The organism is Microbulbifer mixtoriginis (SeqCode), from assembly GCF_052466865.1.
Window position 1 is genome coordinate 1,192,219 of sequence record NZ_CP174293.1, and the last position, 57,671, is coordinate 1,249,889.

A 57,671-nucleotide genomic window follows, 5' to 3' on the forward strand; every position below is an offset into this window, starting at 1 on the left:
GAAGATTGCGATCAGACAGATTACTTCTTTACCTGGAGCTATGGAGATATTATAGGCTGGTGCTGCACTCTTAGAGGGCGCGACCTTTCGTATGAACTCACGAATGTAGATGGGTACTTACAGTTAACTATGAGCTATCATGGAAAATTTACTAAGAGCACATTTGATAATCTCGTTAGCGGTAACGTCTTAACAAATGTAGAAGCAATTCTTTTCTCTGGGCCAAATAAAGAAACTGTTTTATCAAGGGACTACTACCCGCTGGTGAATGAGTTTACTGATCAACTTGGAGAGTTGAATGATAATATCCGTGATTATGATGGTTCCTCAGGTTTAATTGATATTCAAAGTATTACTATCACTAATTATTTGGCTCCCTAAATTCGTCAAAGGTACTAACAAATTAAGGAAGCGGGACGCCGTAACTAGCCCCCTTCTTGAGGCGTTAAGCATTCATAAAGAACTATGGAAATATTAAAGGTATTATTTCTTTTTATAGCTACTGCCATAGCGGAAATTGTGGGCTGTTATCTCCCATACCTTCGGTTGCGTCAAGGTTATTCTATTTGGATGCTCGTTCCTGCTGCATTAAGCTTGGCATTGTTCGTTTGGTTGCTTACCTTACATCCACAAGCTGCAGGCCGTACATATGCAGCATATGGTGGCGTCTATGTTTCAGTCGCGCTACTTTGGCTTTGGGCAGTAGAATCAACTCGACCAGTGGTCACGGACTTTGTCGGTGTTATATTCTGCCTAATTGGGATGGCAATCATCATGCTTGGGCCACATCATGCTTAAAAAGCGCACCTTGTTCGTCTCTATCGGGGCGGGACGGCTTACGGAACCTTCCCCCCTACATTGCGGCCGTTGCTGGCGGCGTTATGCCTCTTGAGAGGTAGTGATGTACAAGGAACCTTGGTCAGATATAAATGAATACGTTGAAAGTCATAGCAAGGCTTTACAGCGAGAGTTGTTTAAGGAACTCTCGAAAGATCATTGCTTGTATGGGATTGAGCTTCAAGCTCTCGCAAAGCGTGAAGACCAAGACGATATACTCTTAACTGACCAGAGTGCATTCTATATAGTTCATCTAACTTGGTCTGGTAAGGAGGAGGAAGCTCCTTATCCTAGAACAGAAAAGTTTAGTACGATGGAAGAGTTGCAGGTCAGACTAGATTCTGATTCGGAAGATTTTTAGAGGGCAAGAACAACCATACAAGGTAAGGCAGTGGACGCCGCATACGTGCCGCCCCTTCTCGCAATGTTGTGTGTAATCCGAGGCAACAATGAGTAAGAGGATTAGGGGAATCTGTGTTGCGATATATATTGTTCTGGGAACTGTTAGTATTCATTTTCTTGGCGAAATATATGCTTCCAAAATAATGGAGGAACTGGCTAGGAATCCGTCGCCAGATTTGTATGCTAATAATCACGGGTTTCAATACGTAGCGTTCTGGGTTACATGTGGCATAGCCTTGTCATTCGCCCTAGTGCTATCAGCAATGATACTCAATAAGGTTCTGATTAGGCGACATGCCAAAAACACATAAAAAACGCTGTTGTCGCCATGCTCCACATGGCCTGGACAGCCTACACTGCCTTCTGGTTGCCCCAAAGCTGGTTGTTAAACATCGCTCAAAGTTATGGCTAATTTCGAAATAAGAAAAGTTGAGAAAAATGATATTCAAGTCGTTGTGAGCTTGCTGCAACAGCTAGGATATGAGCCATCCATTCAGGCAATTGAATCGCTGATATCAAATCCCATTTGCGATAGCTATGAAACGGTTGTTGGAATTTTAGACAAATCTGTCGTAAGCGTTATGTCTGTCATCTACTTTGACTATTTTCCTTCAGCTGAAAGGTTTTGCCGAATTACAGCCATTGTCGTGGATTCAGATGTCAGGGGGTATGGTGTGGGTACAAGACTAATTGATTTCGCGCGAGATAATGCTGCCGCAAAAGGTTGTAGTACACTTGAAGTAACAACATCGCTCAAACGTGAGTCGACTCAACAGTTTTATGGAAGTATTGGTTTCACCAAAACTTCGTACAAGTATGTTCAAAAACTGAAAAGCAATGTTTAATAAGGCAAGCCAGAGGGACTTCCGCACTGCTTGCTCCAACCCCTGCTGGCGACGTTATGTGTTGCGAGTATTTCGCGATGAAGGAGTCGAACTGTATGGATGAAAGACCAGTTAAGGCACAAGATTTACTCAAGGATGATGAGGATTACAAAACTATTAAAGGGGTAAGAGTAAGAAAAGGAACTATTGCTGCTACTATAAAAAATATTGCCAAGCTAGAAAGCGCAAACTCAGAACAACGGGCTGCTATTCTCGATGCTATTAAAGAAAATGCCCCTGCATTAGTTGCCCTTGATGTTCATCGATACTTCGAGTGTAGAAACAAGGAAGTAGAGAGAATCTTAGTAAAAGCAGCAATGAGTCTAAATGATAGTAAGAGCATATAATAAGTACCGGCAGTACGGCCCTACAGGCCTGGTCCCCAAAATCGTTGGACGAGTTTCCGCTCCTACGATAAGCGCTTAGCGCTTAGTGCGATAAGTAGTAAAGAGTATTGTAAGTTGAATAGTTTAAGTACGTATACCTTACTGGTTTTTGCTCTGATTGTTGGAGCTTCTCTTGCATCACAAGCGGGGGTGAATTCACAGCTTCGTGTAGCTCTCCATACTCCCATCCAAGCGGTATTTATCTCTTTCTTGATAGGCACGCTCATACTAGGATCTATCTCACTTTTTCAAAGTGAAAGCTGGTTTACTAAAGAGTCAATTACTTCCATACCATGGTGGGCTTGGCTTGGTGGCGCTTTCGGAGCATTCAATATTGCAATGTCTGTATTTTTGGCTCCAAAGCTGGGAGCGCTAGTTTTGGCAATCTCTATTGTTTGTGGCCAAGTTATAGCGTCTCTAGTGCTAGATCATAACGGATGGCTTGGGTATCCCAAGATAGAATTGTCAATTTCAAGGGTGTGTGGCGCGCTACTTATAATAGCAGGTGTACTATTGGTGGCACGGCGGTAGGCATATAACAAGTTGCTGAAATTCGTTACGGCTATCGTTTAGCAAAGTGTTAACTATTGAGGTTAGGTTTTGTGAACTCTATTTTAAAGTCTAATTTTTATATTGGCATTATTAAAGATCTAGAGTCTCACTATGACTATTCAAAGAAGCACATGGGACTTAATGATGGGCAATCTCTGCACTATGCTGACGAGTATGTAATCAATCGTGGATCGGAGCATGAAGAGTTTGTCGTATCATATATAGCATTTATGAGATTGGCAGAAAATCATCAGCATACGCTCTCCTATGAGAGTGAAGATGAGCTTTGGATTGTGGATGAATTTAAGTGGCGTTATGAAAAAGTACGCGCGGTATTTGACGAGCTTGAGAAAAAATCACCTGATCTTCCTTTTGTTAAAGACTTAATTTTCTTTAGAGATATGTATAATCTTGGAGAAAGTTGAAGATGGGTAAGACTTATCAGAACGATGTGCAAGACCTATGTCTTCGGTCGTTTCAATATGTATCCAATTTATTCAATATTGCGTGTTAAAAAACTGCGATTTAGGCTTTTGTTCTGTGCGCCGGGCATTCAAGGAGAAAATAAGATGCACCGATTTCTGAAGGTTTTTTTAGCATATTTATATTTTATGTGCCAATAATTTATGCTGGTGAACAATCTGAGAATTTAATGTCGGAATTTGCGAAATGCGGAGGATTTACAAGCTATCCAGAAATTGAGGTTTGTTTTTCAGAGGTTTATAATGAAAGTGATAAATTTCTTAATAAAGAATATTCTCAGCTAATGCAATATTTAGATGGCTTAGAGAATAAAACCCATAAGAAAAGACTTGTAAGTACACAGAGAACTTGGGTCAAGTTTAGAGATTCCGATTGCAATTTTTATAGTGATGGGCAGGCAATTCGAATGAATATATGTTTGTCAGAAAGGACAATTCAGAGACTTAAAGAGTTAGAAAACTTCAATACTAATTACGCCATGGGCTGTAATGGTTGTCCATGGTGACATGCCATGCAAATGCTGTAGGCCGGCGATCAACATTGTACATTTTATGTGAGGTTGTTTCGCTCACATTATCAAGCATCAAGCATCAAGCATCAAGCATGCGGGGTTGGCTGTGCGTTAGTGGGGCGTTATCGTCGATCGCTTCTATAACGGTTAGCTGTTCTTAAAATAACCCGGCTAAACCCCTGTGGTAGCTTAGATTACAGCAGGGTAATCAACGGAGGAAAGGGGATCTGCGCAAAGTGGTGCAGGTTTTCGCCTCCGTATACCTCCGTCAAAGTATTCCCCGCCGCCTTTATATTAACATTTTAGATAATACTTATAATGGTGAAAATATATCTCGCTCTTGATAAACCTAAATAACACCATACAATTTGGTTACATTTTCTGACCTATATATAACACTTATATTTACTCCCTTACTTTTAGTCTATAAGTTTCGAATTGTGGATCTGTAGAGGACCAATAGAATGTTAAAACGTTTAACCGTGTCTATTCTCAGTCTCATAATGCTATTCGGCATATCCCTCATATTTTCCCAAGAAAATATAAAGCCGTTTGTTTTTACTGCCATCCCGGATCAGGATCCGGTACGCTTACAGAAACGTTTTGGCAAAGTTGCACAGTATTTATCTGATACGCTAGGGGTTGAGGTTAAGTACTTACCAGTAGAGTCTTATAGCGATACGGTCGAAGCTTTTAAAAATAATAAAGTTCAATTGGCTTGGTTCGGTGGTTTTACTGGGGTGCAGGCTCGTATTGCGGATCCTGGCGCCAAAGCCATTGCTCAAGGTGAAGAAGATCAAAATTTTACTTCCTACTTTATTGCCAATAAAAGCACCGGACTCAAACCGTCAGAAGACTTTCCCCATGGTATAGAGGGTATGACGTTTACTTTCGGTTCAGAACACTCTACTTCTGGACGACTAATGCCGGAATATTTTATCCGAAAGGCATTTGGTAAGTCTCCAGCCGATGTGTTTAGCCACGTTGGTTTTGGTGACCACCATTCCAATACCTTGGATCTTGTGCAGTCTGGGAAATATCAGGTTGGAGCCCTGAATCACAAAGTGTGGGAGAATGAAAAGAAAGCTGGCAAAGTGGATGAGAGTAAAGTACAAGTGATCTGGAAAACTCCGGGATATCCAGATTACAACTGGACAATTCGTGGAGATGTCGATGATACCTGGGGTGATGGATTCACAGACAAGGTACAACAGGCGATTTTGAATATGCGTGATCCAAAACTACTTGCCGCATTTCCTCGTAAAGAGTTTATCAAAGCCGATAACTCAATGTACCAACCAATCGTGGAGATTGCCCACGAAATTGGCTTGTTGAATAATGAGTAAGCGAATTGGGTTCAAATTTTCCCTTCTGAACGGTGTATTGTTTACCTAAGAGGCCTCATGAAGAGTCATGAAAAATCTTGGCTATTACAAGCTGAACCGATCAAAGAAGATATGCTACTTAGAGCCCAGTAATAATATTGAAACTTTGGGCAGAATAGAGCTTTAGTAAATTTATTATAATTCTAACTAGTCTAGGTGCTGGACTAGTATTTATCTTAGTGTTAAAAATTTCTCCTATTAAAACTCCCTTCCTATTACTTGCCTATCCAAATAGATACTAATCTCCTCATAATCAATACCGTGTCGCGCTTAATAAGACTGAGTAACCCGCGCATCAGTATGTGCCATCAATTGCTGCAATGACTGCACGTCGAATCACACTCGCTTAAACCGGTCTGAGGCCAGGCTGCGCACTTCATGGAAGCTGGGTGGCGTTTGGTTTTTGGGGAAGCCGATATAGAGCCCGGTAGCGTTGCGGGCTTCGGTAAGCATATCACTTAACCGGTCGGGTATTACTTGGCAAACATGCTCTTTAATTTTTCCCGTTCGCCGTTGCATAGGTATATGACTCAGTATGTAGTGGCAGCGGTAATTTCTTGGGCTGAATTCTCTGGCGCGACTAATAAGTTTGTCAAGTTGTTGGTGGGTTTTTAAATTAAAACTCAAATGGCTGGCGGCGAGGCTACCCCTTTGCGCTTCAGATTTATTAATCGTTTTTCGTAGATGATCACCTTGAAGGTGTTTCTCAAAGTTCAGCTCGCAAATATCAGCGCGGCGCATAGTGGTGAGCATACTGATACCCATAGCTATTTGCAGAGCCTCATAGCCCATCTCACCGGCCTTTTCATAGATGATCCAGTAAGACTCTAGGGTGAGTCGTTGACGTTTCTTGGTGGGCTTTCCTTTTCCAGCAGGCATGGTCGATCGTCGGCTGTGGTAAACGGGTTGCTTTCCAGTTTGCACAACCCTTCAGCCATTAAGAAATTAAAAAATTTATTAAATTCTGAGCGGCGAGCATGCTGCTGATGAAAGGTAAGGTATTCCCACCACTTGCGCAGATCCGCTAGCTTCGCTTTGTGCACTGGGATGGAGTCAAAGTCCTCGCCAAAGCATTTTAAGGCGTTACACAGACTTCGCTACCGACACTACCGCAGCAATGGAAATGGCCGCAAGCTTCAATGCTGATCACTTAAACCAGTTCAAAAATACCCCTCAAGCCATTAGTGCATTGGTTATGCAGGGGCCCTCTGAATTTAGATTCCCGTCTGCGGTTGCAGGTAATCCAAACCAAACCCATAGCCAGGAGGCGCAAGCCATGCCGAAAACTACGTCCACCACGCCAGCCGCAACCGCCGCGACAGAGGTTACCCCAGAAATGAAAGCGCAGATTGCCGCCGATGCCAGAGCGCAATTTGCAGCGGATGAGAAAAAACGCAAAGACACTATCAAAGCCGTTTTTAAGGGCTTCGAGGCGCACAGCGCCGTGATGCAATCCTGCTTGGATGATATGGACTGCACCGCTGAAAAAGCCATAGACCAGTTGCTCACTGCCCTGGGCAACCAGACCCCAACCCCAGTGCAAAGCTACAGCGTAGTGGTGCAGGAAGGTGAGGGGATTAAGCGCATCAAGGCAGACGCTGCGAATGCCATTGTCATGCGTGCCTTTGGTGAGAAATGCGCTGAAGGCAATAGTATGGCCGGCTATACCATGCTGGAAATTGCCCGTATGTTGATGCACGCCCACGGACAGAACCTGGCGGGCCTGGATAAAATGGGTGTGGTGGCCGCAGCGTTTATCCATAGCTCTGGTGACTTCGCGACGGTCCTCGGCAATATTGCTAATAAATCGATGCTGAAGGGGTACTCTGAAGCGGCAAAGGTGTTTCCGCAGTTTATCGCCACTGGAAACTTAAGCGATTTCAAGATAGCTTCTCGCACGGATCTTGGCACCTTCCCCTCACTGCGCCAAGTGGCACCCGGGGCAGAATTAAAATACGTGAGTATTGGAGAGCGCGCCGAAACTGCCGCGTTGGCCCCTTACGGGGAACTCTTCTCCATTACTCGCCAAGCGATTATCAATACCGACCATGGCAACCTAGCTACTAAGGCAGGTATCAATACAGCCAGCATCGATGCCGCGCGGGTACTGATGGGTAAACAGAAGGACGGTACCGCTTTCCTAAATATCCGCCCAAAATTCCTGCTGTGTGATATTGCCGACGAGGGTGCTACAAAGGTTACGTTGGAGTCAGAGTTTGAAGTTGGAGCTGCTGAGAAATCCAACACTGTACCCAACAGTGTGCGCAATATTGCCAGCGTGATCTCCGATGGTCGCCTCAGCGGGCATAATGGTTGGTACCTCAATGCCGACCCGGTAGCGCATGACACCATCGAAGTGCTTTACCTGGATGGCCAGCAAGCCCCAGTACTGGAGCAGCAAAACGGCTGGAATATCGACGGGGTGGAATTCAAAGTCCGCCTGGATACCACTGCGAAAGCCTGGGATGCAAAAGGCATGGTGAAAACGCCCAAGACCTAATACCCAGCTCAAACCGAGTCAAAACTTAAATAATCCGAACGAGGCCGCAATGTGCGGCTTTTTTTATTGCAACAGTTCTAACCCAATCGAGAGAAAGACAATGGTTACTAATTTTGTACAAGACGGGCGCATGCTGGATTACACCAACAGCACCAGCGCCGCTATTTCCTCCGGCCAAGTGCTAGCAGTAGGTGCGGTGCTGGGTGTGGCGATGGACGATATCGCCGTTGGTGAGTCCGGTGTAATTGCTATTGATGGTGTATTCACCGTGCCCAAGGTATCCGCCGCAGAGATCAGTCAGGGGGAGACCCTCACCTGGGATATCTCTGCAGCAGCCTTTGACGATAGTGCTGCAACAGCCGCAACCGGCGATATCACTGGCCCCCCGCCTTTGCCGCAGAGGCCGCTGGCGATGGCGTTACCAGCCTAGCGGGCAAATTTACCGGCGTGCGGGGAACCGTGAAGGCCTAGGTGAAGCATGGATCTGGACCAACGAGCCGCAGAGCGCGCGTTTCGTAAATGGGGCAAGCCCGCTACCTATACAGACGGTAGCGGGGCTGAGTCTGTAGATTGCCGTGTGATTAAAGATCAAGAGATCGACGAGTTCGAAGATGATGAGCGTGTGCGGGTACCGCGTATCGAGTTGAGTCTGCTGGTGAGCGAAGTAGGGGCTTACAGCTCTGAGGCGGTGATTACCCTTGGCGGTTTGGGGTATCTGGTGCGCAAGCGGCTGTCGGATGATGGGGTTGTTTGGCGGGCGTTGGTGGATGGGTAGCACAAAAAGTCGAGTTATAGGATTAAGGCCTTTGTTTGTGTTACGGGCGGTCGAAAAATGTACAGCTGAGCATTTTATAACAAAGATCAGCAGCAGCTGCTCCTATTTCTAGGTGAAACTCTGTAACCCATTGATACTTAAAGGGTTCCAAAAGTGATATAAAGCAGAGAAAATACAGAATTATAAAGACGCTGCTTTATATCTTTTTTTGTACATTTGCGCCAAGTGCAGATAGCTTATTGATTTACTGAGTTTTTTTATCTTCGAAGGAAATGGGACTTAGAAATATAGAGCAGAATGATATAAAGAAGCTTCTTTTGAATTAACTGTTAACAGTCTTAATGGAATTATGAGCATAGTAGAGGTTTTAGAAGAAAAACTACTTGGGAATTTTTATTCTCGAGTTAGTCTTGGAGATACATTCGACCTCTATTTTGGTCGTTTCTGGCTTATATCACATAATGTTGTTTGTCCTGATGAGGGTGCTCTTAACGAGATGATTTCTGCGTATCATCCAACTAATGAAGCTATAGACAAAGATGATATTGCTAAAGGCACAATAATTACAGCGTCTCTTCGTAAAAAGATAACTTCTGTTTTCATACATTCTGATTCAAGTTTAGAGTTGGGGCTGGAGAATGGAGTAAAATTAAAATTTACAACTGATACCGATGTTGTAGATTGGCAATGGGCAATAACTGAGAATGCACAAGATCCTTACCATGGGTTTATTGTTGGTGTTCTTAGCTCGGGGGAGGTTCAGCTTGGCAACTGTTAACAAATCAAAGCACGCGGACATGGTAAAGCTGTCACCTTTTTTGTTCCAAAAAAGCCGCCAACTTCACCATTCCGGTGTTTGAGACGTTAGGGCTCATTATGGATGATTATCACAGAGCGGTTTTTAGCGATAATAAAGATGAGGTGACGGAAGCCCTATTCGCAGCTATTTCTCAGCGTGATTTTTTTCTTGACAATGCTGAAATAGAGAAGCTTGCACTTAAGTTCAACGATGATAAGGTTTCGGGGTGGGTTTTCGCTTATAGGGTTTACAAGTACTCAGAAGATAGGAACACCCTCCTCAAGTCTAATATTAACAATGAAAATCCAAGAATTAGAGAACATGTCTGCGATATAATTGGGGACGAACATATTGAAAGTTTGAGAGGAGAGCTAATAACGCTATTTGATGACCCAGTGAATTATGTTTCAGAGGCTGCTAAATATAATTACAGTGAAATGTTTTAAGCAGCCTAACAAGCGGCGGCAATACGCAACCATCGGCTGCCGGACTCAGCACTATGTGCTTCGCCGTTGCGCCAGGCGTTATAACTCAATATGAAACGAGAAATTGCAATAGTCTTAGCGCCATTAGCGGGAGGTATTCTTGCGGTTTTAGCCGGGTATTTAATTAATGGGCTTCATCCAAAAGATACCAGCGACATCTCTTTTGCTGTAGTTGCGCTAGGGTTTCCAGTAGCACTATTGCTGTCGCTGTTGTCTGGGCTATTCATTCAGCCGCAGCTCATTAAACGTAATATTTTCACAGTGCCAGTTGTGGGTATCATTGGTGGCTTGCTGGCATTATTTGTCTTGGCAATAACAGGCTTACCATTCGTTTTTCAAATAGCTGGCACGCTTTGGGGTGCTGCATCGGGGGTGTTCTATCGTGTTTTCGTTGGGCAACCAAAGTTATAATAAGGCAAGGCAAAATCGCCCTGCGGGCTGGACGCGCTAACGCGCGCCTTTGCTTGCGGCGTTAACCATAAGGTCGTCTTAGAATGAAGAGCTTTATATTACTTTTAACGCTGTTTACATCTCAGTTAGCGTTCGGCTGCTACTGCGTAGATACTCCTCTTGGGAAGAGATATTTGGAGTCTGACTATGTTTATCTCGGTCAGGTTCAGTCATCAACGCTTGGTGACAATGGCGTAGTCACAAACGAATTAGTTATATTAGAGAAAATGAAGGGCGTAGCAGATACAAAAAAAGTCAAAAATACATTGTTTTCAGAAGATATATGTGCGTCTCACATGGTGGTAGGATACAAGTATGTAGTTTTTGGGAAAACTGGTTCGATTCCAGAAATTAGTTCTTGTTCAAACACTCGCTCGCTAGGGGATATCGGTAAACAGGGGCTGGCGCAGCTCCAAGAAATGGCTAACAAGCGCAAGTAGTAAGCTACGGGCCTCCGCGGGACGCCCAAAGCTATGCACATTTTGTGCAGTCGCTGTGACTCCCAGTTTCGCACAAAATGTGCATAGCATAGGTCGCCCCTGTTGCGGGCGTTAGGCATCAATATGGATTTTGCAGCCACTAAGAATTTAGTTTTTGGATTTCTTGTTTTTTCTCCGGTGGTTATAATGGCAATTTTGAGTATCCCGATTTTCTATTTCCTTGGCTTAATAAATAGAAAGTCGGTAAACTACAAAATTATTTTTCAAATATGCGGGAAGGCAATTCTAGGGCAGATTCTATTCATTCTTGCGGTTCTGGCTATTGGGTTAACTTTATACTTCACCGGCCAGATACGTGGCGTTCCGGTTATCCTTCTTCTACCTCTGTCCACAATTTTATCATTTATTATTTTTTTCTTAGGTTGTTTTAAGAGGTGCTCCGCAATCTATGCCTAACAAACGCAAGCAGAGCGACAGCCAACCCTACGCACTTTTTGTGCGGTCGCTCTGCTCCCATTTTTGCACAAAATGTGCATAGCATTGTCTGCCCCTGTTGCGGGCGTTAGCAATACGCGTTGACGGGCGCTCCTTTGTAATAGGTAGCATGAAAAGAATTGATAAAATAAAAAGTTATTGTTGTATCGGCCTCTTCTATGCAGTGGAAGAGGCGGAAGGTGGTGACGAAGTTATAGTTAAATACACACGTTCATTTCGGGGGGAGTCCGTTTGGTATGTTGAAGTTCCGGATGGGTCAATTGGTGGAAATCTAATTTCGTATTGCCCATGGTGTGGTACTAAGCTCCCTAAAACACCATATCTAGTGCAAGGTTCCGAAGCTTGAGTGCTATCAAATTGCTAACAAGGCCATCAACTTCGCGCCTATCGGCGCCGGACAGCCAACGAAACCTTCCCCCATTGAGTAGACGCCTACCTTTTGAATAGGGTAGGAAAAAATGCCGAAAATACTGAGTGAAGAGCGGGTTGTTGAATATTCAACAGAGTTTAAAGTTAGAGTGGTAGCTCTCACTAATCAACTGAAAGTAGATACGACCACTATCGCCAACATTATTGGTTTGCATCCAGTAATGGTGTATAGATGGCGACAGGAAAGTAGAAAAGGCAAGCTGGTCGAGAAGCCCAGTCGTAGAATAAGTATGGCAAAGACAACGAAAACTCAGTCTCAAACTGATGATAAAGAGATAAGACGACTAAAAAAGCAGGTTGAGAAATTGCAAAAGGAGAATGATTTCCTAAAAAAGTGGGAAATGTACCTGAAAGATCCAAAGCTGAAAGATTCTCGTTCATAGCTCTTAATCGATCAGACTTTGGTGTCAGGTACTTATGTAGATACTTGAATGTTTCACCCCAAGGGTTTTATAAGTGGCTCAACCGTGATGAGAGCACTCGAGACATAGAAAATAGGCGAATTCTTGGGTATATCGAAGCTATCTATGCGCAGCATGATGGTAATTATGGAAGCCCAAGAATTAGCGCAGAGCTGAAAGCTAATGGTGAACGAATAAATCACAAGCGCGTTGAACGCCTTATGAGAGAGGCTGGAATCGTGGGGAAAGCTGGAAGGATCTATCGTCGACGCCCTTTGCCTGGAAATCCTTGCATTAAGGTTGAAAATTTACAAAGAGAGCATGGTATGCCGATTAAACCAGACTCTCAATGGGCTGGTGATGTAACCTATCTGAAGATCAATGGGCAATGGCAATATTTAGCTGTGATTATTGATCTTTACTCCCGGAAAGTGTTGGGTTGGGAGCTGTCGGACACTCGAACTGTTGAGCTAACACTGTCAGCGCTAAATAAAGCTGTCCGTTGCAGAAATATAGAATCAGATCTAATATTTCACAGCGACAGAGGTTCTGAGTACGGTGCTTATGCATACCAAAACCGACTCAAGGAACTGGGTATTGAGCCGAGCATGAATCGTCCAGGATTTATGAATGATAATGTGTATGTAGAATCATTTTTTCAAACACTGAAAACTGAGAGTTTCAAAGGATTTAATTTTGAATCCGTTGAGGAGCTAAGAACCAACTTATCTTGGTATCTTGATAGGTACTATAACTTTAAAAGAAGACATGGTTCACTTGGGTTCAAAAGCCCTGATGAATATGAAAGAATGGCCGTATAAGATGAATATAAGGTGGCGTCTACTTTAAGGGGGGAGGCTTCTTTTCCGCAGCTTCGCTGCTACAAATCCGCCCCTAAGCCGGGCGTTATACATTGAATCGTACGAGATTGTGAAAAAAATATTGATAGGTTCGTTGTTCTCATCCGTGCTGATCAGCACAGGGTTTTTCCTTGGTTGGTGGGCAAATTCTCCAGGTCATGACTTCCTCTGTTCTAAACCATCCGTATATATTTTAAGCCAAGATGTTAGAGCTGAAGGTATTAGCATTGTTGCAGGCACAGAAATAGATCTTCGTTTATGTGAATATGCAAATAGATTCACGGTTAGCTTGTATACAGAGAAAGGTTCTAAAGAAGCGTTGTTTGAATTTAAGAATAGTGCTCCAAACATAGGTAATCATGGTGCTAGTCAGTACCCAATCGAAGAGAATTAGTGAAAGGTATAACAAGTTTAGGCATCCGAAGACTGTGGCGCAGGTGCTAGAAGCGGTAGAGAGATAATATATGATTAATAAAAAAGTTGGGTGGTTTATATCTTGGGGTGGCCTTGGCCTTCAGCTTGCGGGTCGTATTCCTGGTCGATTGAGAGATTTTGGATATATTGAACAAATCCCTTTTCCAGAAGATTTCAGGCAGGCCCTTGCTCTATTAGGCTCGCTCTTGCTCATTTTAGGGCTGTCATTCGTTGCAAGAAGCAAAGGGAGAACTTGGGTGTGGGGCTTAACAGGTTTCTTTTCTTTTGCTGGTATGATATTTGTTGCATTTATTAGTGAAAAGAAAGCAATCCCCGAAGCTGGCAAAGGTTCTCAGCCCTTGCTCTAACAAGCACAAGCAGGTTGATGCGGGCCTTTGGTCCTTCGCGGGACGGCCTACGCCCCACTCCGGCCGCCCCTGTTGTTGTCGTTAAGCATCGAAACTATGAAAATAATTAAGCGGTCGGGCAGAAGAAAACAAAGTTTCGGAAGATTCGTACTGTGTTCGCGTCAAAATTGAGGGAGGAGTACGGGAAAAGTGAGAACCTCAAAGCTGAAGGTTTGATTTCAGAGGGAGTAAGTATCAGTGGAGCCAGCTGTTAAGGTAGGAGCAGAGAACGAAAGAGTTATAAGATTTGAGCCTCATATGCTCAATACATGTTCCGAAGTTACTAGATGAGTACGTTTGTACACTCATAATTTTGATAGCAGGCTGAGATGCCTTTGCAAACTAGCGGGTGTTTAGCATCTCACTGCAAACTATGGCCAAGTTCAAGGTGCTCGGCCTACCCACCTCATTAAAACCGTACAATAGTTCCAAGTCATTTTTGAAAATGAGCTTCGCTTGTAAAACTTGCTCGTTAAACGACAGGAGATTTTTCATACTGATTACTTGCAAGTATATGAGATCAGTATGACTTTGAAGCAAGTAGCGAGCACTAACTATCCGCCTAGATAGTAGTCCGCACCCTTTCATATTTACTTCTAGTGCAAGTTAGATTTTTCTAGGGATGCTCAAAGTAACTCTTCGATGCTAGGCTATCCCACTAATTTTCGAGCGGAACTTAGCAAAAGTTACCTTGCAAGTTTGAGGGTAACTCCTCAAGAACTCGCCCGTGTCACATCTGTGAATGTGCATAAAATAAGTTCGATTCGCATAAAAATAATACTGTGCGTTGATTGAAGTTTTAGGGTGGAGTGAGTGCTCACAAAGAAGATTGGGAGTGGGCTACTTATTTGCCCATTGATGACAGGCACCAGACGCACATTGAGACAGGTGTTTAATCTGTGTAAGTTTTGCGGCTTGTAGGAAAGTAAGTTATCAGATGGGATTCACGTAATGGCGCGTAATTAATTTAGTGTGACGTAGATCAATCGTCGCGTTAACATGCCGCGCTGACCAATAAGGCTGCTGATGTACTCAGAAGGAGTCATCATCTAATTGTGTAAGCTACGCCGCTCACATACTTAAGATGAGTGAAGTTCTATCAGGTATCACTCGGCTATTTGAAGTAAATCCTACCAAATGGATTTGTAATCATTATCTCAGTTCCACGCTTGAGAGAGGGGGACTGGTTCACAGTTATTCAAGAAAGCTGCTATGGGCCCAACAACTTCGCGCACTGTCTGGCAGATCCAGCGGGATGTAATCTACGCACTGCTTGTGCGCGAGATGAAAACCCGCTTCGGGAAATGGAAGCTTGGCTATGCCTGGGTGTTGTTAGAGCCGGCTATGCATATCATGGTCCTGGCAGCTCTCTTTAGCTTCCTTGGGCGAGAATTCTATCCCGGAATTCCCACCATGTTGTTTATGCTCGCTGGCATCGCTCCGTTTCTATTTTTCTCCCACTGCTTTAGTAAGTCTATGGCAGCTGTGGACTCTAACCGCGGGCTGTTCAACTATCGCCAGCTGCGCCCCTTTGATGCGGTTGTAAGCCGGGTGATGCTGGAGTTTGTAATCTACTTGGTAAGTCTGGTGGCGCTGCTAGGGGTACTGGCTTGGGTTGGTATATCTGCGACATTTAACAATTTTCTCTTGTTGGTTATTGTGAACATTCTCTATTTGTGTTTTTGCTTCGGCATGAGTCTGGCGCTCTGCGTAACCGGTGCAATATATCCTGAGATGTCAAAATTTGGTTCATTGATCCAACGACCACTCTACTTTATGTCAGGGGTATTCTTCTCTCTCGAGCAGATACCTGAGCAATACCACCCCTATCTCGTCTGGAACCCCTTGCTTCATGTGATCGAGCTAACCCGTGAAGGATTGTTCAGCAGCTACCACGGCATGTTTGCCAACTTGCCATACCTGACTTTCAGTTCGTTGGTCATGCTCGGTTTTGGCTTGCTGGTCTACCGTAGTCAGTGGCAAGACTTGGTGCGCAGTAAATGATTGAGTTGCGCAATCTGACCAAGTCTTTTCGCACGCCGAATGGTCGCAAGGTGCTGTTCAAAGATGTGAATGCTGTTTTCCCAGAGGGCAAAAATATCGGCATCCTTGGGCGCAATGGTGCCGGCAAATCGACCCTGTTGCGGATTATGGGCGGCATTGACTACCCAGATTATGGGCGGGTCATAACCAACGAGCGGATCTCCTGGCCTATGGGGTTGGCAAGTGGTTTCCAGGGCAGTATGACAGGGCGAGAGAATGCCGAGTTTATTTGTGGAATCCATGGAATTTGGGGAAGGGGCCGGCAGAAGGTACTGGATAGGGTTCAGGACTTTGCTGAGATTGGCGACTACTTTAATGCGCCGGTCAAGACTTACTCTTCCGGTATGCGCTCCCGCTTGGCGTTTGGCCTGAGTATTTCTGTGGATTTCGATTGTTATTTAGTAGATGAGGTGATGTCAGTCGGTGATGCGCACTTCAGACATAAGTGCGAACAGGTGATCGCCGAGAAACGCAAATCAGCCAATTTTATTATTGTGGCCCATGCAATGCCGCAACTGAAAAAGAATTGCGAGGTTGGTATCTATCTCGGGCCGGAAGGGCTGCGGATATACGATACTGTAGACGAAGCCATAGAAGTTTATCAGCAGGGAATTCCCAAGCCCAAGGTGCAACCACAGAACAGGGCCGCACAGGCACTTAAGGCATAGACAATGGAAACAAATACGCAGCTTGTTACAGAGCAAAAGACTAAGTCCGATAGTGGCGCACTAAAAAGAACTGCTGAGGTTGTAAAAGGTATGTTTACAGGTTTTGCTGCAAATGAACCGCAGCAGCAACCTGGAGCAGGTCGTTCTGGGGTGGGGCGCTGGCGTGGATTACTGCTTTGTGTTGGCCTACCGCTACTTCTTGTATCCGCCTATTATCTGTTCTTTGTATCGGATCGCTATGTCAGTAGTACCCAGCTTATTGTAAAAGACAATGGCTCCAGCCAGGGGATGTCATCCTCTCTCGGTTTCCTGTTACCTGGGGTGGGAGCAGACAATCAGGATGCCTTCCTAGTGGTCAACTATATCCAGTCTCTGGATATGGCGGTATATCTGGATAAGACATTACAATTGAGTGATTACTACAAGAGCGATCGTTACGACATCTTCTCACGTCTCGGCTCGGAGGCCACCCAGGAAGATTACTTGAAGTACTACCGCGAACATATTGCGGTTGGTTACGATGAGTCGACGGGCATTATTACAATCGAAATGCAGGCTTTTGAGCCTGAATTTGCGCGTAGGTTAGTTGAGACCGTTACCCAGAAATCTGAAGATTTCGTAAATGCTCTTAGCAATCAGCTGGCCGACAAGCAAGTGGCTTTTGTTCGCAGTGAACTGGAGTTGGCACAGAATAAACTCCGCGCTTCTAAGCAGGAGATTCTCGATTTTCAAAACCGCAATAAGGTAGTCAGCCCAGAAGAGCTGACCAAAGGCATCAGTGGCATTATTCAAGGGTTGGAGGTCAAACTTTCTGAGCTGCGTGCCAAGCTGACTGCGGCCAAAACCTACCTTAATCCTGATTCCTCTCAGGTTGTCTCTATGCAAGCTGAAATTAATGCTCTGGAAGGGCAAATAGCTGCAGAAAAGGAGCGCCTTGTTGGTGTCTCAGACGCTCAGGGAGAACAGCGCCTCAACAGCTTGAGTGCATACTTTCAGAATTTGGAATTGAATCTTCAGTTTGCCACCGATGCTTACGCCGCATCTCTTAAAGCTTTGGAGACCGCGCGAATGGAGGCCTCCGGAAGGCTGAAGCACTTAATGGTTGTCAGCCAGCCGTCATTGGCTGAGAAAGCGGAATATCCACGCAAACTTTATAACCTCGCGAGTCTGGCAATTATCCTGCTATTAATTTATGGCATTGTGAAAATGCTGGTATCCAGTATTCGCGACCACAGGATCTAGAAAGTTTATTGCCTCTCGGTGAGGTACCGGGGATAAGCTAAAAAAGCTGGATTATTGAAAAGAAAATCTAGACTTTATACATAGAGACTCAAACTAAAAGATCGAAAAAATGATCGTAAAAAAACTAAAAATTCTTGGGGTGTTACTGGGCTTACTGACAGGCGTTGCCTTGCCAAATGCCCAGGCCCTGGAAACCCAACTATTGGATAAGAATGAATCTACAGAGATTCCCAAATCCAATGTGCCGGTCTTTGGTCAGTCCCTATTCCAAGGTGCTTTTAAAGATCAGCCCTTTAGTGGCTTTAACCCAGACTATCGTATTACCGTAGGTGATCAGATTAACCTACAGCTGTGGGGTGCCTATAGTTTTAGCGCAACCCTGGCCGTGGACCCCCAGGGTAATATTTTTGTACCTGAGGTTGGGCCTGTACATGTCGCCGGCGTGAAAAATGGCGAACTCAATGATTTTGTTCTGCGCCAGGTTAAAGGCGTATTTAAGAAAAATGTGCGCGCCTATGCCAATCTAGAAGCGAGTCAGCCAGTCAAAGTATTTGTAACTGGCTATGTGAAAAGTCCAGGCTTATATAATGGATACTCCTCTGACTCCATCCTCTACTATCTGGATAGTGCCGGTGGTATTGATCGCGATAGTGGCAGCTTTATAGATGTCAAAGTTGTACGTGGTGATCAACTGTTGCAAAGCGTCAATCTGTATAACTTCCTTACCGAGGGCAGCATGCCCGCATTGCAGCTGCGTAATGGTGATGCCATTGTTATTGGAGCACGTAACGGAGCCGTTTCTATCGAAGGCGCGGTGCAACAGGCCGCACAAATTGAATTTAACGGTCCTTATACCCAGTTAGGGGAGATGTTACTGGTTACCAAGCCAGATCCTCAGGCTAATTTTGCCCGTATTACCCAAGTGATCGATGATCAGCAGCAAGCCAGCTATTTACCTCTAGAGGAAGCTCTGAATACAGCGCTTTATCCTGGGGCCAGAGTTGAGTTGGTTAGAGATAATGACATCAAATCGATATCCGTTAGCGTAAGTGGTGAATTGGATGGCCCTGCCAGCTATGTGCTTCCCTACGGTGCAACACTGGAAGATCTCTTGTCGCAGCTCCAGTATCGCGGTAATGCCGATCAATCTGCAGTGCAGTTATATCGTAAGAGCGTGGCTAAGAAGCAACGTGCAGCACTAGAGCGCTCCCTTGATGCACTTCAGATGGAAGTTCTTACCCGCCAACCAAACACTGAGTTAGAAAAAGGCGCTCAGTCTGAAAATGCGGCGATGATTCAAAAATTTATTGCTGAGGCACGAAAAGCACAACCCCGCGGTCAAGTGGTACTGGCTAACAATCCCAATGCTGGAACCATGTTGCTTGAAGATGGTGACAGGCTGGTGGTGCCCCTGAAGAACTCAACGGTTTCAGTGGTGGGTGAAGTGATTTTTCCCACATCACTGGTATTTAATGCGCGTCACACACTGGAAAATTATATTGAAATGGCCGGCGGTTTCTCCAATAACGCCAATCAAGATGAACTGGTGATCCTACACCTGGATGGCACTATCAGCCGGGTTAAAAAAAGGAAGTTCGATAACCGTCTGAAAGATATCTTGCGCCCTGGCGATGAAATAATGGTGATGCCAGAGGTGCGCTCCAGTGAGCTACAGGTGACTAAAGATGTCACAGAAATTCTTTATCGTATAGCAGTGGGCACAGCTGCAGTACTGTCTTTCTAAGGTGAACCGGATAACTCCTCTTTTTTATAACTTTTAGATACAAAAGGAAGAGGAGGAGGCGAAAGTAGTGAGCAATATATAGCTCCAAGGAGAAAAAAATGATCACGAAGGGAAGTTCAACCAGAAAGGGGATTATTCTGGCTGGAGGTTCCGGTACCCGTCTGTATCCTCTTACCAGGGGAGTCAGTAAGCAGTTGATGGGGGTCTATGACAAGCCGATGATTTATTACCCGCTGACAACTCTGATGTTGGCGGGAATCCGAGACATATTGATCATTACCACTCCAGAAGAGCAATATCTTTATCAACGCTTACTGGAAGATGGTTCTCAATGGGGAATTAATATCAGCTACGCGATACAACCGAGCCCAGATGGTCTCGCGCAAGCTTTTATTATTGGTCGTGAGCATGTGGGTAACAACAAAAGTGCTCTGGTACTGGGAGATAACATTTTCTATACCCAGCACTTTAGTCAGATCTTGCAGCGTGCAGATGAGCGGGAAGAAGGCGCTACTGTCTTCGGATACCGTGTTGCCGATGCAAGAGCCTATGGCGTCGTAGAATTTGATAAGGCAGGCAAAGCCGTTAGCTTAGAAGAGAAACCGACCCGTCCAAAATCTAACTACGCAGTAACAGGCTTGTATTTTTATGATAATCAAGTTTGCGATTTGGCCAGGGAGGTTCAACCCAGCCCCCGTGGTGAATTAGAGATCACCGATATCAATAATATCTACCTTGATCGTGATGAACTGAATGTTGAGTTATTGGGCCGTGGCAGTGCTTGGCTGGATACCGGAACCCATGACAACCTGCTTGAGGCTGCGCATTTTGTTCAAACCATGGAGCGGCGTCAGGGGCTGAAAATTGCCTGCCCTGAGGAAGTGGCATATCGCAAAGGTTTTATTTGTGCCGAGCAATTGGAAAAGCAGGCTCAGCCACTCTTGAAGAGCGGTTATGGTGAATATTTAATGAGCTTGTTGCTAGAATCTGGAGAGACCTCTGCTCTAACTCAGCATCGATTGACCGCTGTTCTCTAGCACAACATCCTTTTTCCTTTGCCTTGTTAATAATCAAGAAATACACAGTATGAAAGTGATAGAAACTGCAATAACTGATGTGAAAATCCTGGAGCCAAAGGTTTTTGGTGATGAGCGTGGTTTCTTTTTCGAATCTTTTCGGCAAGATTTATTCAGTCAGGAATGTGCAGATAGAGTCTTTGTCCAGGATAACCATAGTAAGTCTACCTTGGGCATACTACGTGGTCTGCATTATCAAACCAAGCAAACACAAGGTAAGTTAGTGCGCGTTACCAAAGGTGAGGTCTTTGATGTTGCGGTCGATTTGCGTAAAAGCTCCTCAACTTTCGGCCAGTGGGTTGGTGTGACGCTTTCAGCAGAAAATAAACGTCAACTTTGGGTACCGGAAGGCTTCGCCCATGGCTTCTATGTTACTAGTGCTGAGGCAGAGTTCGTTTACAAATGTACCGATTACTACGCACCTGAGTATGAACATTCCATTTGTTGGGATGATCCTGATCTGGCGATTGAATGGCCCTTGAATAATGGCCAAGCACCCAAGCTCTCAGCGAAAGATACTGAGGGGAAACATCTAAAAGACGCGATTGTTTTCCAGTAACGCTCGTTGCAGACGAGACCTATACCTAAAGGTATAGCCATAAACTATCAGTGGGGCCCGGTATATAATTCTGAATGCCAGGCTTTATCGCCGCTAGTTTCCACTATTAGGGCCGGGTACCACTGGCCTAACCTAATTCAATGTGAATAAGTGAATGAGAATCCTAGTAACCGGTAAGAATGGCCAGCTGGCAAGGGAATTGCAAAAACGCAAACCAGCCGGTATTGATCTGATAGCGCTAGATCGCAACGATCTGGATATCACAGATAGTGACCAGGTTATGCAAGCTGTTAATAAGTACCAACCAGATACTCTCATCAATGCTGCTGCCTACACAGCGGTAGACAAGGCGGAATCAGAGAGAGAGCAAGCTTTCGCCACTAATGCGACAGGTCCAGAAAACTTGGCGAAAGCTTGTCGCGAAATGGAGGCTCGTTTAATACATATCTCCACAGATTTTGTATTTGATGGCCAAAGCTCCACCCCATACCAGCCCCAGGATTCGATGTGCCCACTGGGTATCTATGGAGAAAGTAAGGCTGCCGGTGAAGCTGCCGTGCAAAGTGTATTGCGACAAGCAATCATTTTACGGACTGCCTGGGTTTATAGTGCCCACGGAGCTAATTTTTCCAACACCATGCTTCGGCTTATGCGTGAACGTAAGCAATTGGGTGTAGTGGCGGATCAGATAGGTACACCTACGAGCACCCAAACACTGGCTGAGACAATCTTCACATTGATAGGCAAGCCCGATTTATGCGGAATCTACCATTGTACGGATGCTGGCACCGCTAGTTGGTATGATTTTGCTGTCGCAATCTATGAAGAAGCCAAGGAGCTTAAGCTACTAGCGGAAGCGGCAAATGTAGAAATTAGGCCAATCAATACCTCAGATTACCCTACTCCCGCAGCTAGGCCGGCTTATAGTGTTCTGGATAAGTCTAAATTGGTGAATGATCTGAATCTTGAACCACAGCATTGGCGCAGGGTTTTACGCAAAGTTTTACAGGAAAAGACTGCGTCATAAAAAATTCAGGTCATGCTGTCCTTTATGTTAGTAGACATCCATATGCATGAAGTGACACACGCGAGAAAGGCGCATGCACTGAATAGACACCAGAAACTGCTGAAGAACTAAAAATTTAATCTTGTAAAGATACGCTTTTAGTTTTCTAAACATCCAAAAAAGAATTGTTAAAAAATGAGTAATTTACTGGTAACCGGCGGTGCTGGTTTTATAGGCGCAAACTTTATCCACTATTGGATGAGCACTTACCCACAAGATAAGGTAGTCGTTCTAGATGCACTAACTTATGCTGGTAACAAGGCTAACTTGGAGCCGGTAGCGGAAAATGCTAATTTTTATTTTTATCAGGGAAATATTTGCGATACGCACTTGGTAGAAACGCTGCTCAAAGAGCACAGAATTGACACATTGGTGCACTTTGCAGCGGAAAGTCATGTCGATAGGTCTATCAGTGGCCCAGACGCATTTATTGAAACCAATATTATCGGTACTCATAGCCTGCTTAAGGCCGCCAAAAAAGTCTGGCTGGATGACGGGGTTAATAAAGACAATCACCGCTTTCACCATGTTTCCACTGATGAAGTATATGGAACTCTAGGCCCTGAGGATCCCGCCTTCAGCGAAACCACACCCTATGCACCCAATAGCCCCTATTCAGCTAGTAAGGCTGCATCAGATCACTTGGTGCGTGCATATCACCATACCTATGGACTGAAGGTTACCACAAGTAATTGCTCCAATAATTACGGCCCTTACCACTTTCCTGAAAAACTGATACCACTGGTAATCACTAATATCCTGCAGGATAAACCATTACCGATTTATGGTGATGGTCAGCAGATCCGCGACTGGCTATATGTAGAGGACCATGCACGAGGCATCGATTTAGCAATTAAAAAAGGCCACTTGGGAGAGTGTTACAACATTGGTGGCATTAATGAATGGAGAAATCTTGACATTGTTACGCTGATTTGTGAACTAATGAACTCAGAATTCGCTGAGAACCCGGAACTCGCTAATAAGTACCCCAAAGCGGCATCTGTAATAGCAGGGAAAGCACAGAGTCTGGTTAACTTTGTGAAGGATAGGGCCGGACATGATCGTCGTTATGCCATTGATCCAACAAAATCAAATGAAGAACTGGGATATAAACCAATAGAAAATTTTGAGAGCGGTATTGAGAAAACTATTAAGTGGTATTTAGATGAGGTTTCATGGTGGAATCATTTTTAAAAATACCACTAAAATAATTTCTGAGACTATTTAATATTGTTGGGTAAATTTAGGATGACCGTAAGTACAGTAATAAGATTTCATGATATAAAATCCCTGCATTTATTGGAAAGAGCAATACAATCTCTGCACTCACAATCGAATACATCTGTGCAACCGATAATTGTTCTGCAGAGATTCACAAAAAAAAATAAATCTTTGGTTGAAAAAATGATCGCAGAGAACTGGTTTTTCTCCGAACATTTAGAACCTAGGGTGATAAATTTCAACGACGGCTTGGATCATGATGCAAGATCAGAGCTAATGACTATAGGTATGCAAGCTCACATCGAATCTAGGAATCGTTACTTAGCATTTCTGGATTATGATGATTATATGTATAGCCATGCTTACAGTACTCTCATTGAATCATTAGTCGCATCTAATGCTTCGATTGCATTCGCAACAGTTGAGATGGCGAATGTAATTGCGCTTAAAGATTATGAATTTATCTATGAGATGTCGTTACCGTTTCAGGGGACAAATAAATTCGATCTTCTCAGAGAAAATTTTTGTCCAATTCATTCATATATCATTGATACATCAAGAATAGATAAATGTGAACTATATTTTCAAAATGATATGACCAGGCTCGAGGACTATGAATTTCTTTTACGAATAGCAGGCAATAAACCTTGCGATTTTAGTCAGTTAGGAGTGAAAATTGGATGTTATGTTATGAGAAATGATGGAAGTAACTCTACTCCAACTGATACAGATGGAGTAGATGGCGAGGAAAAGCAAAAAATATGGAAGTTTAATAGAGAAAAACTTCTATCTCAGAGGTCAAAGATTGAAGTAAAATTCTATGCATCAGATTTTTAATATTTTTTCAGGCGATAGTATGAATAAAATTATTAAGGAACTACTTAGTAGTCGTTTATTCGATCCTGAATATGTAGAAAAAATTAAACTCTCCGGTGTTGAAGAGTTAAGAAAGTACTCTTGTGAAGACTATTGTTTGAACAATGAACTATGGAGAATAACAACTTCGGGTCTTTTTTGCGGTAATTATTATTTAAATAAGTATCCGGATGTGGAAGGTTATGATGGTCCACCGGCCGTACACTATTTAAAATATGGCTTTCATGAAGGAAGAACACCATCACCACTAGTTGATATTAGATTTATTTGTGAGCAGTATCGTGAAAAAAAATCACTGAAAAAGAGTGAGCTTAATGAACATGATTTAGATTTGCAGGTGCTAAGTCAATATTCAAGTCTTCACGAAATTTTGCAGGAGCTGGATATTTCCCCAAATCCACTCTTTGATAATGATTTTTTTAGATCAAATTTTGAGTGCCAAGATGAGCTGCCAATAATAGTATATTTGCGTTTGATGGAGAGTCGGACTTCAAGCTTATTATGCCTGGAGACTACACCGATTTTTTCAATGAACGAATATTTGAAAACTTTCCCAGACTTAGTAGAAGCGAAAGTCGATCCTTTATGTCATCTGCTTGAGTGGGGGGTCTCTGAAGGACGACTTGAATCCGCAGGTTTGATTTCTGAGATATTTAAAAAAAGCGTATTAGAAGGATTGCCTGAAAGTGGAAAATTTTCTACCTATCAGTTCTTATCCTATTGCGCAAAAAATAAAACACTTGCCAGTCCAAAAAGTATTAGCAAATATTCAGATTATTCATTACCGTGCTTTCTGGACACCGATAAAAAAAGTTTAGGCAGTTGCTTTGTCGGTGTTGTCTTATATAAAAATAATGAAAAAGAAACCGTGCGGTTTAAAACTGCAATCGAAAAAGAAGTTGCGCGAAACTCAAATCTAGATGTCGTCGTAAAATATTATGTTAACGACCGAGAAAATATAGATATTTATGAAAAGGTATTGGGACGTCATAATTTAATTTTCTCGCCAGAGGGTAATGTTGGTTTTGGTAAAGGGCATAATGCGCTAATGCACAATTGCTTTCCAAGTTATGATATTTATATTGGGCTCAATCCCGATGGGTACGTGCTCCCCGGTTTTTTTCAGGCTTTAATTAATTTTAACTTTTACAACCAAGGGCGAGCTTTAATAGAGGCACCAACTGCGCCTGTCGATCATCCAAAATGGCATGATCCTATTACACTAGATACCTATTGGGTTTCAGGAGCCGCTTTTGCTATTTCTAGAGAAATTTGGAACGAGATTGGTGGGTTTGACTCTAATATTCATATGTATTGTGAAGATGTAGATCTCTCATGGAGGGTAAAAGCTGCGGGTTTTGACTTAAAAGTATGCCCTAAAGCACGATTCTTTCATGATGTCACTCCAAGATTCCTTTCGAAAAATGAGCAAGATGAAAAACGTCGAACGATTAAGATGCTTTCAGGTGCTTATTATTTAGCGATGAAATGGCGTGGAGACCTACAAGCTGCCAATTTAGCTCAACAGTTAAAGGAGTTGGGTGTAAGTGATGATGATAGGGTTTTCTCAACAGAAATTAAGCAAGTCCCAAATGATTGGTCAATAGTAAGTAATTTTGATAATTGGTTAAGATATTCACCTAGCCGATTTTGGTAGTTTATTTTTGTGAATGGATGAATGTTAATTAGTCTTTCGCTTGTTTCATGATATTTCTGTATCTAGTGAAATTAATTTAGCGATTAATGGCTTTTAGTGGGATTTAATTCTAATTACATATAAATTTGGTGCCCCGTACCTGTGAAGAAACTTATATTACATGTTGGTTTAGAAAAAACTGGAACTAGTTTTTTACAGCAAGTTTTCCATTTAAATAAAGAGCTGCTTTCCAGTAGAGGAATTTTATATCCAAAAACAGGCCTTGAGGGTAGTCATCATTATTGGCTGGCTAAGGGTTTAGGTTTCCATTTTCAAAATGAGGAGCTTGATCCCTTACGCTTAAATGGAGTTGTGGATCAGTTCTTTCATGAAGTTTCATCTTCAAATAGTGAAAAAATATTAGTTTCTAGTGAGCATTTCGATTTTAATTTGTCAAAAAAATTATGCTCAAATTTAAGAGAAGTCTTGAAGGATTTTGAGGTCTGCGTAATCTTATTTTTGAGGAACCAAATAGATTATGCTCAGTCTTTATATATGGAGCACTTAAAATGGGGTGGGGTGGAAAGTTTCAGGGAGTTTTTGGATTTTAGCAATAAATTCAATTTTTATGAAAAAGTAAGAATGTGGAAAGACTCAGGTTTTGATGTAAGGGTTTCAGACTATGATAGATCCAAGAAAGATATCCTATCTGAGTTTTTAACTTCAGCCAACTTAGATATTAATTCTGATGAGTTCATTACACCCAATGTAGGTGTTAATGTTTCCCCACCAATAGACTTTCTTGAGCTTGTCCGTCAGCTAAATGTCACAAAGAAAAAGAAAATTCGTCGTAAAAAATATTTGAGCTTACATAATAAATTACTTCAAAGTGAAGTAATGCAAGATTTATTCAAAAAACGAGCGTGGGGATACCCGAGTGGAGCGCGAAAAATTGTCGAGCACTGGAGAGATACAAATAACAACCTAGTCAATTTTCTTGGTGAAAATCCATCAAATTTTCTTGGTGGAGATTTGTTTGAAAAATATTCAAGACTAAGTGAATTTGCGCCTCCAAATATAAGCGAATATATATTGAAATGTGATTCTTTTGAATTGTTTACTGATGAATAATTTAAGCTGCTTTCAATGTTCTCTAAATTAAACTTTTTAAGTATTTTTCAATCTGCTGGAGATTGTAGTAAAGATTAATTTGGATTTCTTTAATAGAATTAATGGTGTTACTATTTACTTTGAAGCTTTGCTTACAAGAATATTGCTGAGATATTTTCTGTTCTACGAAGCTTCCGAGAAATCCTAATTCTTCTTAATCACATTTCCAAAGTTAGGGAATGGGCTAAAGCATACACGTAGAATAGTTATGGTGCTAATTTTTTGAAGGTACTTAGAGCTCAGTTTTTAGATCTATGCAGATAGTGTTGAAAATTAGTCAGTGAGTGCTATGAATTATTTTAAACAGATGACAGAGTATATTTTGATATTGTCTATTCTGTTAGACGTGCACTTTACATCTGACTTAACAGCATTCCCACTGGATCAATAACTTGATCTTTTACTAGATCATTGGGGCCTTAGATAAATATACGAGAATAATCGTCTAGATATTCAGTAATGCTAATATTAGCATACAGGAACGATCTTTAGTTTAATGGGTATTTTTCACAAGTGAATGTTATTGGAAGTTCAAAATCTAGATAGAGAAAAATTTAAATAAAGATTAAATTGCAAAGAAATTCACTCTTAAAATTTTGGTTATAGAAATTTAAATAGTCATTTCAAGCTAATAGATCAATTTTTAAAACTCTAAGATAGGTTTTACGACCCATAAGAATGCCTTAATTATAAAATAAAGTTGATTTTTTAAAATAGATCTAGTGGCAGAATCTACCAAGAAAACAGATTATAAAATTTTGTAGGATGGGAATATTTGAAGATTAAACCAATTAGGGCTGATAAAGGTAATGTCGCGATAGGTGTGTCGAATGCCGTATGGGTTTTTAATTTATATCATATTTTACATGTAACTATAAGAGAAAATGTTGGGATAATAGTGATGTAGTATCTAGCTAATAACTAAATCTGCAATAAGGCATAAATAACAGCAAATCAATTGAAGTTAGTTTTATCTTTGGTTAAGCAATATGATTAATCGAGAAAACCAAAATGAAATATCTTAATAAGATGAAAAAATTGACCCAACATCTATTGATTTAAATCCCATAAAAAAATTTCGTAAGAATAAAAATCAAAACATATGGGTTTTGTGATCGAATAAGTATCAGCTAGACTGCACCCAAATATTTCGATATTCTATCGACTAATGATCAATATCAAATTGCCAAATAACGAACTGAAATAATATTTACGTTTTCAACAAATATGACAAAAATATCATATTTAAAAAATTATTTGAAAAAATAAATTATTTTTTCATGAGGTACACTAATTGAAAATAATCATTGAGAATTGAGCGCTAATTTTAATCAACTTAAGATATAAGACGTTTGTATTCAGCGGGTCATATTCTGACAACAAATCGATATTTTATGTTCATTTTTTGCATTTAAGTATGAGCGCGATGTATAATAATATCGAGTTAAAAGTTCAACGAAATGTTAACATAAAATGTTTTTTCAGAAAAGTTTAAAGAATGATCATGAGTTATAATTCATTGATTAATAAGGGGGTTATGGTAACCACCCCCCCTGTAAAAATTGTTGATAAAACTATAGTTGTAATTGGAGTGGCACGCGGAGGGACGTCAATTGTAGCTGGGGCCTTAAATGCCCTGGGACTTCACATGGGAGATAGGTGCCATTCACCAGTCTTTGAAGATCTGCGGTTAAGTCTCGCTCTTGAAGGTCGAAGTGAAGAACGGTTAGTGGATGTGGTAAGAGAGTATAATGCTACCCATGATGTTTGGGGCTGGAAGAGACCATCAATTTTAAATCAAGCAAAAATAGTCGAATCAAAATTACGAAACCCCCATTTCATTTTTGTATTTCGTGACTTGTTTTCCGTAGCCAATCGAAATTCAATTTCCATGAAGCAAGATATTAAACATGGCTTACGGAATGCTTTAGATGATTATTCTCTAATGTTAAATTTTCTAGAACAAACAACATGCCCTACAATGATGGTCTCATCCGACAAATTAATACGCCATAAGGAAGATTTCGTAAGGGAATTATTAAATTTTACAGGCCTAAACCCCACTACAGATCAGTACAATAAGGCATTGCAGTTTATTTCTCCCGACCCTAAGGATTATTTAGACAAAACACGTATTACTAAGTCTCGTGGCGGGGTAAATATGGATTTGCTAAAGACTGGATTACTCCGAGGGTGGGCCCGTGGTTTGCACCACCTAAACCCCGTTATCGTGGAGGTGGAGGTAAATGGCGAAATTGTGACCTCAGCCGAAGCAAATATTTATCGGGAGCATCTTAGAAAACCCAATATACACCCTACAGGTAAGTGTGGTTACGAAGTGGACCTGAAGCCCTTAGGGATAGTTCCGACGGACATCATCAATGTTCGTGTTAGAGATGATGTCTATCCTCTAAATGGTCGGCCCATACAATTTCATGATCTTGATCGTTGGATGACTATTAAAGAATGGCATGATTGGATGAATGCAGAATCCGAATAATCACTAAATGTTTTTTGCTTCAATTTACCGGTGATATTTTTCTAGTGGTTGTTTAAGATTAGGTGAAACAAGGTATCTTATATATTTTTAATAATGAAACTAATTTTAGTTTGTGATAGGTTGTACACCATCAAGTGGTTAGCCTTAAAAAATTAAATATAGATTACGATGATAAATAATCTTAACTTCGTAAAATTTTTTTTTGGAAAAAGATCAATCAGACAATCGAAACGCAAAAGTGAAATTCTGCTGAATCAAAATAGTGAACAGGCATGACTTTGCTCTATTACCTGTTGCTATTGTAAAGGCGATTTAATATTAGTAAAATCTTAAAATAGGAAGCTCTTAAAGGCGGTAATCAGTGTGATCGCATAGATTCAGATTAAGGCGCTAGTAAATAGGTGGTATAGCTTATCTAGGCCCCTATTTGGGGAGAAAAGTGAGAGATTTAAGACCTCTGCGAAATTTTTAAGATAAAATTGGAAAATCATTTAAAGGTCTACTAATTAAAAAATAATTTTTGGGGGTATTTCATCTATCATTCTTAAGTGATAAGCATAAAGTAAAAAACTAAGAATGTATACCTCTGGTATCTTCCTATCTTTGCTAAAGAAAATCATGTCGTTGAGTGATTTAGAAGAGAATTACTTGTGATCACCTTAATATTTTATAGATTACCGAAAATTCATCTATTCGAAATTAGAAGGAAATATCTAGGAGACGTTGTGTACACGAGCTAAGATATTTTTTGAAGTTTTTTTCAATTGACCTCACTTAGTGTTTTTCAAACGGGATAAGATATTGACAAGAGAAGATATGATTGAGGCGATATATCGAAAGGTGATAATTAAGGTAAATTTTAATTTCAATTAAAAAGTAATATATAGACGAATAAAAGCACTGATGGCCAGGCACATGAAAGTATCAGTGTTAGACTATGTAATAAAATTTTATATTAAATATGAATAGTGCCTTATAGCGTAGAGTCAAATATTGGAATTAATTGTCTGTGTTTAAATTTATAAAGTCCATTTTTCACATTGATTTAGCCTGCAGACTCAGGCCTGGAGAAACAATTGAGAGAAATGATTGTGGTGAGAAAAATTTTGATTGGCGCTCAAAAGGAATGGACCCACAGTTCTTGATAAAAGGACGTGGAGTCAGATCTGGTTGGTATATGGTAGAAATAGAACTTCACCATGATCAGTCCTTTTTGGATGCAAAAATTTATTTTGACTTTGGGCAAGGTTTTAATGAGTTGGATAGCGTTTTCATTCCAATTAAGGCTGGCAAGATCACCAAGCGCCTTATATATCTATCGGCTAGAGCCAAAGCTCTTCGTTTTGATCCTATGGAGTCCATGGGACATTTCTCTGTGCGTCATTTTCGGTTAGTAATACTGCCACCGCAGTTTGCCTATGATCGTTTGGCCCAGCGTTTATCTAATATGCATTTTAAGTTTAGAAATTTGGGTAAGGCTAATGTGTTACAATATATTCGCAAAGAGGCTCGAGAGACAAATTATAACTGGAAAGAATTGGCTTTACAGTACTATTCCGGGACTTTTACCAAAAAGCGGCAGAGTTGTGATTATGCAGAATGGATCGATAAAGTTGAGTCTAAAAATCAAGCTCCATATACCGATTCTAAAGACATCACAGAGATTAAGGAAAAACCTCTAATTTCGATTATTCTCCCCACCTTTAATTCAAATATTGATCTATTGATAGATTGTATTGAGTCTGTAATTAGGCAAAGTTACGATAAATGGGAACTATGTATTGCCGATGATGCTTCTCAGAACTTGAAGGTAAGAAATTGCTTGGAAAAATATCAAGCACAAGATCATAGAATTCAAGTAGAATTCCGAAAAAATAATGGTCATATATCAGCGGCAAGCAATAGCTCCTTATCCTTGGTTAAAGGGGATTATACTGCACAGTTAGATCATGATGACGTTCTTGCTCCCCATGCTTTACTAAGGGTGGTAGAGGCCATTTCTGAAAATCCGAAGGCATTATTGTTTTATAGTGATGAAGACAAAATTGACGAGCAGGGTGAACGATTTGATCCCCATCTCAAACCAGATTGGAATCCAGATCTACTACTATCACAGAATTATATATGCCATCTGACTGTTATTAAAACGTCTTTGGTAAATCGAGTTGGAGGTTACCGAATGGGAGTTGAGGGTAGCCAGGACCATGATCTTTTATTACGTTGTATGCCATACTTGCACCACAATAATGTGGTTCATATCCATGAGATACTCTACCATTGGAGAGCCATTAGCGGATCAACAGCACAAGAAAGCAATGCAAAGGGGTATGCCGCTACTGCGGGTTTACAAGCCGTCTCTGATTACCTAAAACGAGAAAAGCTAAGTGCAACGGCCGAGCCTGGAACTGCACCAAATAGCTATCGGGTCCGCTGGTCTATTCCTGAGCCAGCTCCGTTAGTGAGTCTTCTGGTACCGACAAGAGACGGCATTGATATCCTTAGGCCTTGTGTTGAGGCTATTCTTTCCAAAACTAACTACTCCAATTTTGAACTAATTATTTTAGATAACCAAAGTCGCTGCAAGGAAACGTTAAAGTTCCTTGATGAAATCAGAAATACCGATTCACGTGTATCTGTCCACCGGTGGGATCACCCATTTAATTATTCAGCCATTAATAATTATGGTGTAAGTTTGGCTAAAGGGGAAATTATAGGATTGATCAATAATGATATAGAGCCTATCAACGTCCTTTGGTTGACTGAGATGGTGAGTCAGGCGCTGAGGCCTGAAATTGGTTGTGTAGGAGCCAAACTATATTACCCCAACGATACGATTCAACATGCCGGTGTAATTCTGGGGATTGGTGGCGTGGCTGGTCACTCACATAAATATTTCAGTCGCAATGAATATGGTTACTTTTCACGCTTGCATTTGGTACAAAACCTTTCAGCGGTAACAGCGGCTTGTCTTCTTCTGCGTAAAGAAGTATTTGAGCAAGTCGGTGGGTTAGATGAAAAAAATCTGGCGGTATCCTTTAATGATGTAGATTTATGTTTAAAGGTTCGAGAAGCAGGTTATAGGAATTTGTGGACTCCTTATGCAGAACTCTATCATCATGAGTCAGTATCCCGTGGAGCGGACAACACGCTCACTAAGCGACGTCGAGCCCAGAAAGAGGCGGAATATATGCGGGATCGCTGGGGAGATCAATTGGATACAGATCCAGCCTACAACCCAAACCTGACGCTTGTGCATGAAGATTTTTCGTTAGCCTAAATTTAGCAGTATCTGGATCTGATATTAGTTAAAATTTAACAACAATTATTTATAGGAAATAATTAAATTAGTTGGGCTCGAACTAACATGCTGCTTAACCTAATTATCAAAGGATAGAAACTTTAAAGATATATATAATTCAGTTTGCCAATCTTGCACAGAGTATACTCTCTGTGCTTTCTACTATTCTTCTCTAAGGCTTTTATTCTTATGCAAAAATTGAAAAGGGTTTTCAACTTGCCATGGTATCTTTTAGAGGTCATAGTTAATTATATTGTCATACGCTAAATCTTTAAATATTATGCATAATAAATATTAGTAAGTAAGATAATTCTACTTTCACAGGGGGTCCTAGGCAGTAGTGTTTCTAATTGACATTTGTTCACATCTATTACCACCTCCCGCTTTGATTCTTTAAGTGACTTAGGTTTTTCGCTCAAAGACCTTTTTGTATTTAATTCGTAGATGAAACCTGAAAGGCCTGTATTTCTAGTTACACTAGAAATTTTCTATATACTTTCAATGAGGTTCCTTGGATCCAACCCCCTGAAATCAAAGTCTTTTCAATAAAAAGCTAATAAAGGTAAGTGTGACGTAAAATATTTCAATCCTGATCCGGTTTGCGAAATATATTTGATACTTTCAAAGTATATTAGATTATTAATTGGTGTTTGAACTTCTACTCTTCGTCTTAGATTTGAAAGACATAGCTCGATCAACTTCAATTGATCACAAGTTTATTAAGGCTTTAATCGACCTACTATTGCCGATCTATCCTCTATTATTTCATATGAAAATTTTGAAAAACCTATTCCCAAAAAATGACAAGAAGTATATCTGGAGTTGAAAAGGTGATGTGTTATGTACGAGGATGAATTGGGTTCATATATTATTAGGCGTAGAAAACATTCTTGGGCCATATCGAAATAAACGATTTTTTAGAGGTAACCTCTAAGCAGCATATAGGACGGTTAAGTGCCATGAGCATGATTGTGGTGCCAATTGTATAGTAATTTTCATGAAGCGAACTTGAGAATGTAATTCAAGTACTAGGTTAGGCAAATCATTAAAAATGTTAATGTCGTACCAAGTAAAAAAGGAATGAAAAAGAAATATGGACTTTAAGATCAAATCATAAAGCCATGGGTTAAATTACACGACATGGTATGGGAAGAAATTGCGCCATTTTAAGAATAATGTGGCATTACCAATAAAATTAGCTATAACTAATGCTAGCTTTAGCATCGTTCTCAATAAAAAAGTGAATAATTAATAAAATATTACTATGAGACCCTCAGATTCACGCACTATTTGGCAAATACAAAGAGATGTCATCTATGCATTACTTGTGCGTGAGATGAAGACCCGTTTCGGTAAGTGGCGGTTAGGATATGCGTGGGTTTTGCTTGAGCCAGCATTACACATAATGATGCTGGCGATGATTTTCAATTTTCGTGGCAGAGAATTTTATCCTGGTATTCCAACCACGTTATTTATGTTGGGTGGAATAGCACCATTCTTATTTTTTAGTCATTGTTTTCAAAAAGGTTTGGCAGCAGTATCATCTAATCGTGGTTTGTTTAATTATCGCCAGTTACGCCCTTTTGATGCTGTTCTGAGTAGGGTGTTATTAGAATTCTTTATCTATATATTGTGCATGATAACGTTGTTGGCTATTTTAGCATGGTTCGATGTCAAAGTAGCTTTTGGAGATTTTTTATTACTTGTTAAAGTAAATATACTTTTCTTTTGTTTTGCATTTGGTCTTAGCCTGGCTATGTGTGTTGTAGGTGAGAGACTTCCCGAATTTTCAAAAGTTCTCTCACTAAGTGTGAGGCCTTTATATTTTATTTCTGGAGTGTTTTATTCATTAGAGCAAATACCGACTGAATATCATAAATATTTAATCTGGAATCCATTGGTACATGTTATTGAGTTAACTAGGGAAGGTCTATTCGCAAGTTATGAGGGGAAGTTCTCCGATTTTAAATATTTCATATTTACATCGATAGGGATGCTTGCTCTCGGACTTTTAGTTTACCGTGCTAATTGGCGAGATTTGATACGCAGTCAATGATTAAACTTGAAGCTCTAACTAAGTCTTTTCGTACTCCTAATGGACGTAAGATACTATTCGAAAATGTGAGTGCTATATTTCCCGAAGGTAAAAATATCGGTATTTTAGGCCGTAATGGCGCTGGAAAATCTACTCTCTTAAAAATTATGGGAGGTATTGATTATCCAGATACAGGAAGAGTTGAAACAGATCAAAGAATATCCTGGCCTATGGGACTGTCAGGAGGTTTCCAGGGAAGTATGACAGGAAGAGAAAATGTCGCATTTGTTTGCGGAATACATGGTATTTGGGGAGCAAGCAAACGTAAGGTAATGGATCGGGTAAGAGAATTTTCTGAAATTAATGACAATTTTGATTTACCAATTAAAGATTATTCCTCTGGAATGAGATCGAGGTTGGCATTTGGTCTAAGTGTTGCGGTTGATTTCGATGTTTATTTGGTAGATGAAGTAATGTCAGTTGGAGATGCACATTTTCGTAAAAAATGTGAAGCGATTATTGCAGAAAAACGCAGAACGTCTAATTTCATTATTGTGGCTCATACAATGCCTATCTTGGAAAAAAACTGTGATGCAGGTATCCATATAGAAAATGGTCAGGTAAGAGTCTGCCAGTCGATTCACGAAGCTATTACCTTGTACCAATCTTCGATGCCAAACTTAACAAATATAAAATCGAAGTGAATGTGTTAACTATGAATATTGATGCTATAAGCAATTCAATTATGTTAAAAAAGAATCAAATTGGGATTTCTTCTATATTGTCCATATCTAGTTGGATAAGAAATGTAATTCCCTTTACGGCAAGCTTCATAAATGTGAACCGTTTACTGCCATTTTTTAAACGGTATCTTTTTTTCCTAATTTTTGTAATTTTTCCACTATCGCTTGTTGGCATATATTACATATTTTTCGTTTCAGAACGTTATGTAAGTAATACACAACTAATTGTTAAAGATACTGCATCTTCCCAAGTTTCCTCTTCATCAATGAGTTTTTTAATTCCCGGAATGAAAGTTGATAATCAGGATACTTTTTTGGTGGTGAATTATATTCAGTCATTAGATATGGCCCAATATTTGAATAGAGAGTTAAAATTAGTGGAGTACTATCAGGGTGCTCATCTTGATATGTTTTCTCGTTTAGATAAAGATGCTACTCAAGAGGATTATCTTAAATATTATCGAGAGCATATAGTGGTTGCACATGATGAAACAACTGGAATTATCACTATAGAAATGCAAGCTTTTGACCCTTCTTTTGCACGTTTACTTGTTGAGACTGTGACTCAAAAAGCAGAGGATTTTGTAAATTCGGTAAGTAACCAGCTCGCAGAAAAACAGGTTGCATTTGTTAAGAGTGAAGTTGATATCGCACAGGAAAAGCTACGCGTTACAAAACAATCTATCCTAGACTTTCAAAACAATAATAATGTAGTTAGTCCTGAAGAGTTAACAAAAGGGATAAGTAGTATTATTCAAAGTTTAGAGGCTCGTTTGGCAGAGCAACGTGCAAAGCTTACGGCTGCCAAAAGTTATTTAAATGCAGATTCTTCTCAAATAGTCTCTATGCAGGCTGAAATAGGTGCTTTACAAAAACAAATTGAACAAGAAAAAATCAGGCTGGTAGGCATCGGTGATGAAGAAGGTGAACAGCGTCTCAATACTTTAGGATCACGCTTCCAGAATCTTGAACTAGATTTGCAATTTGCTACAGACGCTTATGCAGCGTCCCTTAAAGCATTGGAAACAGCACGAATGGAAGCATCAGGGCAGTTAAAACATCTTATGGTTGTTACACAACCTTCTTTAGCTGAGGAGGCCGAATATCCACATAGGCTCTATAATCTGATTAGCTTAACAATTGTCTTGTTATTGTTGTACGGCATTGGGGTGATGCTAGATGCAAGTATTCGAGATCATCGAGCATGAAATTCAATATTTTGAACTTACTCAACCAATGTGACATTAAAAACCTTATCCAGACATTTTACTTAGTCAAAATTTAATTATGAATACTGGAAACATAAGAAGACTAGTACTAAAAATTTGCCTGCTATCAATATTCTTCTGTAGTGAAGCTTTAACGTTGGAAACACAGATTTTAGAAAATGTCGATTCCTCTATTGATAGGATTCAGCCCACAGTACCGGTATTTGGACAATCATTATTTCAGGGTGCTTTTAAAGATCAACCATTTAATGGATTTAATCCGGATTATCGTATAACAATAGGTGATCAGATTAATTTACAGCTTTGGGGCGCTTACAGTTTCAGTGCCACTTTGCCTGTTGATCCTAAAGGAAATATTTTCATTCCTGAAGTTGGTCCAGTACATATTGCTGGTGTCAAGAATGGAGAGTTGAATGACGTTGTATTGAATCAAGTTAAAAGAGTTTTTAAAAATAATGTGCGCGCGTATGCAAATCTAGAGGCCAGTCAGCCGGTTAAGGTTTTTGTCACAGGATATGTAAATAATCCAGGTCTGTATAATGGATATAGTTCTGATTCTATACTTTACTACTTAGATAGTGCAGATGGTATTGATCCACAAAGTGGAAGTTTTGTTGATATTAAAGTTACTCGTCAAGGAAACTTAATACAGGTTGTAAACCTTTATAACTTTTTAGTAGATGGGATAATGCCTGCACTGCAACTGCGTAGTGGCGATGTAATTGTGGTAGGTGCACGCAAAGGATCAGTAACAGTTGAAGGGGCTGTTCAAAAGGCAGCTCAAATGGAGTTTACAGGCCCTTATACCCAACTGGGTGAAATGTTACTTGTAAGTAAACCTGACCCACAAGCAAATTTTGCCCGTATAACTCAAGTTAAAGATGGCATTCAAGAAGCAAGTTACTTACCCCTAGATGAGGCAATGACAACTCAACTATATCCTGGGGCGATGATTGAACTAGTCCGCGATAACGATGTACATAGCATTTCTGTTCAAGTTGTTGGTGAATTAGATGGCCCGGAAACATACATACTACCTTTCGGCTCAAAATTGAACGATTTATTAGCTCAATTACGTTATAGGGAAGATGCTGATCAAGAGTCGATACAGCTATACCGTAAAAGTGTAGCTGAAAAACAGCGTACGGCACTTGATCGTTCATTAGACGCGCTTCAGATGGAGGTATTAACGCGTCAACCAAATACAGACTTAGAAAAAAGCACACAGAAAGATAGTGCCATTATGATTCAAAGTTTTATTAAGCAGGCCCGTAAAGTAGAACCTAGGGGGCAGGTGGTGATTGCTAATAATCCTAACTCATCAGAAATGCTACTTGAAGATGGTGATAAATTAGTAGTGCCAGTAAAATCTTCGACAGTCTCTGTAGTCGGAGAAGTAATATTTCCTACATCTTTAGTTTATAACAAAAAACTTACTTTAGAGAATTATATTGAGTTAGCAGGAGGTTTTGCTAACAATGCCAATCAAGATGAACTAGTTATATTGCATCTCGATGGAACCATCAATCGTATTAATAAAAAAGACTTTGATTCTCGATTAGGAGATGAACTTCGTCCAGGCGATGAAATTATGGTAATGCCAGAATTTAATTCTAGTGAACTTCAGGTAACTAAAGATGTTACGGAAATTTTATATCGTATAGCCATAGGAGCTGCAGCAGTTCTTTCTTTTTAAAATAGGATTATTAATTGAAATGTGATCCCAAAATGCTAGAGGATTTACAATTTAAATGTACATTGATTTTCAAATATTTTAACTATGGATTGCCTTAGACTAATTTAGCTACTCACGTAAGCCCAGGGAGGAATTGAGGGTATGTCTGATACGGGTCGTAGAGGAATCATTCTTGCTGGTGGAACTGGTACACGGCTATATCCATTGACAAAAGCCGTATGTAAACAGCTGGTACCAGTTTACGATAAGCCAATGATTTATTACCCTCTAACTACTTTGATGTTGGCGGGGATTCGAGACATTCTCATTATCACCACACCACAAGATCAATGTCTATTTCAGACACTATTAAGAGATGGTTCTCAATGGGGAGTAAACCTCACTTATGCAAAACAGACCTCCCCAAATGGTTTAGCTGAAGCATTTATTATTGGACGAAACCATATTGGTAATTATTCAAGTGCCTTGATTTTAGGCGATAATATTTTTTATGCTCACCAATTTAGTGATTTGTTAAAAAGAGCTAATGCAAGGCTGCAGGGTGCAACAATTTTTGGCTATAGAGTTGCTGATCCTGGGGCATATGGTGTAGCAGAGTTTAATACTGATGGTAAAGTTATCAGTGTCGAAGAAAAACCACTGGAGCCAAAATCTAACTATGCGATTACAGGTTTATACTTTTATGATAACCAAGTCTGTGAACTAGTTAGGGAAATCAGGTCAAGTAGTCGAGGTGAATTAGAAATTACCGATCTGAATCGAATATATCTCGATCGGGGTGAACTTAATCTTGAGCTAATGGGACGTGGATCTACTTGGCTTGATACTGGCACCCATGATAACTTATTAGCTGCTGCGCATTTCGTACAAACAATAGAAAGACGTCAGGGTTTAAAAATTGCATGCCCTGAAGAAGTTGCTTTTCGTAAAGGATTTATTACTGAAGATGAGCTCGAGGTCCAAGCAAGGCTTTTGCTGAAAAGTGGCTATGGAGAATACTTGATGAGGCTGCTTGACGAATCTGTTAGAGATCATGTATTTGAGCGCTGATAACAATATAATATACTGAAAAATTACTAATATTTGATCGGTATCGTTTAAATCTTTCATTACAAGCTCAGACTCCAAAGAGACATGAAAGCAGAATATTTCTTTCTTGGTAATAAAATTTACTAGTGCGATTTTCTAACGATATTGATCTGACATTTTTAACTTGCATAAAATTTGACCGCTGCCGGAAATAAGTTTGGATTGGCGCAATTTTACCTTGGAATTTTTGATTCAAATTGGTTTACTGTCAAATTAAATTATCTGTATGAATTGAAAAGATTTCCTGAGATTAATAATTATATTTACAGGCAAAATAATTACGACTGACTTAGCCGCCAAAAATTGGCAGTTTTAAATTAGTGGTCCTTTTGATTAAGAAGTAGAAGAATCCAATTTTTCTTACTTGGTGTAAAGTAAAAGCTATATACCAATAATTGAATGTGCATACAAAATGGCATATATAAGATTAATATTGAAAAGAAGTGATTATGAATGCCAAAAGAATGAAAATCAATTGACTTATACTGATTAAAATGGCGGTTAGGAAAATAGTGAATTGACTCATAGCAGACACTGTTTTCTACTTTGCAAGTAGGATCAAAATTACTCTTTTAACTCGCGGCGTGAACTGTAATGGATGAGAAATATCAAGTTCAATTGATTAAGGAATCCTCTCTGTTTGATGCTGATTGGTATCTTTCTCAGCATTCTGATGTAGAAGCTGTAAAGCTCTCTCCCGAACAACATTACCTTCGCTATGGATGGAGGATGGGAAGAAGTCCTTCAGAATTATTTTGTGGTGATAGTTATCTAGAAAGATATCCTGATGTGAAGCAGAGTAAGGTAAATCCTCTTGTGCATTATTTGCTTTTTGGTAGACGTGAAGGACGTGTAATAAAGCCGGTCAAAAATAAAAATATAAATATCTCGAAGAAGATTTTTTTCGAAACTTTACTCTCTTATGATGTTGATGATGTAAAAGTGACCAATACTATAGTTAAACAACTAGATGAGACACAGCGTCTTCTAGAAAAGTATGTTCGCCGTTGCCATGAATTTGAATATCAAATTATGGATAAAAAAGGATAGTTTTTTTTGTAAAGGAATACATTATATGAATGTGCTCGTTGTATTTGGTACTCGTCCTGAAGCAATAAAAATGGCTCCTTTGGTTTTGAAACTACAGGGAGACCTTAGATTTTCTGTACAAGTCTGTGTAACGGCACAACATAGGGAAATGTTAGATCAGGTACTAACTCTTTTTAACTTGGTTCCTACTTATGATTTAAATCTAATGAAGCCTGGCCAGGACCTAACAGATATAAGCGTAGCTATATTGAGGGGAATGCGTGAGATTCTCGAAGAGGCGAAACCAGATATTGTTTTGGTACATGGTGATACAGCAACAACGTTTGCTGCAACTTTAGCTTGTTATTATAAACAAATCCCTATTGGTCATGTAGAGGCTGGATTACGTACCGGTAACTTATATTCACCTTGGCCTGAAGAAGCAAATAGGAAGCTAACAGGAGCGCTGGCTACCCTTCATTTTTCACCTACTGAGACTTCTAAAAAAAACTTGCTAGAAGAGGGAGTAAGTGAAGATAGGGTTTTTGTTACAGGGAACACTGTAATAGATGCTCTATTGGGAGTAGTACGTAAACTGGATAACGATGAGTTACTTTTCAAAAAATTAGATGAAAAATTTTCCTTCATTGATAAGAGTAAGAAATTAATTTTAGTGACAGGGCATAGAAGAGAAAGTTTCGGGGATGGTTTTAAACGAATTTGTCAAGCTCTAGCTGTTACCGCAAAAGCCCATCCAAATTGCCAAATTATATATCCTGTTCATTTAAATCCTAATGTCCAGGATCCAGTGAATAGTCTTTTAAAAAATATAAGCAATATTTATCTTATCGATCCTCTGGATTATCTTCCATTTGTATACTTGATGAACAAATCTAATGTAATTTTGACTGATTCAGGTGGTATACAAGAAGAAGCTCCTTCATTAGGAAAGCCTGTACTTGTGATGCGGGATACTACCGAGCGACCCGAAGCAGTTTCAGCTGGGACAGTAAAATTAGTAGGAACCGAAGTTGATAGGATTACCAAAGAATTAACTACTTTACTTACAGAAAATGAGGCTTATAAGAATATGAGCTATGCACATAATCCCTATGGTGATGGTGAAGCATGTGACAGGATATTAAATGCTTTAGTCAGTTTTCAAGACCTAAAAGGTATTAAAAATATATAAACATTATTAATCTTTTTTGGGATAAGTTTAAAGAGTAGATAGGGATATTTATGAAGCTTGAAACTATTTCTGTTATTGGATTAGGCTATATTGGATTACCGACAGCTGCTGTAATCGCTTCAAGACGAAAAAAGGTAATCGGTGTAGATGTAAACAAGGAAGCTGTTGAGACGATAAACAAGGGCAATATACATATAGTGGAGCCCGAATTAGATATAATTGTACATGCAGCAGTAACAGAAGGTTATCTACAAGCAACAACTAATCCACAACCTGCAGATGCTTTTATGATAGCAGTTCCTACCCCTTTCACAACAGGAGAGCAGGGAAAATACCCTAAGGCTAATTTGGATTTTATTCAGACTGCATGTAAATCTTTAGCACCAGTATTAAAGCCAGGCAATCTCGTTGTACTTGAATCTACATCACCTGTAGGAACTACAGAAAAAATGTCGGAGTGGCTTGCTGATACTCGTCCTGATTTGACTTTTCCGCAAACACATGGAGAGCTTTCTGATATACGTATTGCTTATTGCCCTGAACGGGTTCTCCCTGGACATGTCATTCGAGAGCTCGTTGAAAATGACCGTGTGATTGGAGGAATGACACGGAAATGCTCAGACTTTGCGAAATCTCTCTATCAAGTATTTGTTGAGGGTGAATGCTTAGTGACCACTACACGGACAGCAGAAATGACAAAACTTACCGAAAATAGTTTTCGGGATGTTAATATCGCCTTTGCAAATGAGCTGTCTATGATTTGTAACAAGCTAGGCATTAACGTCTGGGAACTCATTTCTCTTTCCAATCGTCATCCACGTGTTGACATCCTACAGCCAGGGGCGGGTGTAGGCGGTCATTGTATTGCAGTAGATCCATGGTTTATTGTTGATTCATGTCCAGGTGAAGCACAATTAATTAGTAAAGCTCGTGAAGTCAACGATCACAAACCTGAATGGATATTAGATCAGGTTAAGGAGTCTCTAAAGCAGATTTGTGATGAAACTCCTGGTTACACTAGTCGTGACATCACTATAGCCTGTTTGGGAATTTCCTTTAAGCCGAATATTGATGATCTAAGAGAAAGTCCTGCTTTAAATATTGCAACAGCAATTTCTGGACTTGGTTGTCAAGTACAAGTTGTTGAACCGAACATTGATTCGCTACCAAACACACTTGATGATATAAACGTTAATCTTGTTCCTTTGGAAAAGGCATTAGAAAAATCAGATATAGTTTGTGTATTGGTTAAACACAACGAATTTTCTAATAAGATACGATTAATTCAGTCTAAAAATATTGTCATTGATTCCGTAGGACTCCTTGGCTAACTTGAATATCTTGAGTGTTGTTTATATTAACTTATAATCGATAATATTTAATTAATAGGCAGAGCTTACTATGGATGTTTTGTTAAAACACGTAGAAGATCTTGTCGATCATTCCGTAAATGATGTGTATTCTCCGATTCGTGAACGTATAGCTTACATGGTATGTCACGGACAAAGTTATGCAAGTAATGGTTATTCGATAAGAACACAAGCAATAGCCAAAGCACTTAATGAATATGGATTCGATACCCTTTGTTTTGTTCGACCTGGTAGACCTTGGGAATTAGGTATAAAAAAAAATAGCGTACACCCCGAGGAAGTAGTTAATGGTGTTAGATATATCCATAGCCGCTGGTTAAATGATTCACCGCCTGATGGAGAGAGAGCCAATTTAGAAATATGTGCCGCACGCTTTATTGAGCATTTTAAAATATATCGCCCCGCAGTTGTATTAGCAGCATCAGATTACACGATTGGACTACCTGCATTTGTTGCTGCAAAAGCTCTGGGTTTACCTTTTTATAGTGAGGTCCGTGGTTTCTGGGAACTTTCTCGAGAAGCACGAGAGCCAGGTTACGAAAAAACAAAAGCCTATAAGTTGGAAGCGAACCGTAACACATTTGTTAGTAAGCAAGCATTAAAAGTATTTACCCTTAGCCAACAAATGAAGAATGAGCTGGTGAATCGAGGATTAAATATTAATAAGATTAGTATTATACCAAATGGTGTCGGTGAACTACCAAAGGCAAAATGTATTGAATCGATATTAAGGCAAAAGCTTGGTATTAATCCTGAAGACCGAGTAGTGGGATATATCGGTAGCTTCACACCCTATGAAGGATTAGATACTCTTATTGATGCATGTACAAAGCTAAGCGAGGGTATAAAAAACTTTAAGTTACTACTAGTGGGAGATGATCAACCGGTTAATAGGTTAATGCATCCAGAAAAGAAGCTTACGGATCAGCCTTGGTTAGTCCAATTAGGACGCGTCCCACATGAACAGATTGCTGATTACTATGCTCTGATTGATACAGTAGTAATTCCTCGTAAGAAACAATCAGTGTGCGAACTAGTTTCACCAATGAAGGCTGTTGAAGCACTCGCATATGGGAAAAAATTGATTGTCTCAGATGTTGTTCCACTAGTGGAGATTTCCAGTAAATATAAAAATGTCACTACTTTTAAAAGTGAAGATTCTGATGATCTTATGAACTGTATTTCAGCCTCGCTCAATATTGTTGCGAGGAGCGAAAATAAAATAATACAAATGAAGGATTGTGTAAATGAATTAATAGAAGTTCTGTATGGAAAATCAATAGACTATAATAAAATTACTAAAAAGACCTTGGAAAGTTCCGGGAATTTATTTGACAATGCTAAGGATAGTGTAAACAGCGGCGCCGAAACGAAGATTTCAGAAAGTTGGGCCGAAAACATATGGAAAAACAAATCTGAACATTCTGTAACAAATATACCTTGGCTTCTGAATAATATAGACACTGATATCCGAAATAAAAAACCATTAACAGAATTCAAGGATGTTACCATTGAAGATGAAGTTCTCATAGATGAGAAAAAACCAATAGAGCAAAAAAAATATAAAAATGACAAAATTGAGAGTGCAAATAAGGTAATTTCTAACAAAAATAAAAATGTTGAGCAGCAATCATCTTTAAATCAACAACTAAAAGAAGATTTCTTGGAGCGAAAAAATCTCACTATAAAAGGAAGTAATAAACTGAGTTATACGAAGTTTAAAGTCCCAACATCTGGAGCCACTCTAGAGCTTTCCTCTTTGATTGTTTATGAGTTAAACAATTCACATAGTGCTCGGAAAGCTGTTGTTCTATTTGATTTCTTGGACAAGCTCGGTAGGAAAAAAAATACAGTTTCTGGAATAGGGGTTGCTGCAACGTTCAAAAAGCATTTTAGATATCTAAATGAAAATAGCAAAACGCTAAATGGTGAGCTGAAAGAAATCTTCAAGTTAAAGCTACCCAAGGATGTCACAGATGTTGTAATTGAAGTTGCCGGACTCGGTCTAATGCCAGAAGAACAGGTTAAACTGGTTATTTCAGGCCGTTGTTTTGATGAGGAATCTGAAAGAATTCATAAACTTGAGTTACTCAAGTATAAGCCACTGCCAACTGCCTTAGTACATGATAATAGAAAGCGTCGATTAACTTCAGACTTAACAATTGCATGTATATTAGATGAATTTACATCTGAATGTCTTTCACATGAAGTAACTTTAGTAAAGTTGACTCAAGAACATTGGCATTTTGAATTAGATAAAATCAAACCAGACTTTCTATTAGTTGAAAGTTGTTGGAATGGAAATGATGGAAGCTGGGGAGCAATAAGTAAAGGTAGTGGTGGTGGAAGAAAGCTAGGAGGGCTCATAAAATACTGTAAAAGAGAAGCTATTCCGACAGTTTTCTGGAACAAGGAAGACCCTCCACACTACGAAAAATTTGGACCTATCGCAAAACTTTTTGATTTAGCAATAACTAGTGACGTTAACATGGTTCCCCGGTACAAAAAGGATTTTGGAATTGATGCTTATCCACTTTCTTTTGCAGCCCAACCAAAAATCCATAATCCATCATTAATCTTTCCTCGTTCTGACAAAGCGGTGTTCGCAGGGTCTTATTATGGCGACAAGCCAAAACGTTGCATAGACTTTAACTTTGTTATGAATCAGCTTGATCAAGCCGGATTAAAATATGATATTTTTGATCGTAACTATAAAAAGGGTATTGAAAAGTTTAATTTCCCAGAAAATTATCAAGCTAATATTGTTGGTAATCTTCCTGCAAAAGATATCTGGAAAGTACATCGAGGTTATAAATATCAGATCAATATGAATTCTGTACAGAATTCCTCAACCATGTTTGCAAGGAGAGTATATGAGTCACTAGCGTCTGGAACGCCTATTATCAGTAATGCTTCAAAAGGAATGAAGGAATTATTTGGTGATGTTGTAATCATGTCAGAAGATAAAAATTGTATTGCTGATAGAATAAGAGATTTAGAGAACTCTCCTTCTGACTATCAAACGCTTGCGCGTCGTGGTGTTAGGAAAGTAATGCGTGCACATACTTATGGCCATAGATTAAAGACACTTTGTCATCTATTAGGTATTGAGATAGATATAGCTTTACCTGGCGCAACCCTTGCAATAACTGCTAACACTGAAGAGGATATTCAAAGAGCTAAGCATATTTATAGTATACAAACAGCAGAAAAAAAACATCTATTCATTGAATTAAGAAATTTTAGTACAGCCTACAAGTTTTTAAATGAATCCAACAGTGATATCACTTTTGGTATGGAAATAGCTAAAGAATTTTATAAGAACAAGAAAGAATATTATGGTGACGAAAGAGTTTTAAAATGCAAAATTAATGATGATCTATATGATGAAGCATTAGAAGATTTTATTTATTGGGGAGATGAATAACCATGAATAAGAAAGTCTTATTAGTATCCTGGCATTTCCCACCATACAAGAGTTCATCTGCATTTAATTTGTTCAAGAGATTAAAAGATACTGGGTATGAATACGATGTGCTTCAGATCAAAAGAAAGCAACAACCTGATAACGTAGGTATGTTTAAGTATGCGGCGAGTAAGTTTAATCGTTATGAAATTGAGGTACCTATTGAAAACGCTCGTGATGGAGAAGCACGAACTCTGTATGTTGAAAAAGTACTCGATTACTACAATTGTTTAAAATGTCATAATCATTACTCAGTAATGGTTTCTCATTCGCATGAGATTGCTTCACATATGGCTGCGATGGCAATCAAGAAGTTAAATCCAAAATTACGCTGGGTCGCTTCTTTTGGCGACCCTATTGCTGCTAATCCTTATAATGAGTTTTATCAGTTCCCTCTACTTAAAGAAGATAGTCAAATAGAGGCGCTCGTCTTACAACAGGCAGACCGCATTGTTATCACTAATTCTTACCAAAAAAAATTAGTAAATAGATCATTAGAAAATCCGTTAGATGATGAAAAATTTTATGTATTGCCTCACTGTTATGATGAGCGTATGTACCAAGCTGACTTAATTCACTATAGAAAAAGTGAATCTAAAGTATTCAAATTTATGCATGTTGGGATGTTGTATAAATTCAAACGTACTTCTGAGCCATTTATACTTGGTGCACAACGTCTGCTGCTAAAGCATCCTGAACTTAGAGGTCGTTTTGCTTTAGAGTTCTATGGTGCAAATGATCGTTATATTGAAGCCGCAGAAGATTATGGACTGGAGGGGGTAGTTAGTTTCAATGGAACTATAAGCTACTTGGAAAGCTTAAGAAAAATGACTGAGGCAGACTGTTTGCTGTTACGAGATGCTGACTTCAGCGATCAAGGTCTCAAAGATACGCCATTTTATCCTGGAAAACTTGCCGATTATCTTGGTGCTAAAAAGCCAATAGTGGCAGTTACCATGAAAACGGGCTGTGTTCCAGATATGCTTAAAAAAATAGGCGGAGCCTCTTTAACTGAAGAGAATATCGAAGGGATTGCGGACGCTATGTATGACGCACTACATGGTCATTTAAGTATCAATAATATCGAGGCAGAGCGTTTTTCCTATCATAACTTGGTGAATCGTGCCCAACAGGCACTTACTTTTTTACAAGACAAGAAAAAGATACTTATTGCCGGTCATGACCTAAAGTTTGCAAAATTTATCATGAATGCTATTGAGCAGAGTTCTGACTTTGAACTTTTAATTGATAAATGGCAAGGGCATAACAAACATGATGAGGAGCAAAGCTTCAAACTCCTCAATGAGGCAGATACTATTTTTTGTGAATGGGGTTTAGGAAATACCGTTTGGTATTCCAAGCATAAAAAATCAGGTCAACGGTTAATTACTAGGTTGCACCTTCAGGAGATTACAACTCGAAGTCCAGAGAAATTTAACCATGATAGTATTGATAACTATATTATGGTTTCACCTTACTGGTATGAGAAATTTGTAAGTGAATTTTCTCTCAAAAGAGAAAAATGTAAGATGATCTATAATTTAGTAGATATTAAACTTCTTGATAAAGCTAAAAATCAAGAAGCTAAGTTTCATTTAGGCATGATTGGTGACGTACCTCAACGCAAGAGGCTGGATAGAGCTCTCGATATTTTTGAGAACCTTTATAACTTGGATCAGAGATATAAGCTCTTTGTGAAAGGAAAGCGTCCAGAGGAATATCCTTGGATGCACTCAAGATCACGCAGATCAGAAATGGACTACTATCGTAAACAATACAAAAGAATAGAAGATAATGGATGGAAAGATAATGTCATCTTTGAAGGGCATGGACCTATAGATTCTTGGCTTCAGAAAATTGGTTATATTCTATCTGTGAGTGATTTTGAGAGTTTTCATTTAGCTCCTGCAGAAGGATTAGCTTCGGGTGCGATTCCAATTATTTTTAATTGGGATGGTTCATCGACGATCTATCCAGAAAAATGTATAGTTGAAACCACTGAGAAAGCTTGTCAATCTATACTTCAAAATAGAAACCTGTCATCCCATGATGCTAAAAAGTACGCCACTGATAGATTTTGCTCTAAATTTAACTCTCAATTGATACTTAACTATTTATAGTTTTTATAAGAAAACCACAAAAATTATTCAAAATATCTTCTAAAAGATTAATTCGAGTTTTATCGAACCGTTTTTTTAAGATTGGAGTTATAATCCCTTTTTTTGAGGTTGAAATATTAAAAATCTATTGTAAGAGGGTTGATGAATATTTCAGAGAAAATTGTACATTTCATCAGACATAGTTTTCTTATTTCTTTCTGAACACTTCTCTGAGATATCAGAATAATATAAGAATTTTCAAGGGATATTGTGCCGTATGAAAAAATAGAAATCCGAAGACTGTAAAAATATATTCTTTGTTCACAAAGAGATCTAAAATTTATCATTTAAAGTGATGGGCGATACTACATAATAAAAATATTGTTAATAACTGATTAAAACTACAAAACAGAGACTATAAATGAGACAATTAACTCTTATTTTAATAAAGTAAAATTTCATAAAGGCATGCCTGAAGATAACCATTACTTTATCAATACTGCTCAGTGTTTTGAGCGCATAAAAAATATACATTGTTACTTATTTTGCAAGATCTTATCAAGTTCAACTTAGAAAAAAATATTCTGATAAATTCTATCATGAACATGATTTATATTTTTGGAGAAAGCTATGCAAGATAGCGATATTTTAAACGTTTTGATTTCTTCAACTGAAGAATATCGCAACGAGGATTTAGAGAAATTTTATTTAAATAATTTTGATCATATAAATAAGCTTATTGAGGAAGACGACCCAAAGTTACTCAATATCTCTGCTGACTTTCTTATGTCTATAAAGAGCTTCAAGAAGGCAAGTTACGTCTGGAGAAAAATATACAACAATACAGGTGGACGTATAAAGCAATATCGACTCGTCAAGATGATTAGATGCTTATACTATTCAGGCGATATTGCTGCTGCAAGATTTATTATTCGTGAAAAATTAAGCGATGAATTGATAACAGACAAAAATAAAGCAGTTTTATTTTCTGTTATGGCTGAAAGTGGTGATGATTACTATTTAACATTTCTTGGCAAAGGTATTCAAGCTGAAGATTTAGATGATCCATTTTTTAAAGAAAGATCAGCCTTGCTTTGTGTCGATCAAAGACCTGAAGTCTTTTTGGAAAAAAAATTTATTTTTGTAAGTGGCACTCCGAGATCTGGAACCACATCTCTTGGTGCTTTTTTAAACACTCATAATAAAATATGCATGGCTACAGAAAGATATGGACCAGGTAATGGTTATTCAAAGTCAATGCTGAGCAGAGATATAATTTTCCATGAAGAAGGTTATAAGGAAAAATATAACAATCTTTATAATAAATATAACTCATCAATATATATTGGTGATAAGAGACCCAATTTTTTAATGAGCTGGGGTTTAACAAAGAATAATTTTGAACCATCTGACATCAAAGTTATACACCTTTTTAGGAACCCGTATTTTGTTGCAGAAAGTTATTTTAAAAGAGCAAAAAAAAATGCAGTTGGTGAAGATGCATGGAGTTCAAAGAATATCACCCCTAGGGATCAATTTGTTGCTTGTTGGGATTACAATATAAACAACAAAACTATAAGAGAGCTCATGACTGATGGAAAATTTTCAGAAAGTTTCCTTTACGTCATTAGTGAAAACCTCTATTCGAAGGAATCTAACCTTCTTGATATTTTTGATTACTTGGGACTGGCTATTAATGATGAAGTTAGGATGGAAGCCAAACGTCAAGTTGAAAAGTCTAAGTTGCTAGGCGGTGATAGAGATATATCAAATGAAACTATTGATCTTGTAGATAAACATTTTGACTTCAATTTATTTCATCAAGTGAAAAGATACAGCATATAGGGATAAAATATGCGAAAGTGCATTTTACATATTGGAATGAGTAAATCTGGAACATCTTTTATTCAAAGGTCTTTAGAGTTAAATAAAAAGAATTTAACTTCCAATGGATTGGTTCCATTTTTTAGGCCTAGAGTTTTACCCGCTTGTTTTATTGAACCAAATTGTAAAGTGTCAATATTTAGAGAATTGGGGTTGAAAAACTATAATGAAATTAAGCAATTCCAAAGTAACAGACTTGAAATGATCACGAAAAAATTAAAAAAATCAAAAAACGTAATATTTTCCAGTGAATGGTTATGTGGTTTTGGTGAAGAACAAATATCTTCTCTTTATAAATTTATAGAACCTTATTTCGATGAAGTCAATATTGTTGTTTATTTTAGAAGACAGGATAGATATGCCACAAGTTTATATAATTTGAGTTTAATAACGGGTTCAACCAATTCTGAGATAATTCCATCGAAAGACGCTCTAAATTTTAGGTATAACTATAGTGAAATTTTGAACATTTGGCGTAAACAATTTGGAATCTCTGCTATCAAGCCAAGAATTTTTGAGAAAAATCTTTTTGTAAAGAAAGATTTTTTCTATGATTTTTTCCGTCTGTGTGGACTTAAAAATATTTCAAATTATAAAAAACCAGACGTTTCTAATGAGTCTTTAAATCCTGCTGCTCAAGAATTTCTTAGGATTTCCAACAAATTCCTATTAAGATTTAACGATAATAAGCCTAATAAAAATAGAAAAGAAATAATTAAGATTCTTAAATCAAATTTCTCTGGAAAAGGAAGGCTTCCTAGAAGAGATATAGCTATTGATTTCTATAATAACTTTAAGGAAGCCAACAGAAAAATGTTCAAAGAATATTCTTTTGGTGATGCTAAAGGTTTTAATAATAATTTTATGGAATATCCAGATTCTGAAACGCCCCAATTCACCGATGAAGAAATCTTCCATGTTTTTTCAAAAGTGAAGTATCATCTAAAAAAAATTGAGCGGGATGATCTGTCTCACATCTTGGATAGATCGCTTAAGAATGAGTTAGAGGACCGCACTCTTGACAAAATGGATTTTTAAAATCAACAAAAGTTACAGTGTAAGAAATAACTTATTTATAACTTTAAAAAACTTTTCAAAAAAATATAAAAATCACTAATTTATGAATCATAGAATATAAAACATAAATCTTTCATAACATATGACCATATAAAAAATTATTAAAATCAAAACCTATAAATTCAAAAAAGAAATTTTCTCATTAAATGTTCAAGGTATTATGAGGCCTTGTTATGAAAATCAATTTTTATAATGCTGAAAAAATCCTCAGATTGACACCAATCGGTAAAAAAACAATTTCTATTGCAGATGACATTCTTAACAATAAAGTTAGACTGTCTCCTGTTTTATCAAATATCCAAGTTAATGATCTCAATGAACTCTGGGAAATGCGTTTTGAATCCGCGCAAACTACCTATTCATTATACACTTATACTTTCCATCCTGTCTCATATTTACTTAATGCGTATGAGGTTTCGGAGAATGAAGTATACTTAGAGAGAGCAATAGCTTATGTAAATAGTTTTATTAAATGGGAAGCCCAAGAGAAAAAAAATATAACAAAGTCTATGAGAAGAGTTTTACTGGGTGATCATGCTTTTTCTAATAGAACACAATCTCTTTGTTATCTATTATCATGCCTAATTCATGCAAATAAAAAAATACCACAATACATTATAAGTACTCTACTATCTAATGGAGAATATCTATCAGATATTTGTAATTACAAACATTACAATCATGGCTTGATGATGGATATTGCTTTATTGGGTTTAGTAAGCACTTTTGAAGGGAACAATATTTCTTATCCAAACCATTTCAAGAAAAATCTCATTTCTCGACTAAGTCATTCATTAACCAGAGATTTAACTGAAGATGGAGTACATATTGAAAATAGTCCCGGATATCATTTTTGGATTTTAAGGTTTTTAAAGAAATTAAAAGAACCTCTATCCGTTTTAGATCCGTCACTACACAAAAAAGCCTCTTGTTCTCTGAGGAAAGCTCAAGAGTATGCAAGTCTTATTGTACGACCAGATGGTACAGTTCCTACAATTGGTGATACACATGCAGGTGTTAAATATAAATGTTCAAAAGGCTTAAAAAGTGAGTTCCTTAGAGATGCAAATAAAGTAATTTTTAGGGACCCGACGGATAAAATATGGGCTTATTTTAGTTCCGGTTATAAAACTCATGTACATAAGCATGGAGATAATGGGGTCTTTAACCTTTATTACAAAGGTACAGATATTTTAATTGATCCAGGCTTTTTAAATTACGAAAATTCTATCAATTCATTAAAACTGAAGAAAACATCTTACCATAATACTGTAAGACCAAAAGGAGAAAATCAGACAATCAGAAAAGTAAATATCGCAATAAAAAATCAAAGTTATAAAGAAAACATAGGTGGATCTGAAATTATTGGGTTTAGAGATTTTGGTAAATATGAAATAGCTCTAGCAAGAATTTCAGATTATGATTTATGTTTTATTGTTCGAATGATCTGCTGGATAAAACCAGGTGTTTTTTTAATTTATGATCAACTTGAAGGCATATCAAAAGGTATAGAGCAGTATTTCCATATTGGACCCGAATTAACACTTAATGTAATCAATCAAAATGTAAATCTGTTAAACAATAACAAAAAATGTATCTGCCAAATAAAACAATTTACTTTTGATGATGAAAGCAATTATGAAACCGATTTTCCAGTAGCAAAAATTATTCCTAGTTTCCACGCAAAAAAATTTAACCTTAAAAAGGATAGCCAAAGAATTGTTTTTGAGTCAAATAAAAATTATTTTTTAACAATGATCCAACTTGATCATAATAATGAAGTAAAGATTTCATACGCATCAAAAAAATATTCTAAAATTAATTTGCTGGTTTCCGGTGAAACTATTGAACTTGATCTAAATTTCTTTAACCTAAATCTTAACTATTAGTTATCACTTGCATTAAGCAAAGGGTTTGATTTAATTATGAATAGTCCACCAGTAATTATTTTAGGGAACCCAAGAAGTGGAACTCGGATGTGTGCAAATGTTCTGAATCTTCATCCTGATATTTGCATAACAAACGAGTTTCATAATGTAAGAATGTTAATGAGACGTGCTGATAGACAAATCACTTCTTCTATGATGAAGAATGTTGAACCTAGTACGTTACCGATTAGAAAAGAATTAATAGTTAAAAGTTACTGGCTTATTCGATCAAATCTAAGACAAATAGAGAAATCATATACAGCAAAAATTATTGGCAATAAAACACCAACCGCTGAAAGTTACTTTGAAATATATGAAAATATATTCTCTATAAACAAGCCTATTTATGTATATTGTGCACGCAACGCTTATGATGTCTTAAGGAGTATTAAAAATCTGAAGAATATCAGATGGAATAGCCTTCCTTTTAATGATTTATTTGAAAAATATAAAGTTAGTTTTCGCAATTTTTCTAAATTAAAGACAAGATTCCCAGAAAGGGTTTTTATTGTTAATGTTGACCTATATCCCAAAAAACCTCTATTTTATTTCTATAAGCCAATATTTGACACACTTGGTATTGACTGCAATGAGGAGTTTATTGGGAAAATTAATACAATGTTACCCCAAAACACTATGCAAAATGTAAAAAAAAGAACCAAGGACCTTACACCCATCATAGAGCTTACTGATGAAGAAGAACAGATCATTTCCTCTTGTGAAGAATATAGAAAAATACAGAAAACATTTTTCAGACTGTAAATCCTGGTTAGTTTTTTTGTTACACGTAGGTTAGGATTCAACGATTTTCATTACAATTATTAAACATGATCTTTAAGAAAGTAAAACTATTAAAAAAATTTCTCTTATATTCATGTGGAGTTTGATCTTGTGACACATTCTAAAGCTCTGCTACTGGAAAAACTGGAGAATTTTTTGTCGGAGCTTCCTTCGCTTCCAAATTCATTTTCTATTCCTATTCGTTCCAGAGATTGTGCAAAGAATGGCGTAAAAAGATCTAATGCGCCTAAGTATGCTTTTTTTGAGGAGTCAATCAGGCTTAATTCACCTGTGCTAGAAGGACAATATAAATCATTTATTGGCGCTCATTCTTACATGGGCGACGGTGGTTATATAAAACAGAGTTTTATTGGTCGTTATTGTTCAATTGGGCGACGTGTATCAATTGGCCCAGGTTCTCATGTTATGACAAATTTAACAACTTCCCCAAACTTGTCAAAAAAGGAGCTTAAAAAACCCACAGTACTAGAGAATGATGTATGGGTTGGTGATGGTGCGGTTATTTTGCCAGGAGTAAGGGTAAACCTGGGTGCTGTAATTGGTGCAAATGCGGTAGTTACTAAGGATGTCAAAAGCTTTAGTGTGGTCGGCGGAGCACCAGCAAGGCATATAAAGTATCGCGTTGATCCTTCACTATTCACTTCTATTATAGAGAGCTGTTGGTGGGAATTTTCTAAAGAGATTTTGGTAGAAATGAAAAATCTAGAGATACAAGATCGATTAAATGTTCTTAAAGCGTTCAATATTAAGGACTATAAAAACTATGAGACTTTTCGTCTAATTTAACTTTATGAAGCACAACTAACCTTGCCAGCCATCGCGAGTTTTAAATAGTTCTAAAAAGAGTATTAATGCTTCAAGTATGCTATATAATATGTTGTATAAGTGATCGCCTAATGTTTAAGGACAATCGATTTAAAATCGAATTTAATTTTCTAATTTGAATCATAGCTATAATTAAAATATAATTTACTTAGATTTTGCCTTTATTAATTTTTGTTTCATTTGATGCCAATTATTACGCATACCGTTATCTGGATCAAATTTGTTAGTTTTTCTATAAATACTTTCAAAGAAGAATCTACTAACACATTATATTTGAGGGTAAAATTCTACAATAACAAGACACATCACTATCATTTGTAATTGTTGCTTAAACAAGGCTGGGCTGTAAACATATTTACTTTGAATGGTATCAAATGCCGACAGGGGAAGTGAAAAAATGCAATCCGATTTGGCGATAAAACCTGCGATTAATTCTTTGGCCCAAAGTTCCATGTTCTGGAAACCAGGCTTCCTACGCTCATCTCTGTGGCTGGAGCATGTTCCTTTCTTATTTTGGTTGATGGAAGCCCATCAACCACGAACAGTAATAACTTTGGGAATAGAATCCGGCGTCGCGCATTTTGCACTTTGCCAAGCGGTTCAAAGACTTCATTTGGATACTCGGTGTTACGCTACCTGTAAAAAGCAAGGCAAGAATACCGCCTCTTTAGAGGCTGAGGCATTAGCCTATCATGATCTGCATTTTGACAATTTTTCTTTTTTACTTGATAGCTCATCAATGAGAGCCGCAGGTCAGTTTGAAGATTCAAGTATCGAGCTTTTATTATTAAACCCAACAGCTGATGAAGATCTAGACGGGCTGTTAGCATGCTGGAAGTCCAAGCTGTCTGCTCGTGGCCTCATTCTTATTCCTGGCATATCGAAGAGAATCCCAGGACATGAGAGGCCCAAATCGTTTGATTCTTTATCAAAGGATAACGCTACTTTTGTCTTTCAACATGGAGAGGGTTTGGGCGTTGTCTCCATGGGACGTGAGTTAAATCCATTACTCACTAAACTTTTTGAGAATTGCCAACCAAATTCAGCTTTGCAAGTTATTAGAGACGTATTTTCACGTTTAGGTAGAACCTGCAAAGATGCCTTGCAGGCTGGAGAATATCTACAAAGGGCGAGAGTATTAGAATTAAATCTTGTAGAACAGGAAAATAAGATTAAGGAGTTAAATGAAAATTATGAAATGACTCGATCCGAATTAGAGTCCAGAAGCCAAGAATTAACTGGTTTCAACCGACGTATGGAGCTGGCTTTGGCAGATCATGCCCAAAAGCAAGGACGTTTGTCTGAACGGGTTGTTATACTTCAAGAATTACGTGATGAACTTAAAACCGAGTTGGCACAACTTCGTGAACAGCTTAATGAACAGTACCGACAGTCGGATGCTAGGAACCAGAAGCTTTTACAATTACAGGTAATTAATTCAGATCAGCAACAAGAATTAACAAATTATAAGATTCGTTATGAATCAAATGAGGGGGCGGTTACCAGAGCACAAGATGAGCAACGACGCATCCAGGAAATGTATGAACTGAAGAAGGAAGAAAGCAATAATCTCTCAACTCGTGTTGCAGAACTTGAGCAGCATCTTACTGACCAATGCGAAGAAACGGAAAAAATAAAAAAAACAAATCTTCAAATTGAATCTAATAATAAATCTTACAAAGAGAAAGTTGTTGAACTTGAAGCTAAATTAAAATTGATAGATTCCGAAAAATCTATTGAGCAGCAATCTCAAGAAAAGAAGTTTCAGGAATTATCTGAATTAAAACTTAAGCTAGAAAAAGCACTTAATAGCCTGCATAAGCAGGAAGAAATGTTGAATACTCAACGAACTTTAAATGAAGGATTGAAATCTGCATTAGCTGAGAAAGATCAGCAAAAGCAACAAGCACGGGTACAAGTCGAGAAACTAGAGCATAAGATTTTAGAACTTGAGCGTAAATTTGAGAATGCTTGTGTAGAGAAAAATAAGCTCGGCCAAGAAATAGAATCGTTACATAATGAAAAAAAGAACTGGCAAAATACTAATACTTATGTCAAGCAATTAGAGATGGAGATTTCAGAGCTTGGCCGTAGCTCTGAAAATCTTAATATTGAAAAATGTGAGTTAGAAGAAAAAATTCATGCATTAAAAATCAATGAGCAAAATTATCTAGAATCTCTGGATCTAAAAAATAAATTAGAAAAAAACCATTC

At 38.7% G+C, this 57,671-nt stretch carries 50 protein-coding genes (2 of these 50 only partly in view); 49 read left to right on the top strand and 1 reads right to left on the bottom strand.

Annotated elements, in window-relative coordinates; genetic code table 11:
• From ACJJJA_RS05440 to ACJJJA_RS05480, 9 genes are all read left to right on the top strand, one after another.
• A protein-coding gene (locus tag ACJJJA_RS05440) for a hypothetical protein (protein ID WP_444903936.1) crosses the window boundary here: on the top strand, positions 1-381 show its 3' portion. The gene continues 321 nt to the left of window position 1, outside the view; only the last 381 of its 702 coding nucleotides appear in the window; its start codon lies beyond the left edge, outside the window; it ends in the stop codon at positions 379-381.
• Between the two features lie 84 nt (positions 382-465).
• A complete protein-coding gene (locus ACJJJA_RS05445; RefSeq protein ID WP_444903937.1) occupies positions 466-798 on the top strand; it encodes a YnfA family protein in 333 nt (110 codons plus the stop codon).
• Between the two features lie 103 nt (positions 799-901).
• The gene (locus ACJJJA_RS05450) at positions 902-1,198 is read left to right on the top strand and encodes a hypothetical protein (RefSeq protein WP_252084716.1); all 297 of its coding nucleotides are present in this window, start codon (positions 902-904) and stop codon (positions 1,196-1,198) included.
• A 445-nt stretch (positions 1,199-1,643) separates the two neighbouring features.
• Entirely contained in the window at positions 1,644-2,084 is a 441-nt protein-coding gene (locus ACJJJA_RS05455; RefSeq protein WP_444903938.1) for a GNAT family N-acetyltransferase, read from the top strand.
• Between the two features lie 95 nt (positions 2,085-2,179).
• Positions 2,180-2,470: a hypothetical protein gene (locus tag ACJJJA_RS05460; RefSeq protein ID WP_252084718.1), complete on the top strand. Its 291-nt coding sequence runs from the start codon at positions 2,180-2,182 to the stop codon at positions 2,468-2,470.
• A gap of 114 nt (positions 2,471-2,584) precedes the next feature.
• Positions 2,585-3,040, top strand: coding sequence for a DMT family transporter (locus ACJJJA_RS05465; protein WP_444903939.1), 456 nt, complete (start codon positions 2,585-2,587; stop codon positions 3,038-3,040).
• A 71-nt stretch (positions 3,041-3,111) separates the two neighbouring features.
• Positions 3,112-3,486: a hypothetical protein gene (locus tag ACJJJA_RS05470; protein WP_444903940.1), complete on the top strand. Its 375-nt coding sequence runs from the start codon at positions 3,112-3,114 to the stop codon at positions 3,484-3,486.
• Between the two features lie 227 nt (positions 3,487-3,713).
• Complete coding sequence (locus tag ACJJJA_RS05475; protein ID WP_444903941.1) at positions 3,714-4,049, top strand: lysozyme inhibitor LprI family protein; 336 nt, start codon at positions 3,714-3,716, stop codon at positions 4,047-4,049.
• 470 nt (positions 4,050-4,519) lie between these two features.
• The gene (locus ACJJJA_RS05480) at positions 4,520-5,401 is read left to right on the top strand and encodes a putative selenate ABC transporter substrate-binding protein (protein WP_444903942.1); all 882 of its coding nucleotides are present in this window, start codon (positions 4,520-4,522) and stop codon (positions 5,399-5,401) included.
• Between the two features lie 375 nt (positions 5,402-5,776).
• On the opposite strand, the gene ACJJJA_RS05485 is transcribed toward ACJJJA_RS05480, so the two are convergent.
• The gene (locus ACJJJA_RS05485) at positions 5,777-6,364 is read right to left on the bottom strand and encodes a site-specific integrase (protein WP_444903943.1); all 588 of its coding nucleotides are present in this window, start codon (positions 6,362-6,364) and stop codon (positions 5,777-5,779) included.
• A 199-nt stretch (positions 6,365-6,563) separates the two neighbouring features.
• Between ACJJJA_RS05485 and ACJJJA_RS05490 the strand changes: the two genes are divergently transcribed.
• The 40 genes from ACJJJA_RS05490 to ACJJJA_RS05685 form a co-directional block, all read left to right on the top strand.
• Positions 6,564-7,940 (top strand): phage major capsid protein, encoded by a 1,377-nt coding sequence (locus tag ACJJJA_RS05490; protein ID WP_444925255.1) that lies wholly within the window; start codon positions 6,564-6,566, stop codon positions 7,938-7,940.
• A gap of 100 nt (positions 7,941-8,040) precedes the next feature.
• Entirely contained in the window at positions 8,041-8,370 is a 330-nt protein-coding gene (locus ACJJJA_RS05495) for a capsid cement protein (RefSeq protein ID WP_444903945.1), read from the top strand.
• A 48-nt stretch (positions 8,371-8,418) separates the two neighbouring features.
• Complete coding sequence (locus tag ACJJJA_RS05500; protein ID WP_444903946.1) at positions 8,419-8,715, top strand: head-tail joining protein; 297 nt, start codon at positions 8,419-8,421, stop codon at positions 8,713-8,715.
• Positions 8,716-9,064: 349 nt separating this feature from the next.
• A complete protein-coding gene (locus tag ACJJJA_RS05505; protein WP_444903084.1) occupies positions 9,065-9,493 on the top strand; it encodes a hypothetical protein in 429 nt (142 codons plus the stop codon).
• A 98-nt stretch (positions 9,494-9,591) separates the two neighbouring features.
• Positions 9,592-9,960, top strand: a complete 369-nt coding sequence (locus ACJJJA_RS05510) for a hypothetical protein (protein ID WP_252085004.1) — start codon at positions 9,592-9,594, stop codon at positions 9,958-9,960.
• A gap of 90 nt (positions 9,961-10,050) precedes the next feature.
• A complete protein-coding gene (locus tag ACJJJA_RS05515) occupies positions 10,051-10,410 on the top strand; it encodes a hypothetical protein (RefSeq protein ID WP_252085003.1) in 360 nt (119 codons plus the stop codon).
• Between the two features lie 173 nt (positions 10,411-10,583).
• Positions 10,584-10,889, top strand: coding sequence for a hypothetical protein (locus tag ACJJJA_RS05520; RefSeq protein WP_444903947.1), 306 nt, complete (start codon positions 10,584-10,586; stop codon positions 10,887-10,889).
• A gap of 953 nt (positions 10,890-11,842) precedes the next feature.
• Positions 11,843-12,196, top strand: coding sequence for a transposase (locus ACJJJA_RS05525; protein ID WP_444903948.1), 354 nt, complete (start codon positions 11,843-11,845; stop codon positions 12,194-12,196).
• Positions 12,148-13,035, top strand: coding sequence for an IS3 family transposase (locus tag ACJJJA_RS05530; RefSeq protein WP_444903949.1), 888 nt, complete (start codon positions 12,148-12,150; stop codon positions 13,033-13,035). The genes ACJJJA_RS05525 and ACJJJA_RS05530 overlap by 49 nt, the downstream gene beginning before the upstream one ends.
• 109 nt (positions 13,036-13,144) lie before the next feature.
• The gene (locus ACJJJA_RS05535) at positions 13,145-13,468 is read left to right on the top strand and encodes a hypothetical protein (RefSeq protein ID WP_444903950.1); all 324 of its coding nucleotides are present in this window, start codon (positions 13,145-13,147) and stop codon (positions 13,466-13,468) included.
• 70 nt (positions 13,469-13,538) lie between these two features.
• Positions 13,539-13,856 (top strand): hypothetical protein, encoded by a 318-nt coding sequence (locus ACJJJA_RS05540; RefSeq protein ID WP_444903951.1) that lies wholly within the window; start codon positions 13,539-13,541, stop codon positions 13,854-13,856.
• Positions 13,857-15,107: 1,251 nt separating this feature from the next.
• On the top strand, positions 15,108-15,899 hold the full coding sequence (locus ACJJJA_RS05545) for an ABC transporter permease (RefSeq protein ID WP_444903952.1): 792 nt from the start codon (positions 15,108-15,110) through the stop codon (positions 15,897-15,899).
• The gene (locus tag ACJJJA_RS05550) at positions 15,896-16,606 is read left to right on the top strand and encodes an ABC transporter ATP-binding protein (RefSeq protein ID WP_444903953.1); all 711 of its coding nucleotides are present in this window, start codon (positions 15,896-15,898) and stop codon (positions 16,604-16,606) included. The genes ACJJJA_RS05545 and ACJJJA_RS05550 overlap by 4 nt, the downstream gene beginning before the upstream one ends.
• A gap of 3 nt (positions 16,607-16,609) precedes the next feature.
• Positions 16,610-17,848, top strand: coding sequence for a KpsE/RkpR family capsule polysaccharide export protein (locus ACJJJA_RS05555; RefSeq protein ID WP_444903954.1), 1,239 nt, complete (start codon positions 16,610-16,612; stop codon positions 17,846-17,848).
• A 109-nt stretch (positions 17,849-17,957) separates the two neighbouring features.
• Positions 17,958-19,592, top strand: a complete 1,635-nt coding sequence (locus ACJJJA_RS05560; RefSeq protein ID WP_444903955.1) for a polysaccharide biosynthesis/export family protein — start codon at positions 17,958-17,960, stop codon at positions 19,590-19,592.
• A 98-nt stretch (positions 19,593-19,690) separates the two neighbouring features.
• Positions 19,691-20,629 (top strand): glucose-1-phosphate thymidylyltransferase RfbA, encoded by a 939-nt coding sequence (gene rfbA / locus ACJJJA_RS05565; protein ID WP_444903956.1) that lies wholly within the window; start codon positions 19,691-19,693, stop codon positions 20,627-20,629.
• Positions 20,630-20,678: 49 nt separating this feature from the next.
• Positions 20,679-21,227 (top strand): dTDP-4-dehydrorhamnose 3,5-epimerase, encoded by a 549-nt coding sequence (rfbC, locus tag ACJJJA_RS05570; protein ID WP_444903957.1) that lies wholly within the window; start codon positions 20,679-20,681, stop codon positions 21,225-21,227.
• A 154-nt stretch (positions 21,228-21,381) separates the two neighbouring features.
• Positions 21,382-22,254, top strand: coding sequence for a dTDP-4-dehydrorhamnose reductase (gene rfbD, locus ACJJJA_RS05575; protein WP_444903958.1), 873 nt, complete (start codon positions 21,382-21,384; stop codon positions 22,252-22,254).
• Between the two features lie 174 nt (positions 22,255-22,428).
• Positions 22,429-23,487 (top strand): dTDP-glucose 4,6-dehydratase, encoded by a 1,059-nt coding sequence (rfbB, locus tag ACJJJA_RS05580; RefSeq protein ID WP_444903959.1) that lies wholly within the window; start codon positions 22,429-22,431, stop codon positions 23,485-23,487.
• A gap of 210 nt (positions 23,488-23,697) precedes the next feature.
• A complete protein-coding gene (locus tag ACJJJA_RS05585; RefSeq protein WP_444903960.1) occupies positions 23,698-24,351 on the top strand; it encodes a hypothetical protein in 654 nt (217 codons plus the stop codon).
• Between the two features lie 19 nt (positions 24,352-24,370).
• Positions 24,371-26,047 (top strand): glycosyltransferase family protein, encoded by a 1,677-nt coding sequence (locus ACJJJA_RS05590; RefSeq protein ID WP_444903961.1) that lies wholly within the window; start codon positions 24,371-24,373, stop codon positions 26,045-26,047.
• Positions 26,048-26,188: 141 nt separating this feature from the next.
• Positions 26,189-27,157 (top strand): hypothetical protein, encoded by a 969-nt coding sequence (locus ACJJJA_RS05595; protein ID WP_444903962.1) that lies wholly within the window; start codon positions 26,189-26,191, stop codon positions 27,155-27,157.
• Between the two features lie 1,543 nt (positions 27,158-28,700).
• Entirely contained in the window at positions 28,701-29,696 is a 996-nt protein-coding gene (locus ACJJJA_RS05600) for a hypothetical protein (protein WP_444903963.1), read from the top strand.
• A gap of 1,009 nt (positions 29,697-30,705) precedes the next feature.
• Positions 30,706-32,973: a glycosyltransferase family 2 protein gene (locus tag ACJJJA_RS05605; RefSeq protein WP_444903964.1), complete on the top strand. Its 2,268-nt coding sequence runs from the start codon at positions 30,706-30,708 to the stop codon at positions 32,971-32,973.
• A 1,285-nt stretch (positions 32,974-34,258) separates the two neighbouring features.
• Entirely contained in the window at positions 34,259-35,050 is a 792-nt protein-coding gene (locus ACJJJA_RS05610; protein WP_444903965.1) for an ABC transporter permease, read from the top strand.
• Positions 35,047-35,733, top strand: coding sequence for an ABC transporter ATP-binding protein (locus ACJJJA_RS05615; RefSeq protein ID WP_444903966.1), 687 nt, complete (start codon positions 35,047-35,049; stop codon positions 35,731-35,733). Before ACJJJA_RS05610 ends, ACJJJA_RS05615 begins: the two co-directional genes overlap by 4 nt.
• An 11-nt stretch (positions 35,734-35,744) precedes the next feature.
• Positions 35,745-36,980, top strand: a complete 1,236-nt coding sequence (locus ACJJJA_RS05620; protein WP_444903967.1) for a KpsE/RkpR family capsule polysaccharide export protein — start codon at positions 35,745-35,747, stop codon at positions 36,978-36,980.
• A gap of 157 nt (positions 36,981-37,137) precedes the next feature.
• Entirely contained in the window at positions 37,138-38,697 is a 1,560-nt protein-coding gene (locus ACJJJA_RS05625) for a polysaccharide biosynthesis/export family protein (RefSeq protein ID WP_444903968.1), read from the top strand.
• 141 nt (positions 38,698-38,838) lie between these two features.
• Positions 38,839-39,747: a glucose-1-phosphate thymidylyltransferase RfbA gene (gene rfbA, locus ACJJJA_RS05630; protein WP_444888141.1), complete on the top strand. Its 909-nt coding sequence runs from the start codon at positions 38,839-38,841 to the stop codon at positions 39,745-39,747.
• A gap of 633 nt (positions 39,748-40,380) precedes the next feature.
• On the top strand, positions 40,381-40,836 hold the full coding sequence (locus ACJJJA_RS05635) for a hypothetical protein (RefSeq protein ID WP_444903969.1): 456 nt from the start codon (positions 40,381-40,383) through the stop codon (positions 40,834-40,836).
• A gap of 25 nt (positions 40,837-40,861) precedes the next feature.
• Positions 40,862-42,007, top strand: a complete 1,146-nt coding sequence (wecB, locus tag ACJJJA_RS05640) for a non-hydrolyzing UDP-N-acetylglucosamine 2-epimerase (protein WP_444903970.1) — start codon at positions 40,862-40,864, stop codon at positions 42,005-42,007.
• A 50-nt stretch (positions 42,008-42,057) separates the two neighbouring features.
• Positions 42,058-43,338, top strand: a complete 1,281-nt coding sequence (gene wecC / locus ACJJJA_RS05645) for a UDP-N-acetyl-D-mannosamine dehydrogenase (RefSeq protein WP_444888144.1) — start codon at positions 42,058-42,060, stop codon at positions 43,336-43,338.
• Between the two features lie 70 nt (positions 43,339-43,408).
• On the top strand, positions 43,409-46,804 hold the full coding sequence (locus ACJJJA_RS05650; RefSeq protein ID WP_444903971.1) for a glycosyltransferase: 3,396 nt from the start codon (positions 43,409-43,411) through the stop codon (positions 46,802-46,804).
• Positions 46,805-46,806: 2 nt separating this feature from the next.
• A complete protein-coding gene (locus ACJJJA_RS05655) occupies positions 46,807-48,963 on the top strand; it encodes a glycosyltransferase family protein (RefSeq protein WP_444903972.1) in 2,157 nt (718 codons plus the stop codon).
• Between the two features lie 609 nt (positions 48,964-49,572).
• Positions 49,573-50,787, top strand: coding sequence for a sulfotransferase domain-containing protein (locus tag ACJJJA_RS05660; RefSeq protein WP_444903973.1), 1,215 nt, complete (start codon positions 49,573-49,575; stop codon positions 50,785-50,787).
• Positions 50,788-50,796: 9 nt separating this feature from the next.
• Complete coding sequence (locus ACJJJA_RS05665; protein ID WP_444903974.1) at positions 50,797-51,864, top strand: hypothetical protein; 1,068 nt, start codon at positions 50,797-50,799, stop codon at positions 51,862-51,864.
• 212 nt (positions 51,865-52,076) lie between these two features.
• Positions 52,077-53,792, top strand: a complete 1,716-nt coding sequence (locus tag ACJJJA_RS05670; RefSeq protein ID WP_444903975.1) for a heparinase II/III domain-containing protein — start codon at positions 52,077-52,079, stop codon at positions 53,790-53,792.
• A 36-nt stretch (positions 53,793-53,828) separates the two neighbouring features.
• Positions 53,829-54,593: a sulfotransferase gene (locus tag ACJJJA_RS05675; protein WP_444903976.1), complete on the top strand. Its 765-nt coding sequence runs from the start codon at positions 53,829-53,831 to the stop codon at positions 54,591-54,593.
• Positions 54,594-54,722: 129 nt separating this feature from the next.
• Positions 54,723-55,418: a CatB-related O-acetyltransferase gene (locus tag ACJJJA_RS05680; protein WP_444888151.1), complete on the top strand. Its 696-nt coding sequence runs from the start codon at positions 54,723-54,725 to the stop codon at positions 55,416-55,418.
• Positions 55,419-55,854: 436 nt separating this feature from the next.
• Positions 55,855-57,671, top strand: partial view of a coiled-coil domain-containing protein gene (locus ACJJJA_RS05685; RefSeq protein ID WP_444903977.1) — the start only. Its footprint extends 2,530 nt past the window's final position; 1,817 of the gene's 4,347 nt are visible here — the first part of the coding sequence; it begins with the start codon at positions 55,855-55,857; the stop codon falls past the right edge of the window.

Coding starts and splice junctions, on each gene's coding strand:
- ACJJJA_RS05445 (WP_444903937.1), top strand. CDS start 466: ATGGAAATATTAAAGGTATTATTTCTTTTTATAGCTACTGCCATAGCG.
- ACJJJA_RS05450 (WP_252084716.1), top strand. CDS start 902: ATGTACAAGGAACCTTGGTCAGATATAAATGAATACGTTGAAAGTCAT.
- ACJJJA_RS05455 (WP_444903938.1), top strand. CDS start 1,644: ATGGCTAATTTCGAAATAAGAAAAGTTGAGAAAAATGATATTCAAGTC.
- ACJJJA_RS05460 (WP_252084718.1), top strand. CDS start 2,180: ATGGATGAAAGACCAGTTAAGGCACAAGATTTACTCAAGGATGATGAG.
- ACJJJA_RS05475 (WP_444903941.1), top strand. CDS start 3,714: ATGTCGGAATTTGCGAAATGCGGAGGATTTACAAGCTATCCAGAAATT.
- ACJJJA_RS05480 (WP_444903942.1), top strand. CDS start 4,520: ATGTTAAAACGTTTAACCGTGTCTATTCTCAGTCTCATAATGCTATTC.
- ACJJJA_RS05490 (WP_444925255.1), top strand. CDS start 6,564: ATGGCCGCAAGCTTCAATGCTGATCACTTAAACCAGTTCAAAAATACC.
- ACJJJA_RS05495 (WP_444903945.1), top strand. CDS start 8,041: ATGGTTACTAATTTTGTACAAGACGGGCGCATGCTGGATTACACCAAC.
- ACJJJA_RS05500 (WP_444903946.1), top strand. CDS start 8,419: ATGGATCTGGACCAACGAGCCGCAGAGCGCGCGTTTCGTAAATGGGGC.
- ACJJJA_RS05505 (WP_444903084.1), top strand. CDS start 9,065: ATGAGCATAGTAGAGGTTTTAGAAGAAAAACTACTTGGGAATTTTTAT.
- ACJJJA_RS05510 (WP_252085004.1), top strand. CDS start 9,592: ATGGATGATTATCACAGAGCGGTTTTTAGCGATAATAAAGATGAGGTG.
- ACJJJA_RS05515 (WP_252085003.1), top strand. CDS start 10,051: ATGAAACGAGAAATTGCAATAGTCTTAGCGCCATTAGCGGGAGGTATT.
- ACJJJA_RS05525 (WP_444903948.1), top strand. CDS start 11,843: ATGCCGAAAATACTGAGTGAAGAGCGGGTTGTTGAATATTCAACAGAG.
- ACJJJA_RS05540 (WP_444903951.1), top strand. CDS start 13,539: ATGATTAATAAAAAAGTTGGGTGGTTTATATCTTGGGGTGGCCTTGGC.
- ACJJJA_RS05545 (WP_444903952.1), top strand. CDS start 15,108: ATGGGCCCAACAACTTCGCGCACTGTCTGGCAGATCCAGCGGGATGTA.
- ACJJJA_RS05550 (WP_444903953.1), top strand. CDS start 15,896: ATGATTGAGTTGCGCAATCTGACCAAGTCTTTTCGCACGCCGAATGGT.
- ACJJJA_RS05555 (WP_444903954.1), top strand. CDS start 16,610: ATGGAAACAAATACGCAGCTTGTTACAGAGCAAAAGACTAAGTCCGAT.
- ACJJJA_RS05560 (WP_444903955.1), top strand. CDS start 17,958: ATGATCGTAAAAAAACTAAAAATTCTTGGGGTGTTACTGGGCTTACTG.
- rfbA (WP_444903956.1), top strand. CDS start 19,691: ATGATCACGAAGGGAAGTTCAACCAGAAAGGGGATTATTCTGGCTGGA.
- rfbC (WP_444903957.1), top strand. CDS start 20,679: ATGAAAGTGATAGAAACTGCAATAACTGATGTGAAAATCCTGGAGCCA.
- rfbD (WP_444903958.1), top strand. CDS start 21,382: ATGAGAATCCTAGTAACCGGTAAGAATGGCCAGCTGGCAAGGGAATTG.
- rfbB (WP_444903959.1), top strand. CDS start 22,429: ATGAGTAATTTACTGGTAACCGGCGGTGCTGGTTTTATAGGCGCAAAC.
- ACJJJA_RS05585 (WP_444903960.1), top strand. CDS start 23,698: ATGATCGCAGAGAACTGGTTTTTCTCCGAACATTTAGAACCTAGGGTG.
- ACJJJA_RS05590 (WP_444903961.1), top strand. CDS start 24,371: ATGAATAAAATTATTAAGGAACTACTTAGTAGTCGTTTATTCGATCCT.
- ACJJJA_RS05600 (WP_444903963.1), top strand. CDS start 28,701: ATGAGTTATAATTCATTGATTAATAAGGGGGTTATGGTAACCACCCCC.
- ACJJJA_RS05610 (WP_444903965.1), top strand. CDS start 34,259: ATGAGACCCTCAGATTCACGCACTATTTGGCAAATACAAAGAGATGTC.
- ACJJJA_RS05615 (WP_444903966.1), top strand. CDS start 35,047: ATGATTAAACTTGAAGCTCTAACTAAGTCTTTTCGTACTCCTAATGGA.
- ACJJJA_RS05620 (WP_444903967.1), top strand. CDS start 35,745: ATGAATATTGATGCTATAAGCAATTCAATTATGTTAAAAAAGAATCAA.
- rfbA (WP_444888141.1), top strand. CDS start 38,839: ATGTCTGATACGGGTCGTAGAGGAATCATTCTTGCTGGTGGAACTGGT.
- ACJJJA_RS05635 (WP_444903969.1), top strand. CDS start 40,381: ATGGATGAGAAATATCAAGTTCAATTGATTAAGGAATCCTCTCTGTTT.
- wecB (WP_444903970.1), top strand. CDS start 40,862: ATGAATGTGCTCGTTGTATTTGGTACTCGTCCTGAAGCAATAAAAATG.
- wecC (WP_444888144.1), top strand. CDS start 42,058: ATGAAGCTTGAAACTATTTCTGTTATTGGATTAGGCTATATTGGATTA.
- ACJJJA_RS05650 (WP_444903971.1), top strand. CDS start 43,409: ATGGATGTTTTGTTAAAACACGTAGAAGATCTTGTCGATCATTCCGTA.
- ACJJJA_RS05655 (WP_444903972.1), top strand. CDS start 46,807: ATGAATAAGAAAGTCTTATTAGTATCCTGGCATTTCCCACCATACAAG.
- ACJJJA_RS05660 (WP_444903973.1), top strand. CDS start 49,573: ATGCAAGATAGCGATATTTTAAACGTTTTGATTTCTTCAACTGAAGAA.
- ACJJJA_RS05665 (WP_444903974.1), top strand. CDS start 50,797: ATGCGAAAGTGCATTTTACATATTGGAATGAGTAAATCTGGAACATCT.
- ACJJJA_RS05670 (WP_444903975.1), top strand. CDS start 52,077: ATGAAAATCAATTTTTATAATGCTGAAAAAATCCTCAGATTGACACCA.
- ACJJJA_RS05675 (WP_444903976.1), top strand. CDS start 53,829: ATGAATAGTCCACCAGTAATTATTTTAGGGAACCCAAGAAGTGGAACT.